General features: G+C 43.3%; 64 protein-coding genes, 1 tRNA gene, 2 pseudogenes, 2 riboswitches and 1 other annotated feature (1 of these 70 only partly in view). Of the genes and pseudogenes, 45 read left to right on the top strand and 22 right to left on the bottom strand.

Annotated elements, in window-relative coordinates; all coding sequences use genetic code 11:
- From fabH to BTW01_RS05095, 9 genes are all read left to right on the top strand, one after another.
- A protein-coding gene (gene fabH / locus BTW01_RS05135) for a beta-ketoacyl-ACP synthase III (RefSeq protein ID WP_162101956.1) crosses the window boundary here: on the top strand, nt 1–429 show its 3' portion. Its footprint begins 510 nt before the window's first position; only the last 429 of its 939 coding nucleotides appear in the window; its start codon lies off the left edge, out of view; it ends in the stop codon at nt 427–429.
- A 22-nt stretch (nt 430–451) separates the two neighbouring features.
- On the top strand, nt 452–1,690 hold the full coding sequence (fabF, locus tag BTW01_RS05130) for a beta-ketoacyl-ACP synthase II (protein ID WP_162101955.1): 1,239 nt from the start codon (nt 452–454) through the stop codon (nt 1,688–1,690).
- Between the two features lie 76 nt (nt 1,691–1,766).
- A complete protein-coding gene (locus tag BTW01_RS05125) occupies nt 1,767–2,552 on the top strand; it encodes a DUF2268 domain-containing protein (protein WP_162101954.1) in 786 nt (261 codons plus the stop codon).
- A 187-nt stretch (nt 2,553–2,739) separates the two neighbouring features.
- Nucleotides 2,740–3,726, top strand: a complete 987-nt coding sequence (appD, locus tag BTW01_RS05120; RefSeq protein WP_162101953.1) for an oligopeptide ABC transporter ATP-binding protein AppD — start codon at nt 2,740–2,742, stop codon at nt 3,724–3,726.
- Nucleotides 3,723–4,712 carry an oligopeptide ABC transporter ATP-binding protein AppF gene (appF, locus tag BTW01_RS05115; RefSeq protein ID WP_162101952.1) on the top strand — a complete coding sequence of 330 codons (990 nt, stop codon included), beginning with the start codon at nt 3,723–3,725 and terminating at the stop codon, nt 4,710–4,712. Before appD ends, appF begins: the two co-directional genes overlap by 4 nt.
- Before the next feature lie 86 nt (nt 4,713–4,798).
- Complete coding sequence (locus BTW01_RS05110; protein WP_162101951.1) at nt 4,799–6,427, top strand: peptide-binding protein; 1,629 nt, start codon at nt 4,799–4,801, stop codon at nt 6,425–6,427.
- A gap of 79 nt (nt 6,428–6,506) precedes the next feature.
- Entirely contained in the window at nt 6,507–7,457 is a 951-nt protein-coding gene (gene appB / locus BTW01_RS05105; RefSeq protein WP_162101950.1) for an oligopeptide ABC transporter permease AppB, read from the top strand.
- Nucleotides 7,458–7,474: 17 nt separating this feature from the next.
- Nucleotides 7,475–8,386, top strand: coding sequence for an oligopeptide ABC transporter permease AppC (gene appC / locus BTW01_RS05100; protein WP_162101949.1), 912 nt, complete (start codon nt 7,475–7,477; stop codon nt 8,384–8,386).
- A gap of 205 nt (nt 8,387–8,591) precedes the next feature.
- On the top strand, nt 8,592–9,344 hold the full coding sequence (locus tag BTW01_RS05095; RefSeq protein ID WP_162101948.1) for a YjbA family protein: 753 nt from the start codon (nt 8,592–8,594) through the stop codon (nt 9,342–9,344).
- A gap of 33 nt (nt 9,345–9,377) precedes the next feature.
- Here BTW01_RS05095 and trpS read toward each other — a convergent pair whose 3' ends face one another.
- The gene (gene trpS / locus BTW01_RS05090; protein WP_162101947.1) at nt 9,378–10,370 is read right to left on the bottom strand and encodes a tryptophan--tRNA ligase; all 993 of its coding nucleotides are present in this window, start codon (nt 10,368–10,370) and stop codon (nt 9,378–9,380) included.
- A gap of 56 nt (nt 10,371–10,426) precedes the next feature.
- Nucleotides 10,427–10,640, bottom strand: a binding site (T-box leader).
- Between the two features lie 472 nt (nt 10,641–11,112).
- Here trpS and BTW01_RS05085 point away from each other — a divergent pair.
- The 8 genes from BTW01_RS05085 (at nt 11,113) to spx (ending at nt 19,347) form a co-directional block, all read left to right on the top strand.
- Complete coding sequence (locus tag BTW01_RS05085; protein ID WP_162101946.1) at nt 11,113–12,753, top strand: peptide ABC transporter substrate-binding protein; 1,641 nt, start codon at nt 11,113–11,115, stop codon at nt 12,751–12,753.
- A 94-nt stretch (nt 12,754–12,847) separates the two neighbouring features.
- Nucleotides 12,848–13,783, top strand: coding sequence for an oligopeptide ABC transporter permease OppB (gene oppB / locus BTW01_RS05080; protein WP_162101945.1), 936 nt, complete (start codon nt 12,848–12,850; stop codon nt 13,781–13,783).
- 3 nt (nt 13,784–13,786) lie between these two features.
- On the top strand, nt 13,787–14,704 hold the full coding sequence (gene oppC, locus BTW01_RS05075) for an oligopeptide ABC transporter permease OppC (RefSeq protein WP_162101944.1): 918 nt from the start codon (nt 13,787–13,789) through the stop codon (nt 14,702–14,704).
- A gap of 4 nt (nt 14,705–14,708) precedes the next feature.
- The gene (gene oppD / locus BTW01_RS05070) at nt 14,709–15,785 is read left to right on the top strand and encodes an oligopeptide ABC transporter ATP-binding protein OppD (protein ID WP_162101943.1); all 1,077 of its coding nucleotides are present in this window, start codon (nt 14,709–14,711) and stop codon (nt 15,783–15,785) included.
- A gap of 1 nt (nt 15,786) precedes the next feature.
- A complete protein-coding gene (oppF, locus tag BTW01_RS05065; protein WP_162101942.1) occupies nt 15,787–16,704 on the top strand; it encodes an oligopeptide ABC transporter ATP-binding protein OppF in 918 nt (305 codons plus the stop codon).
- A 103-nt stretch (nt 16,705–16,807) separates the two neighbouring features.
- Nucleotides 16,808–18,025: an MFS transporter gene (locus BTW01_RS05060; protein ID WP_162102178.1), complete on the top strand. Its 1,218-nt coding sequence runs from the start codon at nt 16,808–16,810 to the stop codon at nt 18,023–18,025.
- Nucleotides 18,026–18,199: 174 nt separating this feature from the next.
- Entirely contained in the window at nt 18,200–18,778 is a 579-nt protein-coding gene (locus tag BTW01_RS05055) for a GNAT family N-acetyltransferase (RefSeq protein WP_162101941.1), read from the top strand.
- Between the two features lie 173 nt (nt 18,779–18,951).
- A complete protein-coding gene (spx, locus tag BTW01_RS05050; RefSeq protein WP_039073559.1) occupies nt 18,952–19,347 on the top strand; it encodes a transcriptional regulator Spx in 396 nt (131 codons plus the stop codon).
- A 49-nt stretch (nt 19,348–19,396) separates the two neighbouring features.
- Here spx and BTW01_RS05045 read toward each other — a convergent pair whose 3' ends face one another.
- Nucleotides 19,397–20,056: a TerC family protein gene (locus BTW01_RS05045; RefSeq protein WP_162101940.1), complete on the bottom strand. Its 660-nt coding sequence runs from the start codon at nt 20,054–20,056 to the stop codon at nt 19,397–19,399.
- 184 nt (nt 20,057–20,240) lie between these two features.
- On the opposite strand from BTW01_RS05045, the gene BTW01_RS05040 reads away from it, so the two are divergent.
- Both BTW01_RS05040 and mecA read left to right on the top strand, forming a co-directional pair.
- A complete protein-coding gene (locus tag BTW01_RS05040) occupies nt 20,241–20,366 on the top strand; it encodes a hypothetical protein (protein WP_120698858.1) in 126 nt (41 codons plus the stop codon).
- Nucleotides 20,333–20,989 (top strand): adaptor protein MecA, encoded by a 657-nt coding sequence (gene mecA / locus BTW01_RS05035; protein ID WP_162101939.1) that lies wholly within the window; start codon nt 20,333–20,335, stop codon nt 20,987–20,989. The genes BTW01_RS05040 and mecA overlap by 34 nt, the downstream gene beginning before the upstream one ends.
- On the opposite strand, the pseudogene BTW01_RS18390 reads toward mecA, so the two are convergent.
- Nucleotides 20,984–21,055, bottom strand: a pseudogene (locus BTW01_RS18390) (hypothetical protein); the annotation flags it as partial. The gene mecA and the pseudogene BTW01_RS18390 overlap by 6 nt on opposite strands.
- Before the next feature lie 93 nt (nt 21,056–21,148).
- On the opposite strand from BTW01_RS18390, the gene BTW01_RS05030 reads away from it, so the two are divergent.
- The gene (locus tag BTW01_RS05030; protein WP_162101938.1) at nt 21,149–22,300 is read left to right on the top strand and encodes a competence protein CoiA family protein; all 1,152 of its coding nucleotides are present in this window, start codon (nt 21,149–21,151) and stop codon (nt 22,298–22,300) included.
- 229 nt (nt 22,301–22,529) lie between these two features.
- The gene (pepF, locus tag BTW01_RS05025; protein ID WP_202923589.1) at nt 22,530–24,359 is read left to right on the top strand and encodes an oligoendopeptidase F; all 1,830 of its coding nucleotides are present in this window, start codon (nt 22,530–22,532) and stop codon (nt 24,357–24,359) included.
- Between the two features lie 33 nt (nt 24,360–24,392).
- Here pepF and BTW01_RS05020 read toward each other — a convergent pair whose 3' ends face one another.
- The 5 genes from BTW01_RS05020 to BTW01_RS05000 form a co-directional block, all read right to left on the bottom strand.
- A complete protein-coding gene (locus BTW01_RS05020) occupies nt 24,393–24,560 on the bottom strand; it encodes a hypothetical protein (RefSeq protein WP_019713977.1) in 168 nt (55 codons plus the stop codon).
- A 313-nt stretch (nt 24,561–24,873) separates the two neighbouring features.
- Entirely contained in the window at nt 24,874–25,773 is a 900-nt protein-coding gene (gene spxH, locus BTW01_RS05015; RefSeq protein WP_162101936.1) for a protease adaptor protein SpxH, read from the bottom strand.
- A 5-nt stretch (nt 25,774–25,778) separates the two neighbouring features.
- Nucleotides 25,779–26,168, bottom strand: coding sequence for a thiol management oxidoreductase (locus tag BTW01_RS05010; RefSeq protein WP_162101935.1), 390 nt, complete (start codon nt 26,166–26,168; stop codon nt 25,779–25,781).
- A gap of 254 nt (nt 26,169–26,422) precedes the next feature.
- The gene (locus BTW01_RS05005) at nt 26,423–27,160 is read right to left on the bottom strand and encodes a lytic transglycosylase domain-containing protein (RefSeq protein WP_258894734.1); all 738 of its coding nucleotides are present in this window, start codon (nt 27,158–27,160) and stop codon (nt 26,423–26,425) included.
- Between the two features lie 14 nt (nt 27,161–27,174).
- Entirely contained in the window at nt 27,175–27,747 is a 573-nt protein-coding gene (locus BTW01_RS05000; RefSeq protein WP_162101934.1) for a CYTH domain-containing protein, read from the bottom strand.
- A 123-nt stretch (nt 27,748–27,870) separates the two neighbouring features.
- Here BTW01_RS05000 and BTW01_RS04995 point away from each other — a divergent pair, with 123 nt between their 5' ends.
- The 4 genes from BTW01_RS04995 to BTW01_RS04980 are packed head-to-tail and all read left to right on the top strand — an operon-like array spanning nt 27,871 to nt 30,633.
- Nucleotides 27,871–28,233, top strand: a complete 363-nt coding sequence (locus BTW01_RS04995; protein WP_162101933.1) for a hypothetical protein — start codon at nt 27,871–27,873, stop codon at nt 28,231–28,233.
- Nucleotides 28,234–28,264: 31 nt separating this feature from the next.
- Entirely contained in the window at nt 28,265–28,894 is a 630-nt protein-coding gene (gene yjbM, locus BTW01_RS04990) for a GTP diphosphokinase (RefSeq protein WP_162102176.1), read from the top strand.
- A 24-nt stretch (nt 28,895–28,918) separates the two neighbouring features.
- Nucleotides 28,919–29,719: an NAD kinase gene (locus BTW01_RS04985; RefSeq protein WP_162101932.1), complete on the top strand. Its 801-nt coding sequence runs from the start codon at nt 28,919–28,921 to the stop codon at nt 29,717–29,719.
- Between the two features lie 14 nt (nt 29,720–29,733).
- Nucleotides 29,734–30,633, top strand: coding sequence for an RluA family pseudouridine synthase (locus tag BTW01_RS04980; protein ID WP_202923588.1), 900 nt, complete (start codon nt 29,734–29,736; stop codon nt 30,631–30,633).
- A 12-nt stretch (nt 30,634–30,645) separates the two neighbouring features.
- Here the strand turns inward: BTW01_RS04980 and prpE are convergent, their stop codons facing one another.
- Nucleotides 30,646–31,380, bottom strand: coding sequence for a bis(5'-nucleosyl)-tetraphosphatase PrpE (prpE, locus tag BTW01_RS04975; protein WP_162101931.1), 735 nt, complete (start codon nt 31,378–31,380; stop codon nt 30,646–30,648).
- A 231-nt stretch (nt 31,381–31,611) separates the two neighbouring features.
- On the opposite strand from prpE, the gene BTW01_RS04970 reads away from it, so the two are divergent.
- The 10 genes from BTW01_RS04970 (at nt 31,612) to cotO (ending at nt 40,608) form a co-directional block, all read left to right on the top strand.
- Nucleotides 31,612–33,456: a monovalent cation:proton antiporter family protein gene (locus tag BTW01_RS04970; protein WP_162101930.1), complete on the top strand. Its 1,845-nt coding sequence runs from the start codon at nt 31,612–31,614 to the stop codon at nt 33,454–33,456.
- Between the two features lie 60 nt (nt 33,457–33,516).
- A riboswitch (TPP riboswitch) is annotated at nt 33,517–33,625 on the top strand.
- An 80-nt stretch (nt 33,626–33,705) separates the two neighbouring features.
- Nucleotides 33,706–34,413 carry a thiaminase II gene (gene tenA, locus BTW01_RS04965; protein WP_162101929.1) on the top strand — a complete coding sequence of 236 codons (708 nt, stop codon included), beginning with the start codon at nt 33,706–33,708 and terminating at the stop codon, nt 34,411–34,413.
- Nucleotides 34,391–35,008 carry a thiazole tautomerase TenI gene (tenI, locus tag BTW01_RS04960; RefSeq protein WP_162101928.1) on the top strand — a complete coding sequence of 206 codons (618 nt, stop codon included), beginning with the start codon at nt 34,391–34,393 and terminating at the stop codon, nt 35,006–35,008. The genes tenA and tenI overlap by 23 nt, the downstream gene beginning before the upstream one ends.
- Entirely contained in the window at nt 34,992–36,101 is a 1,110-nt protein-coding gene (gene thiO, locus BTW01_RS04955) for a glycine oxidase ThiO (protein ID WP_162101927.1), read from the top strand. The genes tenI and thiO overlap by 17 nt, the downstream gene beginning before the upstream one ends.
- The gene (thiS, locus tag BTW01_RS04950; protein ID WP_162102174.1) at nt 36,101–36,301 is read left to right on the top strand and encodes a sulfur carrier protein ThiS; all 201 of its coding nucleotides are present in this window, start codon (nt 36,101–36,103) and stop codon (nt 36,299–36,301) included. Before thiO ends, thiS begins: the two co-directional genes overlap by 1 nt.
- Nucleotides 36,298–37,068: a thiazole synthase gene (gene thiG / locus BTW01_RS04945; RefSeq protein ID WP_162101926.1), complete on the top strand. Its 771-nt coding sequence runs from the start codon at nt 36,298–36,300 to the stop codon at nt 37,066–37,068. The genes thiS and thiG overlap by 4 nt, the downstream gene beginning before the upstream one ends.
- A complete protein-coding gene (gene thiF, locus BTW01_RS04940; protein WP_162101925.1) occupies nt 37,065–38,078 on the top strand; it encodes a thiazole biosynthesis adenylyltransferase ThiF in 1,014 nt (337 codons plus the stop codon). The genes thiG and thiF overlap by 4 nt, the downstream gene beginning before the upstream one ends.
- 15 nt (nt 38,079–38,093) lie before the next feature.
- On the top strand, nt 38,094–38,909 hold the full coding sequence (thiD, locus tag BTW01_RS04935; protein WP_162101924.1) for a bifunctional hydroxymethylpyrimidine kinase/phosphomethylpyrimidine kinase: 816 nt from the start codon (nt 38,094–38,096) through the stop codon (nt 38,907–38,909).
- 136 nt (nt 38,910–39,045) lie between these two features.
- A complete protein-coding gene (fabI, locus tag BTW01_RS04930) occupies nt 39,046–39,822 on the top strand; it encodes an enoyl-ACP reductase FabI (RefSeq protein ID WP_162101923.1) in 777 nt (258 codons plus the stop codon).
- Between the two features lie 102 nt (nt 39,823–39,924).
- Nucleotides 39,925–40,608 (top strand): spore coat protein CotO, encoded by a 684-nt coding sequence (gene cotO / locus BTW01_RS04925; RefSeq protein ID WP_162101922.1) that lies wholly within the window; start codon nt 39,925–39,927, stop codon nt 40,606–40,608.
- A gap of 74 nt (nt 40,609–40,682) precedes the next feature.
- Here cotO and cotZ read toward each other — a convergent pair whose 3' ends face one another.
- From cotZ to cotV, 5 genes are all read right to left on the bottom strand, one after another.
- On the bottom strand, nt 40,683–41,132 hold the full coding sequence (gene cotZ / locus BTW01_RS04920; RefSeq protein ID WP_162101921.1) for a spore coat protein CotZ: 450 nt from the start codon (nt 41,130–41,132) through the stop codon (nt 40,683–40,685).
- A 132-nt stretch (nt 41,133–41,264) separates the two neighbouring features.
- The gene (cotY, locus tag BTW01_RS04915; protein ID WP_162101920.1) at nt 41,265–41,753 is read right to left on the bottom strand and encodes a spore coat protein CotY; all 489 of its coding nucleotides are present in this window, start codon (nt 41,751–41,753) and stop codon (nt 41,265–41,267) included.
- A gap of 153 nt (nt 41,754–41,906) precedes the next feature.
- Nucleotides 41,907–42,416, bottom strand: a complete 510-nt coding sequence (gene cotX / locus BTW01_RS04910) for a spore coat protein CotX (protein ID WP_162101919.1) — start codon at nt 42,414–42,416, stop codon at nt 41,907–41,909.
- A gap of 94 nt (nt 42,417–42,510) precedes the next feature.
- Nucleotides 42,511–42,834: a spore coat protein CotW gene (cotW, locus tag BTW01_RS04905; RefSeq protein WP_162101918.1), complete on the bottom strand. Its 324-nt coding sequence runs from the start codon at nt 42,832–42,834 to the stop codon at nt 42,511–42,513.
- A 40-nt stretch (nt 42,835–42,874) separates the two neighbouring features.
- Nucleotides 42,875–43,261, bottom strand: a complete 387-nt coding sequence (gene cotV, locus BTW01_RS04900) for a spore coat protein CotV (protein WP_162101917.1) — start codon at nt 43,259–43,261, stop codon at nt 42,875–42,877.
- Nucleotides 43,262–43,419: 158 nt separating this feature from the next.
- Here cotV and yjcA point away from each other — a divergent pair, with 158 nt between their 5' ends.
- From yjcA to spoVIF, 4 genes are all read left to right on the top strand, one after another.
- Entirely contained in the window at nt 43,420–43,776 is a 357-nt protein-coding gene (yjcA, locus tag BTW01_RS04895; protein WP_162101916.1) for a sporulation protein YjcA, read from the top strand.
- Between the two features lie 284 nt (nt 43,777–44,060).
- Nucleotides 44,061–44,267 carry a hypothetical protein gene (locus BTW01_RS04890; protein ID WP_162101915.1) on the top strand — a complete coding sequence of 69 codons (207 nt, stop codon included), beginning with the start codon at nt 44,061–44,063 and terminating at the stop codon, nt 44,265–44,267.
- An 81-nt stretch (nt 44,268–44,348) separates the two neighbouring features.
- Nucleotides 44,349–44,504, top strand: coding sequence for a YjcZ family sporulation protein (locus tag BTW01_RS04885; protein ID WP_162101914.1), 156 nt, complete (start codon nt 44,349–44,351; stop codon nt 44,502–44,504).
- A gap of 131 nt (nt 44,505–44,635) precedes the next feature.
- Nucleotides 44,636–44,890 (top strand): sporulation-specific transcription regulator SopVIF, encoded by a 255-nt coding sequence (spoVIF, locus tag BTW01_RS04880; RefSeq protein ID WP_162101913.1) that lies wholly within the window; start codon nt 44,636–44,638, stop codon nt 44,888–44,890.
- 72 nt (nt 44,891–44,962) lie between these two features.
- Here spoVIF and BTW01_RS04875 read toward each other — a convergent pair whose 3' ends face one another.
- The gene (locus tag BTW01_RS04875; RefSeq protein ID WP_162101912.1) at nt 44,963–47,242 is read right to left on the bottom strand and encodes an ATP-dependent helicase; all 2,280 of its coding nucleotides are present in this window, start codon (nt 47,240–47,242) and stop codon (nt 44,963–44,965) included.
- Nucleotides 47,243–47,359: 117 nt separating this feature from the next.
- Here BTW01_RS04875 and BTW01_RS04870 point away from each other — a divergent pair, with 117 nt between their 5' ends.
- Complete coding sequence (locus BTW01_RS04870; RefSeq protein ID WP_162101911.1) at nt 47,360–47,614, top strand: hypothetical protein; 255 nt, start codon at nt 47,360–47,362, stop codon at nt 47,612–47,614.
- 232 nt (nt 47,615–47,846) lie between these two features.
- A complete protein-coding gene (locus BTW01_RS04865; RefSeq protein ID WP_162101910.1) occupies nt 47,847–48,203 on the top strand; it encodes a hypothetical protein in 357 nt (118 codons plus the stop codon).
- A gap of 40 nt (nt 48,204–48,243) precedes the next feature.
- On the opposite strand, the gene BTW01_RS04860 is transcribed toward BTW01_RS04865, so the two are convergent.
- Genes BTW01_RS04860 through BTW01_RS04850 form a run of 3 tightly spaced genes read right to left on the bottom strand, consistent with a single transcriptional unit; the run spans nt 48,244 to nt 49,941 of the window.
- A complete protein-coding gene (locus tag BTW01_RS04860) occupies nt 48,244–48,663 on the bottom strand; it encodes a GNAT family N-acetyltransferase (RefSeq protein WP_162101909.1) in 420 nt (139 codons plus the stop codon).
- 4 nt (nt 48,664–48,667) lie between these two features.
- Nucleotides 48,668–49,183 carry a YjcG family protein gene (locus BTW01_RS04855; RefSeq protein WP_162101908.1) on the bottom strand — a complete coding sequence of 172 codons (516 nt, stop codon included), beginning with the start codon at nt 49,181–49,183 and terminating at the stop codon, nt 48,668–48,670.
- A gap of 35 nt (nt 49,184–49,218) precedes the next feature.
- Nucleotides 49,219–49,941, bottom strand: a complete 723-nt coding sequence (locus BTW01_RS04850) for an esterase family protein (RefSeq protein ID WP_162101907.1) — start codon at nt 49,939–49,941, stop codon at nt 49,219–49,221.
- Between the two features lie 167 nt (nt 49,942–50,108).
- Nucleotides 50,109–50,231: riboswitch (SAM riboswitch) on the top strand.
- 68 nt (nt 50,232–50,299) lie between these two features.
- Here BTW01_RS04850 and metI point away from each other — a divergent pair.
- Together metI and metC are read left to right on the top strand one after the other, a co-directional pair.
- Entirely contained in the window at nt 50,300–51,421 is a 1,122-nt protein-coding gene (metI, locus tag BTW01_RS04845) for a cystathionine gamma-synthase/O-acetylhomoserine thiolyase (RefSeq protein ID WP_162102173.1), read from the top strand.
- Complete coding sequence (gene metC / locus BTW01_RS04840) at nt 51,414–52,589, top strand: cystathionine beta-lyase (protein ID WP_162101906.1); 1,176 nt, start codon at nt 51,414–51,416, stop codon at nt 52,587–52,589. Before metI ends, metC begins: the two co-directional genes overlap by 8 nt.
- 32 nt (nt 52,590–52,621) lie before the next feature.
- Here metC and BTW01_RS04835 read toward each other — a convergent pair whose 3' ends face one another.
- Nucleotides 52,622–53,167, bottom strand: a complete 546-nt coding sequence (locus tag BTW01_RS04835) for a GNAT family N-acetyltransferase (protein ID WP_162101905.1) — start codon at nt 53,165–53,167, stop codon at nt 52,622–52,624.
- A 68-nt stretch (nt 53,168–53,235) separates the two neighbouring features.
- Nucleotides 53,236–54,426 carry a DUF819 family protein gene (locus BTW01_RS04830; RefSeq protein ID WP_162101904.1) on the bottom strand — a complete coding sequence of 397 codons (1,191 nt, stop codon included), beginning with the start codon at nt 54,424–54,426 and terminating at the stop codon, nt 53,236–53,238.
- Nucleotides 54,427–54,597: 171 nt separating this feature from the next.
- Between BTW01_RS04830 and BTW01_RS04825 the strand changes: the two genes are divergently transcribed.
- Both BTW01_RS04825 and BTW01_RS04820 read left to right on the top strand, forming a co-directional pair.
- Nucleotides 54,598–54,670, top strand: a tRNA-Val gene (locus BTW01_RS04825).
- 180 nt (nt 54,671–54,850) lie between these two features.
- Nucleotides 54,851–55,018 (top strand): annotated as a pseudogene (locus BTW01_RS04820) (peptidoglycan-binding domain-containing protein); the annotation flags it as partial.
- Between the two features lie 195 nt (nt 55,019–55,213).
- On the opposite strand, the gene BTW01_RS04815 reads toward BTW01_RS04820, so the two are convergent.
- Both BTW01_RS04815 and BTW01_RS04810 read right to left on the bottom strand, forming a co-directional pair.
- Nucleotides 55,214–55,681 (bottom strand): DUF6985 domain-containing protein, encoded by a 468-nt coding sequence (locus BTW01_RS04815; protein ID WP_162101902.1) that lies wholly within the window; start codon nt 55,679–55,681, stop codon nt 55,214–55,216.
- 15 nt (nt 55,682–55,696) lie between these two features.
- On the bottom strand, nt 55,697–56,586 hold an 890-nt coding region (locus BTW01_RS04810; protein ID WP_238391398.1), incomplete at its 5' end, for an HNH endonuclease.

The following is a 56,586-nucleotide window of genomic DNA, read 5'->3' as shown; positions in this document are numbered from 1 at the left end:
GAAGATAAAGGAATCCTTTCATTTGAACTAGGGGCAGACGGCACAGGCGGTCAGCACTTGTATCTGAATGAAAAAGGACATACAATCATGAATGGACGAGAAGTCTTCAAATTTGCAGTCCGCCAAATGGGAGAATCATGTGTCAATGTCATTGAAAAAGCTGGACTTTCAAAAGAGGATGTCGACTTTTTGATTCCGCATCAGGCGAATATCCGCATTATGGAAGCCGCTCGCGAGCGTTTAGAGCTTCCTGTCGAAAAGATGTCTAAAACCGTTCATAAATATGGGAATACTTCTGCCGCGTCCATTCCGATCTCTCTAGTAGAAGAATTGGAAGCTGGTAAAATCAAAGACGGCGATGTAGTCGTTATGGTTGGATTCGGCGGAGGATTAACATGGGGCGCCATTGCAATCCGCTGGGGCCGATAAAAAAAGGTGAGGTGCACACAAGATGAGTAAAAAAAGAGTAGTTGTCACAGGACTTGGAGCGTTATCTCCGCTTGGCAACGACGTCGATACAAGCTGGAATAACGCAATCAACGGTGTGTCCGGAATCGCTCCGATCACTCGTGTTGATGCTGAAGAATATCCGGCAAAAGTAGCCGCTGAATTAAAAGACTTCAATGTTGAAGATTATATGGATAGAAAAGAAGCTAGAAAAATGGATCGTTTTACACAATATGCGGTTGTAGCTGCGAAAATGGCTGTTGAAGACGCGGATCTCGACATTAACGATGAGATCGCGCCGAGAGTCGGTGTTTGGGTAGGTTCCGGAATCGGAGGACTTGAAACCCTAGAATCTCAATTTGAAATTTTTTTAACAAAAGGCCCAAGACGGGTAAGCCCGTTTTTCGTGCCAATGATGATTCCTGATATGGCAACAGGCCAGATTTCTATTGCCTTGGGAGCAAAAGGGGTTAACTCTTGTACAGTTACAGCATGTGCTACAGGAACGAACTCCATCGGTGATGCGTTTAAAGTCATTCAGCGCGGTGACGCAGACGTAATGGTCACAGGCGGAACAGAAGCGCCGCTGACAAGAATGTCATTCGCCGGTTTCAGTGCTAACAAAGCGCTGTCTACCAATCCAGACCCGAAAACAGCGAGCCGCCCATTTGATAAAAACCGTGATGGCTTTGTCATGGGTGAAGGCGCAGGGATCATCGTTCTTGAAGAACTTGAGCATGCCCTTGCCCGCGGTGCTAAAATTTACGGAGAAATTGTCGGCTACGGCTCAACGGGAGACGCTTATCATATCACAGCGCCGGCCCAAGATGGTGAAGGCGGAGCGAGAGCAATGAAAGAAGCCATTAAAGATGCGAATATTGCCCCGGAAGAAATTGATTATATCAATGCACACGGGACAAGCACGTATTACAATGACAAATACGAAACAATGGCAATCAAAACCGTGTTCGGCGGGCATGCGCATAAACTTGCGATAAGCTCTACAAAATCGATGACAGGTCACCTCTTAGGAGCGGCCGGCGGTATTGAAGCGATTTTCTCTGTGCTTGCCATTAAAGAAGGTGTGATCCCGCCGACAATCAATATTCAAACACCTGACGAAGAATGCGATTTAGATTATGTACCTGATGAAGCCCGCAAACAGGATCTCAATTATGTTCTCAGCAACTCGTTGGGATTCGGCGGACACAATGCTACATTAATCTTTAAGAAATATGAGTAATGATGACGCCAAACCGGCTCCCTTCGGGGTAGCCGGTTTTTTTTATGCGCATAGAATAAAAAGAGGAGGCGATCACATGAGTGTGGAACAAACAGATAACTGGTTCAGACAGGCTGCTTCAATAGATGATTTGGCCCATTACATTGTCCCCCTTTTTTCAGGTGCGGAAAAAAAGAACTGGAAAGGCATTCTCAGCCATCTTCAGCACCATGGAATGTTTAAAAACATAAAAGAGGGATCTCATACTGCTTTGAAGCTGAAAGAAAAAGGATTTTACGAACATATTCAGAAAGAAGAACAGTACCTGAAAAACAAATGGCACGGTCCTGATGTACCGATTGTCCCGCTGCCGGTTGATGAACGAAACAGGAGACTGCGTTTAGAATTCGGATCAAAAGCAGGACTCGCCTTTCAAGACAAAATGTTCCTTTTTCTTTCGTCAGAGCTTGATTTTGCATCAGTATCTGCCTTGATGACACATGAATATCATCACATTTGCCGATTAGATCATCTGACAAAAGATGAAAAGGATGTCACATTGCTTGATACAATCATCATGGAAGGTCTGGCAGAATATGCTGTATATGAGAGGTTCGGCCGAAGCCAAACGGCTGAATGGACATCTTGGTATACCCCCGAACAGCTGCAAGCTTTATACGAAAAAAAGATTGTACCCCATCAGGATATCAAACGGGACAATCGACTATTCTCCCAGCTGTTATTCGGCAAAGGACATCAGCCCAATATGCTTGGATACGCAGTCGGATTCAATATTGTAAAAAAGTATTTAACGGCCAACAAAGCAAACACAGCAGATGGGCTGTCCATTCCTACTGAAACCTTTTTGAAAGCAATTGTATAAAAGAATAAAAAATGAAATTTTGTTAATAATATTACATTTATCCTAAAAAATTCTTGATTTTGCAAAATGGTTGTAATAATATACAACTATAAATTTTTCGATAATTCAATATAATTTATTATTTCTGAATAAACGGATTGCTTTTTCTTGGATATGAATACATCAAGAGAGGGAAAGGGGAGTTAGCGTGAGCACACTTTTGGAAGTAAATAATTTAAAGACTTATTTTTTTAGAAAAAAGGAGCCGATCCCTGCGGTTGACGGCGTCGATTTTCACATCAGCAAAGGTGAAACCGTCGCGCTTGTAGGTGAATCGGGCTCCGGGAAAAGCATTACTTCATTATCAATCATGGGCCTTGTCCAAAGCTCTGGCGGAAAAATTATGGACGGCTCTATTAAACTCGAAGACAAAGACCTCACCTCATTCACTGAAAACGACTTTTGCAAAATCCGCGGAAACGAAGTATCTATGATCTTTCAGGAACCAATGACCTCCCTTAATCCGGTGTTAACAATCGGAGAACAAATTACCGAAGTGCTGATTTATCATAAAAACATGAAGAAAAAAGAAGCTCACCAAAAAGCTGTTGACCTCTTGCGAATGGTTGGTTTCTCGCGGGCCGAGCAAATGATGAAGGAGTATCCGCACCGGCTGTCCGGCGGAATGAGACAGCGGGTGATGATTGCCGTCGCACTCAGCTGTAACCCTAAACTGCTCATCGCCGATGAACCGACGACAGCACTGGATGTGACAATACAAGCCCAAGTGCTGGAACTGATGAAGGATATCTGTCGGAAGTTCAACACGTCGATTCTTCTCATTACTCACGACTTAGGTGTCGTATCAGAAGCGGCCGACAGAGTGATTGTCATGTACTGCGGACAAGTCGTGGAAAACGCCACAGTTGACGACTTATTTTTAGAACCGCTGCATCCTTATACGGAAGGCCTGCTTACGTCGATTCCCGTGATAGATGGGGAGATTGATAAATTAAACGCGATTAAAGGCAGCGTGCCGACACCAGATAACCTGCCGCCGGGGTGCCGCTTTGCCCCAAGGTGTCCGAAAGCGATGGATAAATGCTGGACAAATCAGCCTTCGCTTTTGACGCACAAAAGCGGAAGAACAGTAAGATGCTTTTTATATGAGGAAGAAGGTGCCGAACAATCATGACAGCAGCTAATCCAGAAACAATTTTAGAGCTTCGTGACGTGAAAAAATACTTCCCGATCCGCTCAGGCCTTTTCCAAAGAAAAGTCGGGGATGTAAAAGCAGTGGACGGTGTTTCATTTTCATTACATAAGGGAGAAACGCTCGGAATCGTCGGAGAATCGGGCTGCGGAAAATCGACTGCCGGCAGGACGATGATCAGGCTGTACAAACCAACAGAAGGCCAAATTCTTTTTAAAGGGCAGGATATTTCCAATCTGTCAGAGGAGAAGCTGCGGAAAAGTGTCCGCAAAAATATTCAAATGGTTTTTCAGGATCCGTTTGCTTCTTTGAACCCGAGAAAAACGCTGCGTTCCATCATTAAAGAGCCATTTAACACACACCACATGTATACGATGCGCGAACGAAACGAAAAAGTCGAAGAACTGCTTGCGAGAGTTGGTCTTCACCCGTCGTTTGCCAGCCGTTATCCCCATGAATTTTCCGGGGGACAGCGTCAGCGGATAGGCATCGCCAGAGCGCTCACGTTACATCCAGAGCTGATTATTGCAGATGAACCGGTTTCCGCACTTGATGTATCTATTCAGGCCCAAGTGATTAATTTAATGGAAGAATTGCAGGAAGAATTTCATTTGACGTATCTATTTATCTCTCATGACCTAAGTGTCGTCCGCCACATCAGCGACAGAGTCGGAGTGATGTATCTTGGAAAAATGATGGAATTAACCGGCAAAAATGAACTTTACGACAATCCGCTCCATCCATACACCCAAGCGCTTCTATCGTCCGTTCCGGTTACAAGAAGAAAAGGATCTGTCAAACGTGAACGCATCGTCCTGAAGGGAGAACTGCCAAGTCCGGCAAACCCGCCAAAAGGCTGCGTTTTCCACACAAGATGTCCTGCCGCAAAGCCGATATGCAAGGAACAAATACCAGCATTCAAAGAAGCTGCTCCCAACCACTTTGTGGCTTGTCACCTTTATAGCTAATTGTTACCCGACTAGCTTTGAGAGGGGGTATGCACTACATAAACAACAGCTGAGAATAACGAACATTTCAAGAGGGGGAATATTGAATGAAAAGACGGAAAAGCGCACTGACGATGCTTAGTGTATTCATGGTTCTAGCCATCTTCTTATCAGCCTGCTCAGGCTCAAAATCAAGCAGCAGCGAGAAAAAACCAGCAGGAAAACCACAGCAAGGCGGAGATTTGGTAGTCGGGTCAATCGGGGAACCCACGCTTTTTAATTCTCTGTATTCTACGGATGATGCAAGTACGGAAATTGAAAATATGCTGTACAGCTTTTTAACGAAAACGGATGAAAAACTAAATGTGAAAATGTCGCTCGCTGAAAGTATTAAAGAATTGGACGGCGGTCTGGCATATGATGTGAAAATCAAAAAAGGTGTTAAGTTTCATGACGGAAAAGAACTGACTGCAGACGACGTCGTATTTACGTACAGTGTCCCTTTAAGCAAAGATTACAAGGGAGAACGCGGCTCAACATATGAAATGCTGAAATCCGTCGAGAAAAAAGGCGATTACGAAGTATTATTCAAGCTGAAATATAAAGACGGTAATTTCTACAATAATGCGTTAGACAGCACAGCCATTCTGCCGAAGCACATTCTCGGTAATGTTCCGATTGCCGATTTAGAAGAAAATGAGTTTAACAGAAAGAAACCAATCGGTTCAGGTCCATTTAAGTTTAAAGAATGGAAGCAGGGCCAATATATTAAGCTCGAAGCGAATAATGATTATTTTGATGGAAGACCGTATTTAGATACTGTGACGTATAAAGTCATTCCTGATGCAAATGCTGCCGTTACTCAGCTGCAGGCAGGCGATATTAACTTTTTTAATGTGCCCGCCACTGACTATAAAATGGCAGAAAAATTCAATAACGTGAAAGTCGTTACTGATTTGGCATTAAGTTATATATATATCGGATGGAATGAAAAAAATGAACTATTTAAGGATAAAAAGGTCCGTCAGGCGCTGACAACTGCTCTTGACCGCGAGTCAATTGTCAACCAAGTATTAGATGGAGACGGAAAGGTAGCTCACATTCCGGAAAGCCCTTTATCTTGGAACTATCCTAAAGATATAGAAGTTCCAAAATTTGCGTATAACGAGAAAAAAGCGAAACAAATGCTCGCAGAAGCCGGCTGGAAAGATACGAACGGTGACGGCATTTTAGATAAAGACGGAAAGAAATTCTCGTTTACGCTTAAAACGAACCAAGGAAACAAAGTCCGTGAAGATATCGCTGTCGTTGTTCAAGAGCAACTGAAAAAAATCGGAATTGAAGTAAAGACCCAAATTGTTGAATGGAGTGCTCTCGTTGAACAAATGAATCCTCCAAATTGGAATTTTGATGCAATGGTCATGGGATGGAGTTTGTCCACATTCCCTGATCAATATGACACTTTCCATTCAAGTCAAATCAAAAAAGGCTTAAACTACGTTTGGTATAAAAATGCCGAAGCGGATAAACTCATGAAAGAGGCAAAATCAATCAGCGACAGAGAGCAATATTCAAAAGAATATGAGCAGATTTATCAAAAAATTGCGGAAGATCAGCCGTATACGTTTTTGTATTACCCTAACAACCATATGGCAATGCCGCAAAATCTTGAAGGATACAAATACCATCCGAAGCGTGATTTATACAATATTGAAAAATGGTGGCTTGCAAAATAATTATCCCTTAAAGGGGAGGGAGAGCGTTTTCTCCCTCTTCTGTTTTTAATAAGGAAAGCAAAGGGGGACAAGTAATAATATGGCTGCATATATTATCAGAAGAACCTTAATGTCTATTCCGATTTTATTGGGAATTACGATTCTATCATTTGTTATCATGAAAGCGGCGCCCGGAGACCCGATGACGTTAATGATGGATCCGAAAATCAGCCAGGCTGACAGAGAGCAGTTTATTGAAAAATACGGTCTGAATGACCCTCAGTACGTTCAATATTTAAAGTGGCTCGGCAACATGGTGCAGGGTGATTTTGGAACGTCTATTGTCAGAAAAGGAACCCCTGTTTCAGAACTGATTACGGCAAGGATGCCTAATACGCTCCTGCTGATGCTCGTTTCGACGATTATGGCCCTTGTGATTTCTATTCCATTCGGTGTTTTGTCGGCAAAGCGGCCTTATTCAAAGCTCGACTATGGCATTACGTTTACCTCATTTATAGGTCTGGCTATACCAAACTTTTGGTTCGGATTAATTTTGATTATGGTGTTATCGGTAAATCTCGGCTGGTTTCCAACCGGCGGTGTCGAGACGCTGAATGCCGATTTCAATATATTTGACCGGATTCATCATTTAATTCTGCCTGCATTTGTATTAGCGACAGCTGACATGGCCGGACTGACGCGATACACGAGATCCAATATGCTTGATGTATTAAATCAAGATTATATTCGTACAGCGAGAGCAAAAGGGTTTAAAGAGAACAGAGTGTTATTTAAACATGGATTGAGGAACGCATTATTACCCGTCATTACGATTTTCGGTTTGATGATTCCTTCATTTATTGGTGGATCTGTCGTTGTCGAACAAATTTTCACTTGGCCGGGGTTAGGAAAGCTGTTTGTTGATTCGGCATTCCAGCGTGATTATCCGGTTATCATGGCGATGACTGTCATCTCAGCGGTGCTTGTCGTTATTGGAAACCTCGTTGCAGATATCCTTTATGCGATTGTTGATCCGCGGATCGAATATTAAAAGGAGGGGAAACAGAGATGTCAGAGCTGCATACAACTCCCTCGCCGGAGATCAGGCTGAAAGAAAGTATTTCGAAAAAACCAGAAACGATGATCAAGATATTCTGGGAGAAATTCTCGAAAAACAAGCTGGCCATTCTAGGTGCTGTCATTCTTTTTATCATCATTATATCTGCTATATTCGCTCCATTAATTGCGCCATATCCCCAAGAACAGCAAAGCCTGCTTGATAAATATAAGGCACCGAGCCTTGAGCATTTGATGGGAACCGATAAATTTGGACGTGATATTTTCAGTAGGATCTTGTATGGAGCACGTGTCTCTTTATTGGTTGGTTTTGCGTCTGTAGTCGGTTCGATTTTGATCGGAACAGTTTTTGGGGCGTTAGCGGGATATTTCAGAGGAATAGTTGATGCTGTCATCATGCGTCTGGTCGACATTGTATTATCTATTCCAGATATTTTCTTGCTGATCACGCTGGTCACGATCTTTAAGCCGGGGGTGGATAAACTGATTTTAATTTTCTGTCTCACAGGCTGGACCACGACAGCACGGTTAGTAAGGGGAGAGTTCTTGTCACTTCGTTCAAGGGAATATGTTCTCGCCGCTAAAACAATTGGAACAAAGACTCATAAAATTATTTTTTCGCATATCCTGCCAAATGCTTTAGGACCGATTATCGTCTCGGCGACGCTGAAAGTAGGTACTGTCATTCTTGCTGAATCAGCATTAAGTTACTTGGGCTTCGGAATCCAGCCTCCAATCGCAAGCTGGGGAAACATGCTTCAAGACGCACAGAATTTCACAGTAATGATTCAAGCATGGTGGTACCCATTATTTCCCGGGCTATTTATTTTAATGACCGTTTTATGTTTCAACTTTGTTGGTGATGGTCTGCGGGATGCGCTTGATCCGAAACATATTAAATAAAAATGAAAATAATATTTGTTATAAAATATAACGGAAAAAGAAGAAAAATAGGTCTCTCTTTGTTAGAAAATATACAAATCGGTCTGCTCCTTGTGATGTTAAGATCATTCCAGTGATGCCAGATTTCCTCAAACTCTTTGGAATAATTTCTCTGTCCCTTGCCTATACTGTGGACAACAGTTTTTATAAAAGTGAGGGGTTAGAGATGTTATTTCTTCATGATGTGTGGGTTAATTGGTTTGAAGGGGAAGAAAATGGCTACAATGTATGTCACTTTCATGAATGGCGCAAGGAAGATACGGTTGAGCTTTTGGATCAGGTGCCGCTATTAAGGGTGCCGTCAATATTGTTTCATTACATAGAAAATGATTTATCTGAGCTGCCGAAAGGTTTGCTTGAAGACGTACATCAGAAATCGTATATACGGAAAAATCATGAGCGGACAAAGCTTGAGTATTGTTTTGTCGTAACAGACGGAATCGGCATTTTGGCTGTCGATACAATCGGATACACAATCCCTGTCAGAAAAAGCCGTCTCATTCCAAGACAGGAACAGCTTGTTTATGAAATGGTAAAAGATGTAGAGCCTGAAACATATGAATTTGAGCCAAAAAAGCTGGAATCCTCAAAAGAATATCATATTTTATCATTAGCGCCAGAGCATGTCAGAGGACTGACGAGAAAAGAACGGCAAATCAAGCAGCTGATGTTTATGGCGCTTGATCAATTAAAGGGATTGAAAAACCGTGCCGAAATCGGCTACTGGTACACAGAGTGGAATCCGCATATGTATGAACAAATCAAACGAATGAGCTTTGAAGAGATTTGGGACATGCTGTATAACGAAACCATTGAAGGCTGGTCAGACAAGCATTTGACTTTTTGTGAAAACTTGATAAAAGGACAGCCTTTCTTCGAAAAACTGTGGGAATTGGAAAATGAATCAAAGGTGAATTGAAAAAAACCGCTCTTTCAAAGAGCGGTTTTTTGATCAGCGTCTTTTTCGGCCAAGACCCATGGCATTCTCCATTTTTTTCAGCATTTTGTTTGCTGTCCGGTTCGCCCGTTCCGCGCCATCATCGAGAATCCGATCTAATTCATCAGATTCAATCAGTTCATGATAGCGGTCTTGAATCGGTTTTAATGCGTTGACCACAACCTCTGCCAAATCACCTTTGAACTCGCCGTAGCCTTTCCCTTCATACTTTGCTTCAAGCTCTTCAATTGTCGTATTGCCGAGGATTGAATAAATCGTAAGAAGATTGGAAACGCCCGGTTTGTTTTCTTTATCAAACTTCACAATGCCTTCAGAATCTGTCACAGCGCTTTTGATTTTCTTTTCAAGAAGCTTTGGCTCATCCAGCAATGTAATATACGACTTCTGGTTCGGATCGGATTTGCTCATTTTCTTCAGCGGGTCATTCAAAGACATGATGCGCGCGCCGACTTTAGGGATTTTCACTTCTGGAACTGTAAAAATGTCGTTGTATTTTTTGTTGAAGCGTTCGGCAAGATTTCGCGTCAGCTCAAGGTGCTGCTTTTGATCCTCACCGACAGGCACAAGGTCTGTTCCATATAGCAGAATATCAGCGGCCATCAGCGGCGGATATGTTAACAGGCCGGAGACGACAGCTTCGTTGCCTTTAGACTTGTCCTTAAATTGAGTCATTCGTTCAAGCTCACCAATATACGCGACACACTGCATCATCCAGCCAGCCTGCGCATGTGCGGGAACCTCTGACTGAATAAATAATGTTGCTTTTTCAGGATCAAGACCGATCGCTAAGTAAAGCGCCGCCAAACTGCGAATATTCTTTCTTAGCTGCAGCCTGTCTTGAGGTACGGTTATCGCATGCTGATCGACGATGCAAAAATAGCTGTTATAATCATGCTGCAGTTCGACAAACTGCTTCATTGCGCCGATATAGTTGCCGAGCGTAACGGAGCCGCTCGGCTGAATACCTGAAAAAATCGTTTTCTCCATAAAAACATCAACCTCATTTCTGAAAACATAATAAAAAGGCTCATTCTTCCCCTGTAAAAAGGGACGAATGAACCGTGGTACCACCCTGATTATTCCATTAAAATGGAATCACTCTAACGTTTGTAACGGAGACTGCTCCGGCTGAGCCTACTTTTGCGGTTTCGGTCAGCTGCTCCAAAGTCCATTCCACATTGCCCGTTATCTGCTCCCAGCACCGCAGACTCTCTTCAAACGGGTGAAACGTGTACTACTCTTTTTCATAGCAGGCTTTTCTTTTGATTGCTTCATTATAAATCAATTATAACCAATTGTCATCATGAAAAAACACTCTTTTTTCCGGTAACATTGTAATGATAGAAATACTGCGGGTACTATTAAAACCTCTAAATGATAGCTGCTCTCAGCGGTGAAAACAGCTAGATATTATATGTAAAAAGCAAAATGGATAAAAAACTCCTAAAATCGTTTTCAACGAATTTCCGCTTTAAACGATAGAAGGATATTATGTTCATGGTAGAAAAACTAACGAAGTTCAAATATTTTAAATTGAAAAAATAATATTGCAATAAATTATTTGTTTCATTATAATGAACTTGTTCACTCTAGTGTTACAGCTTTTTTACAAAAATAATCAGAAAAGACGGAACAGAGTAAAAGTTATGGAAACTTAGGTTCATTTGTCTGATATTTCTGATGATTTGGCCGTGAGGAGCTGAAAATTATGATTAGGGGGTTTGCGAATATGAAAAAACGTTGGTCGATTGTCACGTTGATACTCATTTTCACTCTTGTGCTGAGCGCCTGCGGCTTTGGCGGCAGCGGCGGATCAAACGGTGAAGGGAAAAAGGACAGTAAAGGAAAGACGACACTTGATATTAATATCAAAACTGAGCCGTATTCTTTACATCCGGGATTGGCAAAAGATTCAGTATCAGGGGGTGTTATCCGTCAGACTTTTGAAGGATTGACACGCATTAATGCAGATGGTGAGCCTGAAGAAGGCGCAGCTTCTAAAATTGAAACGAGCAAAGATGGAAAGACATATACATTTACAATTCGTGATGGCGCAAAATGGTCAAACGGCGACCCTGTAACAGCACAAGATTTTGAATATGCCTGGAAATGGGCTCTTGATCCTGCTAATGAGTCGCAGTATGCCTATGAGCTGTATTACATCAAAGGTGCGGAAGCAGCAAACACAGGAAAAGGAAGCTTAAATGATGTAGCTGTAAAAGCGGTTAACGATAAAACGTTAAAAGTTGAATTGAACCATCCGACACCGTTTTTTACTCAATTGACTTCGTTTTATACTTATATGCCGGTCAACAAAAAGGTTGCTGAGAAAAATGAAAAATGGTATACCAATGCGGGCAAAGATTACGTTTCCAACGGACCATTTAAAATGACATCTTGGAAACACAGCGGATCTATTGCGCTTGAAAAAAATGATCAATATTGGGACAAAGACAAGGTTAAGCTGAAAAATATCAAAATGGTCATGATCAACAATAACAATACTGAGCTTAAGAAATTCCAAGCTGGTGAGCTTGATTGGGCAGGGATGCCGCTTGGTCAGCTTCCGACTGAATCGCTGCCAACTTTGAAGAAAGATGATTCCTTACACGTTGAAGCGATTGCTGGTGTTTATTGGTACAAATTTAACACGACGGCAAAGCCGCTAGATAATGTAAACATCCGTAAGGCGCTGGCCTATTCAATTAATCGTCAATCTATCGTGAAAAACGTGACACAGGGCGAGCAAATTCCTGCTATGGCCGCTGTTCCACCGTCAATGAAGGGATTCGAAGATAATAAAAAAGGTTATTTTGACGATAACGATGTGAAAACGGCGAAAGAATATTTGAAAAAAGGTCTTAAGGAGTTAGGGCTGAGCAAAGCTTCCGATCTTCCGGCAATTAAATTGTCTTATAATACGGATGAAGCGCATGCGAAACTTGCACAAGCTGTTCAGGAAATGTGGAAAAAAGATCTTGGCGTAAATGTTGAGCTTGATAATTCCGAATGGAATGTCTATATCGACAAACTCCACAGCCTCGACTATCAAGTGGGACGTATGGGCTGGCTTGCCGACTATAATGATCCGAGCACCTTCCTTGAATTGTTCAAGGATAAAGACGGCGGAAATAATGATACTGGCTGGGAAAGCGCTGAATTTAAAAAGCTATTGAATGAGTCCCAAACTGAAACAGACAGTAACAAACGTATCGAACTGCTTAAGAAAGCAGAGAAGGTATTTATGGATGATATGCCTGTTGCACCAATCTATTTTTATACGATCCCTTGGGTGCAGGACGAAAATCTGAAAGGAACCATCGTTACTGGAACCGGCGAAATTTATTTCAGAAACGCGTACTTTCAATAAGTCTATGTGAAAACAAAAAACCTCAAGGTATATGGGGCCTATTCCCCATATACCTTTCTTACTGATCATGTAAAAACAATGGAGGTGTTTCCCCTTGCTGAAATATATCGGAAGACGTTTAATCTACATGGTTATCACTCTATTTGTCATTGTAACCGTGACTTTTTTCTTAATGCAGGCAGCACCGGGCGGGCCATTTTCGGATGAGAAAAAGCTTCCGCCTGAAATTGAAGCAAACTTAAATGAACACTATGGCTTGGACAAGCCGCTGTTTGTACAATATGTAAGTTATTTGAAATCAGTTGCAATGTGGGATTTCGGACCGTCATTTAAATATAAAGGTCAGAGTGTTAACGACCTGATCAATTCGGGATTCCCCGTTTCATTCACTCTTGGAGCAGAAGCTATTCTCCTCGCTTTAGCATTAGGTGTATTGTTTGGGGTCATTGCAGCCCTTTACCACAATAAGTGGCAGGATTATACCGTTGCGATTTTAACCATCTTTGGTATTTCAGTGCCGAGCTTTATCATGGCGGCTGTTCTGCAATATGTGTTCTCCATGAAGCTTAGTCTGTTTCCAGTCGCGGGGTGGGACTCCTGGGCATACACCTTTTTGCCTTCAATCGCACTTGCTTCCATGCCGATGGCGTTTATTGCCAGGCTTTCCCGTTCAAGCATGATCGAAGTGTTGAACAGTGATTATATTCGCACAGCGAAAGCAAAAGGTCTGTCCCGTCCGGCCGTTACAGTGCGGCACGCCATCCGAAACGCGCTTTTGCCAGTTGTTACATACATGGGACCGATGGCCGCGCAAGTCTTAACGGGCAGCTTCATTATAGAAACCATTTTTGGGATTCCGGGACTTGGCGCACACTTCGTAAACAGTATTACAAACCGTGATTATACAGTCATTATGGGTGTAACGGTATTCTTCAGTGTCATCCTTTTATTATGTGTATTAATCGTAGACGTGCTATACGGTATTATTGATCCGAGAATCAAGCTTTCCAAAGCAAAGAAAGGAGCCTAGGCCATGCAGAACATTCCGAAAAATATGTTTGAACCAGCCGCAGCAAATGCCGGTGATGCAGAGAAAATAAGTAAAAAAAGCCTTTCCCTCTGGAAAGATGCGATACTTCGCTTCCGCAGCAATAAGCTTGCAATGGTCGGGCTTGTGATTATTGTACTGATTATCCTTATGGCGATTTTAGCACCGCTCTTCTCGAAATATGATTATTCGACTACTAATCTCTTAAATGCGGATAAGGCGCCTTCCAAAGATCACTGGTTCGGAACAGATGATCTGGGACGGGACATTTTCGTCCGTACATGGGTAGGCGCGCGAATCTCAATCTTTATCGGTGTCGCGGCCGCTGTTCTTGATTTGCTGATCGGCGTAATTTGGGGAAGCATTTCAGGGTTCCGCGGAGGCAGAACGGATGAAATTATGATGCGTATCGCCGATATCCTTTGGGCAGTTCCTTCATTATTAATGGTTATCTTACTGATGGTTGTTCTTCCGAAAGGGCTCTTTACGATTATTATTGCCATGACGATAACGGGCTGGATTAATATGGCCAGAATCGTGCGGGGACAAGTGCTGCAGCTGAAGAATCAGGAATATGTGCTTGCTTCACAGACGCTTGGTGCAAAAACTTCCCGTCTGCTGTTTAAACATATCGTGCCAAACGCAATGGGCTCCATTTTGGTCACAATGACATTGACAGTGCCGACTGCGATTTTTACAGAAGCTTTTTTAAGTTATTTGGGACTTGGTGTTCCGGCTCCGCTTGCAAGCTGGGGAACGATGGCTTCTGACGGACTGCCTGCATTGACCTACTATCCGTGGCGTTTATTCTTCCCGGCCGGTTTCATCTGTATTACGATGTTTGGTTTTAACGTTGTCGGCGACGGATTAAGAGACGCATTGGATCCTAAGTTACGTAAATAAGGGAGTGATACGGGTGACACGCCTATTAGAAGTAAAAGATTTAGCGATTTCATTTAAAACATATGGCGGAGAGGTTCAGGCAATCCGCGGAGTGAATTTCCATCTGGATAAAGGAGAAACGCTGGCTATCGTTGGAGAATCAGGTTCGGGAAAAAGTGTAACCTCTCAAGCGATTATGAAGCTGATTCCAATGCCTCCAGGTTATTTTAAGCGTGGTGAGATCTTGTTTGACGGCAAGGATCTGGTGCCGCTGTCTGAAAAAGAAATGCAAAATGTCCGGGGAAAAGAGATCGGGATGATATTCCAGGATCCGATGACCTCTTTAAATCCGACGATGAAGGTCGGAAAACAAATTACGGAAGTGCTGTTTAAACACGAAAAGATTTCAAAGGAAGCAGCGAAAAAACGTGCTGTTGAATTGCTGGATTTAGTCGGAATCCCGATGCCGGAAAAACGGGTCAATCAATTTCCTCATGAGTTTTCAGGCGGGATGAGACAGCGGGTTGTCATTGCGATGGCACTAGCGGCGAATCCGAAGCTTCTCATCGCCGATGAACCGACGACTGCTCTTGATGTAACGATTCAAGCGCAAATCCTTGAATTAATGAAGGATTTACAAAAGAAAATTGAGACATCCATCATCTTTATCACACACGATCTTGGTGTTGTGGCAAATGTTGCTGACCGGGTCGCTGTCATGTACGCGGGACAGGTTGTAGAAACCGGTACGGTAGACGAGATTTTCTACGACCCGAGACATCCGTATACGTGGGGGCTGCTTGCATCCATGCCGACATTGAAAAGTTCGGGAGGGGAACAGCTGACTGCGATTCCTGGCACGCCGCCTGATTTGACGAATCCGCCAAAAGGAGATGCTTTTGCGTTGCGGAGCTCTTATGCGATGAAAATCGATTTTGAGCAGGAGCCGCCCATGTTTAAGGTATCTGATACTCATTATGTCAAATCGTGGCTGCTTCATCCGGACGCGCCAAAAGTAGAGCCGCCTGAAGCGGTAAAAGCGAAAATGCGCAAACTGGCAAATACGTATGAAAAACCTGTCTTAGTGAGAGAAGGTGAATGAATTGGCTGAAAAACTATTAGAAATCAAACATTTAAAACAGCACTTTGTCACACCGAAAGGAACAGTGAAGGCTGTAGACGGTTTATCATTTGATATCTATAAAGGCGAAACATTAGGGCTGGTTGGTGAATCCGGCTGCGGTAAATCGACAACAGGCCGAAGCATTATTCGGCTGTACGAAGCGACTGATGGTGAAGTGCTGTTTAACGGCGAAAATGTACACGGGAAAAAATCTCGGAAACAGCTGCTGGAGTTCAACCGCAAGATGCAGATGATTTTCCAAGACCCTTATGCATCCTTGAATCCTAGAATGACAGTTGGTGATATTATTGCTGAAGGCCTTGATATTCATAAGCTGGCAAAAACTAAAAAAGAGCGGATACGGCGGGTCCATGAGCTATTGGAAACAGTCGGTTTAAACAAGGAGCATGCAAACCGCTATCCTCATGAATTTTCCGGCGGTCAGCGCCAAAGAATTGGAATTGCCAGAGCTCTTGCTGTTGATCCAGAATTTATTATCGCCGATGAGCCAATTTCCGCTTTGGATGTATCTATTCAAGCGCAGGTCGTGAATTTAATGAAAGAACTGCAAAAAGAAAAAGGACTCACATACTTGTTTATTGCTCACGATTTATCAATGGTTAAATACATCAGCGACCGCATTGGCGTCATGTATTTCGGGAAATTGGTTGAGCTTGCGCCGGCAGATGAGCTTTATGAGAATCCGCTTCATCCATATACAAAATCATTGCTTTCAGCAATTCCGCTTCCAGATCCGGACTATGAGAGAAATCGCGTCCGTAAGAAATATGATCCGTCTGTTCATCAGCTGAAAGATGGGGAAACGATGGAATTCCGTGAAGTCACACCGGGGCATTTTGTGATGTGCACGGAGGCAGAGTTTAAAGCATACTCATGACATGAATCCTTCAAGAGAAATCTCTTGAAGGATTTTTTTACGTCATTATAGAAATTCAGAATAATAATATTTCAAGTAGAGGAATAAGCGGAGGCGAAAGACCATTCAATATCTGCATAACAAAAATATTATTGCGCTTCTGCTGTCTCAATCTCTTCAATCTTTAGCAGGAGTCCTTGTCACAATCGTTTTAATGGTCCGAGTCTATCAAATGACAGACTCCGTCTTTTTGGCGAGTCTTGTTCTATCATTCATGTCGTTTGCGAGTATAGCAGCAAGCTTTTGTATTTCCCCTGTGCTTCACAAGCTTGGTTTTAAAAAGGTGCTTGTGTTCACAAATCTTCTGAGGGCGGTCTTTACGATATTAATGGCTTTTGGCGTCAGTCATCATGGACAGATTTTCTTTTGGGCCACGCTATTGTTTGTATTCTGTTTTTCTTTTGCAGGCGCGTTTTTTCAGCCAGCAAGATTTGCGCTGCTGCCGACTATCGTTTCAAAAGAGCGATATGTGAAAGTGAATGGCGTGATTTCCCTCTCAAATCAATTGTTTCTAACGGCGGGTTGGGGTCTTGGAGGCCTTCTGACGTATGCTGTACCTTTTGAAGTCGTTGTCGGTGCAGCCATTTGTCTGTTTGTTCTTTCAGGAGTCTCCATCAGTGGGCTTCATGTAAATGAAAAAAGGGCTGAAGGAACAGCTGAAACACAATCTGCCAGAAGTATATGGAAGGATTTAATGATCCTTCCTGTTGTAAAGGATATTACGATGATGGACATGATAGAGGCTTTGGCAGGTTCTGTTTGGTCTTCTGCGATCCTTCTCGCGTTTACTGCAGCTGTTTTGCATGCAACGGAGGTATGGTGGGGGGTGTTTAACGCTTCTTATTTTATAGGTGCTATCGCCGGCAGTGTGATTGCTATTCGTTTTTCTGCTATTTTTGAGCGAAACATGGGCTATTCGATTATGTTCAGCTCACTTGTGATGTCGATACTGACCCTTTTGTTTTCTTTTTCTCCAATCCCTTTTTTATGCGCGCTGGCTTGCGCATTCATGGGTCCCTTTTATCAGGTGCGTGATATTTGCCAGGAAACAATGCTGCAGGAGGTCATTCCTGAGCAGAAGCGCATTGGGATTATGGCTGCCAAAAATGCAATTTTAACTCCATGGTCAGGCGTTACTTACTCCATCATGGGGCTCGTAGCTGATGCGGCTGGAGCGAAAACAGCTTTTATTGCGGCCGCTGCATTATATATCATGACGTTTTTTATTGCGCTGGCGCAGCCCCGCTTGCTTCATTACAAGCGGGAAGGCGGTATTTCATGAAAGCTTGCGATATAACATTTCAACATGAATGGAGCTTCCGGCTTCGATTTTTGCTAAAAAAATGAAACCAGGACGGAAGTTCGTACGTCTTAATAGATGTAAAGCTGTTTAAACAAGAAGAAATGGGGTATATCTAAAAGGTATGAAGACAATGAACTCATAAGGAGCAAATCAATGAACTGGTATGAAAAGCTTAGCGAGTACTTTCCAATTGAAGAAATGAAATCAAAAGCGCATATGGAAGCTCTTATGAAAGAGCGAAGCGATATTTATCATAAAGATGAAGGCAAACACCATATCTTAATGTTTGCGGAATTCGATTCATTTATCTTTGTTGATTATCTGTATGTGTCTAAGGATGCAAGAGGGCAGGGGCTTGGCGGCAAATTGATCGCGAAGCTGAAAAAGAAAAATAAGCCGATATTGCTCGAGGTGGAGCCTGTGGATGAAGATGATACTGATACAGAAAATCGCCTGAGATTTTATCAAAGAGAGCATTTCAAGCATGCTCAGTCAATTGGGTACCGGCGCCGGTCATTAGCTACGAATGAAGTAAGCAAGATGGAGATTCTGTACTGGTCACCAAAAACAGAATCAGAAGAAGAAATTTTTGAAGCCATGAAACAGACATATGAAAACATTCATACTTATAAAGATGAAAAATGGTATGGGGAATCGTACGAAAAAACAGACGAGGTCCTGAAACTTATTGATGAAGAAAAACAAAAAAATATTTTCGATCAGTTAAACTAATTGAGAATGACAACATAACATTAAAATTTGCTGGATTGACACATTTTTTTCTTAGGACACTGTTCATACTTACTTTTTTATAGTATAATACCTGTAAAGATTCCTTTTTTAGAGTTATTTCAATTTAAGAATAAAATAGATGTTCATCCTACTAATTAGAGGAGTGAAGATGAATGGTTACACTATACACATCACCAAGCTGTACTTCATGCAGAAAAGCGAGAGCGTGGCTCGAGGAGCACGAGATTCCATTTGAAGAAAGAAACATTTTCTCTGAACCTTTATCAATTGATGAAATCAAACAAATTCTTCGAATGACTGAAGACGGAACAGATGAAATTATCTCAACTCGTTCAAAAGTATTCCAAAAACTGAATGTGAACGTTGAATCTATGCCATTGCAAGATTTGTACAGCTTGATCAATGAGCACCCGGGTTTGCTTCGCCGTCCGATCATCATCGACGAAAAACGTTTGCAGGTCGGATACAACGAAGACGAAATCAGACGTTTCCTGCCAAGAAAAGTCCGCTCTTTCCAATTAAGAGAAGCACAGCGTTTGGCAAACTAATAGATAGATCGTATTATTAAAAGAAGGCTGATGACTCAGCCTTCTTTTTTCATTTCTTCTCAACCTGCTGATAATAAATGCTCGCAAGGATGACAAATGCCACCGTTAAAATGGGGAGGAGTGTTTCCACTGCGCTGTGCTGTGCCATAAAAAAGGACAGCTTTTTATCTCTCACAATCATTTCTCCGCCTGTATAAGCAAGCAGCCCGCTTCCCGCATAGATCAGGAGGGGTATTTTCTCAAGTGCAATATGGATGAGCTTGCTGCCCCAAATAATAACCGGCACCGATACGCATAAACCTATGATCACAAGTGAAAACTCACCGTGTGACGCACCTGCAACGGCTATGACATTGTCCAGTGACATAAAGAGATCTGCGAGCACGATCGTTCTTACTGCTCGCCATAGAGAGGTGCTGCTTTTAATGTGCTGTGTGTCTTTTTTTTCAATCAGCAGCTGATATCCTAAATACAGCAAGAAAATTCCTCCGACACACTGCAAGAACGGAATATTCAAAAGATATACCGCTGCACTTGTTAATCCGATTCTCATGGCAACGGCGATAAATGTTCCGAGAATAATGGCTTGCTGTCTTTGCTTGTCCGGCAAATTTCTGCTCGCCATGGCGATAACGATCGCATTATCTCCGCCAAGGATCAGGTCGATCCCTACAATCACAAGCAGAGAAATCAGATAGTCATGCTCCATGAATCGGCACCTCACTTTCGTTCCATCGCTTGTACTCCTACTATATGAGACAAGTCGCATTTTATGATATGAGCCGTATATCTGCCGTTTTTTTAGCAAAGATGCGTTTTTATTTCTTTTGTGACTGTTTTATCATAAAATAGAAATACAAAGGAATTCACACTGGCCTTGCATCAAGGTTAAGATGTGGACGGAATGGGTAAAGTGTAGTAAAGTACTATTAATCGGGAGCTTAGATGTCCCTTCAACATCTTATATAGAAGGGAAGGTTGGCAAATGGAAATTGAAAGAATTAACGAGCATACAGTAAAATTTTATATGTCTTACGGAGATATTGAAGATCGCGGTTTTGACAGAGAAGAAATTTGGTATAACCGTGAGCGCAGTGAAGAACTGTTCTGGGAAGTCATGGATGAAGTTCATGAGGAAGAGGAATTCGCTGTGGAAGGCCCTCTCTGGATTCAAGTTCAGGCGCTTGACAAAGGATTAGAAATCATCGTCACAAAAGCCCAGCTTTCCAAAGACGGACAAAAGCTCGAACTGCCGATTCCTGAGGATAAAAAGCAAGAACCAGCATCTGAGGATCTTAACGCCTTACTGGATGATTTCCAGAAGGAAGAGCAAGATGTCAATCAGGAAGAGAAGGAGCAACAGCTTCAATTTGTCTTGCGGTTTGACGATTTTGAGGATGTTATTTCTCTATCTAAATTGAACGTTAACGGAAGTAAAACGACTTTATATTCGTTTGAGAACCGATATTATTTATATGTGGATTTTTGCGATATGATTGATGAAGAGGTTGAAAATCAGCTAAGCATCCTGTTGGAGTACGCAGATGAATCCTCAATCAGCATACACCGTCTTGAAGAGTACGGCAAGCTGATTATTTCAGAGCATGCTCTAGAAACAATAAAAAAACACTTTGCATCATAACAAACCGATTTCTTTCCGGAAATCGGTTTTTTTTGTGCAATGAAATGCTGTTTTTGTGATGTGAAATTAGAAACCCGCGGACATGCTGAAAACTACGGCAAACAGGAGTTGATCCTCTTTTCCAGAAAGTATATCTCATCCGGAAAGGAGAGATGACAATTGTTTAGTGCTGTGACTGAAGACGGCCGAATGTTTCACCTTCTAGGCGCTCGGCAAAGCCGAAAAATAAAACAGAAAAGGTTCTTCTGCCCAGTGTGCGGAGGTGAGCTTGCCGTAAAGCTTGGGCACCAAAAAGCGCCGCATTTTGCCCATAAACAGAACAAGTCCTGTTCAATAGACATAGAGCCGGAAAGCGCCTACCACTTAGAAGGAAAAAGACAGCTGTATGTATGGCTGAAAACGCAACAGGCGTCCCCGCTATTAGAACCATTCATTAAAAGCATCAAACAAAGACCTGATATTATGGCAAAGATCAAGGGACACATGCTTGCTGTTGAATATCAATGTGCAACTCTTGCTCCAGATCGCTTTCTGAAGCGGACAGCAGGCTTCAAACAAGCAGGAATCCTCCCGCAGTGGGTTATGGGACATAGCCGCTTAAAATGCCCTGCTCCATCTTTTTATCAGCTTTCTGCTTTTCATTGGCAATTTATCAATGCGAGTCCGAACAAGGAGCTGGTCTGTTATTGCCCGGAAAAACGGCTATTTCAACGGATTAGCTTTATTATTCCGTTTCACACAAACCATTCTTTTTGCTCCGTTCAAACGATTCCTCTTCACCAGGCAGATGCAAAAGAGATTTTTTTTACTGCGCCAAAGCCCTCATTGCGTTACGACAATTGGATGAAAGCCGTAATGCGTTTTCGGAATAAACCCCATCGATTTATTTCTAAGGAGTCAAATCGCCTAAGGCAGCTGTTTTATCAAAAAAGGCAGACATCTCTTTCATTTCTTCCGACTGAAGTGTTTATTCCTATTACAAAAGGAGCTGTTTTTAAAAGTCCGGTTTTTGTGTGGCAGGGATATCTTTATCTGTTTATGACGGATATTGGATACAAACGTGCGCCAATTCGCTTTTCCGCTGTTTTACAGCAGTGCAAACTGCACATTCATAAAAAGAACATTTCACTCAGATATGAATACAGCGAAAAATGTCTTTCAGAAGCGGTGAAACAATACATTGATTTTTTGTGCAAGAAGGGATTTTTAAGGGAGACTCAGAAAGAAGTATATGTGCTGTGTCAGTGCGCAAAGGACATATACTCATTACAGGATCTCTTAGAAAGAGACCGCAGCTGTTTTATAGAATGAGTTTGTCTCATTTGGCTCACCCTAAGACAAAGGTGGTGGGCTGGCTGTGAGAGGCATAAAAGGAAAGGTTTTTCGTGTTTTTGCTGTTTTTTTGGCATTCGTTCTCTTCATCGCTGCATATGATTTGACAAAAGGCAGTGAAAAACCGGAAGATATTCACAACACAAGTTTATTGAGAAACAGCGGTTTTTTCAATTGGCTTGAATTAAAGAAAACGAGGGGGATCACCATGGCTGAGGAAAAAAAAGCAAACCAACTGCCTGACAGAAGTGAAGTAAAGGCAGAAGACACATGGAGACTTGAGGATATTTTTCCTAATGATGAGGCCTGGAATAAAGAATTTCAAGCTGTAAAGGAATTAATTCCTAATCTATCTGAGTATAAAGGAAAGCTGGCAGATTCAGCCGATCATTTATACGAGGCACTTACGTATCAAGATAAAGTGATGGAACGGCTGGGCAGGCTGTACGCATATGCCCATATGCGCTCTGACCAAGATACCGGAAACTCCTTTTACCAGGGGCTGAATGACAAGGCGGGAAACCTGTATACACAGGCTGCTAGCGCGACAGCTTATTTGGTTCCGGAGATTTTATCTATAGAAGAAGACAAGCTCCAGCAGTTTATTCTTGAAAAAGAAGAACTGAAATTGTATTCCCATGCGATTGAGGAGATTACAAAGGAACGCCCTCACGTACTGAGCGAAAAGGAAGAAGCGCTGCTTGCTGAAGCTTCTGAGGTGCTAGGGTCACCTTCCAATACGTTCAGCGTTTTAAATAACGCCGAAATTACTTTCCCGTCCATTAAAGATGAAGAAGGAAATAATAAACAGATCACTCACGGAAACTTTATTAACTTCTTAGAAAGTGAAAACCGTGAAGTCCGCAAAAATGCCTTTGACGAAGTATATAAAACGTACGGACAATATAAAAACACAATGGCCACCACACTAAGCGGCACTGTGAAAAAGGACAACTTCTATGCGAGAGTGAAAAAATACAAGTCAGCGCGAGAAGCGGCGCTTTCTAACAACAGCATTCCCGAGGAAGTATACGACAACCTCGTCAAAACGATTAATAAGCATCTGCCGCTTCTGCATCGCTATATCGCGTTGAGAAAGAAAGTGCTTGAGCTTGATGAAGTGCATATTTATGATCTGTATACACCGCTTGTGAAGGATGCGGGGATGAAAGTTACGTACGAGGAAGCTAAAGATTACATGCTGAAAGGTCTGGCGCCTTTAGGGAAAGAATACGCTTCTATCTTAAAAGAAGGGCTGGAAAACCGCTGGGTCGACGTTTACGAAAATAAAGGGAAACGCAATGGCGCTTATTCATCAGGAGCTTACGGCACGAATCCGTATATCTTGATGAACTGGCATGATAACGTCAATAATCTCTTTACGCTCGTGCATGAGTTTGGGCATTCCGTACACAGCTATTATACGAGAAAGCACCAGCCATACCCATACGGCAACTACAGCATTTTTGTCGCAGAAGTCGCGTCTACGACAAATGAAGCGCTTCTTGGTGAATACCTGCTGAACAATTTAGATGATGAAAAACAGCGGCTGTATATTCTCAACCATATGCTTGAAGGCTTCAGAGGAACGGTCTTTAGACAAACGATGTTCGCCGAATTTGAACATCTGATCCATACAAAGGCGCAAGAAGGGGAGCCGCTTACACCAGAGCTTCTGACAAATGTCTATTATGACCTGAATAAAAAGTATTTCGGAGACGGCATGGTGATTGATAAGGAAATTGGCCTTGAGTGGTCCCGTATTCCGCACTTCTATTACAATTACTATGTGTATCAGTATGCGACAGGGTACAGTGCTGCCCAAGCGTTAAGCAGCCAAATTCTGAAAGAAGGAAAGCCGGCGGTTGACCGTTATATTGACTTCCTGAAAGCGGGAAGCTCACAATATCCGATTGATGTCCTGAAAAAAGCGGGCGTTGATATGACGTCACCAGAGCCAATCGAAGCTGCGTGCAAAATGTTTGAAGAAAAACTTGATGAAATGGAAGAACTGCTGATGAAAGTCAAGCAGTCCTAAAAAAAAAGCCTGTGCGTCATTTGCACAGGCTTTTTAAAATCCTTTAAAGGTTTTGCGGTGATTCAGGCGGTATAGGGTAAATAAAATAGACAGAAACAGCAGAGGAGAGGTAATATAAAGCGGCAGCATATGCATCATGCCTAATATATTCAAACAGAAAAAAACGGCAATACACACAATTGAGATCACAGTATACATCATGGCAATCCTCCCCGTCTTTATACCTTATAAAGATATGAAAGAATGTCTGTCGTTATGTTTTGTGACAAAAGTATGAACATTAAGCGTATAGGTTGTCAAAAGTCGACAACTTTTGTTATCATAAGGATGTGAAATTGATCACAAACAAACATTACCCCTTTGTTTGACCGTGAAAAATTTCTCCCATCCCCTTTGTTGTCGTTAAGACATATGAAACCGCGCTTATCCCGGCGCGGTTTCTTTAGTGCTGAAACCGGAACGTATGTTCTGTTCTAGTGCAAAAAAACAGCCTCAAGCATATGCACGCCTGCGGCTATTTTTCACATGATTGATATTCATCAGAATGAGTGCTGAGAGATTTCCAAAACATTCCGTGCTTGGCTTCCACTTTGGCAACCTTTTTAGCAAACGCCAATTTTTTCATTTCTTTTTCAACCTCTTCAAGGCTCAGATCATATACAAGAGCAATTTCTTTGGAGGCAACGAAACGGAAATACTCAATAAAACATTCCAGCGGCGGTGTTTCCGATGGCTTTGGCTCGTCGCCAAGCATCTCAAATAAGATTTCTTCATATACATCATATGAATAGCTGCCTGGTACTTTAAGTCCCTCGTCCTCGTGCTGCGTGTTAAAAAACGTCAGCGTTGGATTGACGGAAACATCCATCTCAGCAGCAATCCTCATGTCACATTGAAGCGCCTTGACCGCGCTTTGGGAATGCAGATCATTTTTGAATTCTTCAAGATCGAGATTTGTTTTTTCTGCGATTTCCAACAGCACATTTTCGTCCGTAATATTTTTCTTTGAAACAAACAGGCTCTCCTGCATATTTCTGAGAAATCGCATGCCGACTTTTCTTCCTTGCAGTTCGGCTGCTTTAAAAGCGAGAGCAGCCATGTAAGGAGATGAAAGCGGCTGATCTTGCTCGAGCCAGACATTGCCGTCACATGACATGCCGGAGCGGCTTGCAATCTTTTCCCATGCTTCTGCGAGGAGATGCTTTTTCCGCTTCTTATTTAATGCGGTAAGACTCGCGGAAGCTATAAGACGTAAGGTGAAAAACCGTCCGTATTTGATTTTCAGCTTTTTAATTACGGGTTCTAAGGACCAGCATTCAGGACATAATGGGTCTACAAACATGTAGATTTCAAGCGGTTTTTTTGGATGACCGTGGCAATGGGCGAAGTATTGCTCATGCTGATAGTTTGTCAAGATGATCAATCCTCCGCTTCCGTTTGATTCACCATATGCCTTGCTGTCAATTCCAGCCGGCCAAACAAAAACTCGCGAATATCGCCTTCCAGCCCTACATGGTCCATTGCGTCCTTCATACAGCTGAGCCACGCATCAGCTCTCTCATTTGTAATCGGAAAGGGAAGATGCCTTGCTCTGAGCATGGGGTGGCCGTGCTCCTCAGTATAAAGCGGAGGCCCGCCTAAATACTGAGTCAAAAATTGCTTCTGTTTCCTGGCGGTTTCTGTTAAATCGCTTGGAAAAATTGGCTTCAGCAAAGGATGAGACGCGACACGCTCATAAAAAGTATCAACAAGTTGCGATAGAAGTTCCTCTCCAATCGCTTCATAAGGTGCGTTAAACGATTGTCCCATGTTGACTACTCCTTTAAATATGGCTAATAGGAATCATAAATCCTATTGCGAAAAGTAATTTTTTGTATTTCAATCATTCATCTAGATTTATTTTAGCAACAAGGCATCATTTCTACAAACAAACTGCCTTTTATGCGTATGGGTGACAAGTTTCGGCTTGAAAGCCGGGCGTATTTCATATCATATCACATAAAAATCGGGAATGCGTAAGATTTCACCTCGCAAAAAAAACCAGAGGGCAGGAGCCGCTCTGGTTACGCGTAATAGGCTGAAGTTATTCTTTTTACATAGTTTTGCGTTTCCTTGAAAGGAGGAATGCCGCCGTGTCGATCAACATTTCCTGGTCCGGCATTGTATGCCGCTAATGCCATAGATACATTGCCGTTGTATTTGTTCAGCATTTGTTTTAAATACTTCGTTCCGCCTTCTACATTTTGCTGGGGATCCAGCGGGTTAGAAACACCAAGTGAGCGTGCTGTTGATGGCATCAGCTGCATCAAGCCGAGCGCACCTGCTCCGCTGACCGCTTTTGCATTAAAGCCTGATTCCTGTTTGATGACAGCGCGGATTAGCTTTTCATCGACGCCGTATTTATCAGCCGCTTTTCTTATTGCACTGTCAATGGAAAAGTCGCCCGAATTGAGCTGTTTGGCTTCATATTTGTTTGAAGCTGAATCTAACGCAGCAGTTTCGATGGTTTGTGTCGGTTTTGTAATATAACCTGAATCATTATTTATATTTGAGTTAAGCCCATAAATTGAAAGCAGTGACGGCGCTGTTGATGAAGCGCTGTTCAGCAGGCTGAGCGGGCTTGACGATGCAGAAGGTGCTGTTGGTTGCTGATTCGTCAGTCCGTTTGTATATTGGCTGAGCAAAGAGCTGAAGCTGGAGAGCGGGCTTTCTGCATCATTTTGAGTGCCTGTGCTGCGGGCGTTGGATATGGACTGTAAAGCCTGAAGCTGAAGTAAAGCTGCCCAATTCGTTACATTCACGATGTCATTCCACCTTATATAGACTTTCGTTTTTCTTCGTAAAAACGAAAAATTTTATTTTTGGTTTCGCGCTGAGGAATGCGGAATTGCTGAAGCAGCTTTTCGAAAGCTCGTTTGCCTTCATGCCAGTCTGCCGCCTCAAATTCGATTTCATAGTCCTCTTTATTTAAATATCGGCTGTGGTCTAAAACTATTAAGCCTTTTTCTGTTTCTTTTTCTGCGCGGTTTGTTGCTAAAGATCCAAAGTATTGAATGGCATCTGTATCTATATGAAGTTTGTGCAGCTGGTCCATCACAGGGCCTTCAGGAACTGAAAATGAAGAAAGATCTGATACCTCTGAAAGCCGCTGGTGTGTTTCCAACAGTCCTACATGTGCCGGTTCTTTTAATGTCAGGACATACTCTCCGTTTTTTCTGCGAATTCGAAGTGCAGCTTTTTTTTGTTTCAGCGCGAAGCTGTCTGTGTCAAAATAATGATTGCTTTGTTCTGTAAAATCTTCTTCTGTCAGCTGAAGTGCCGCTGTCAGCGTTTCAAATTCTTGTTTGGTCAGCATGTTTTTAAATTCAATTTCAATTTCTTGACTCATGATGTTCTTCCTTTCCGCCTTGTAAATCTGATTTTTACTATTATCTCTTTAGATGTTAGGTTTATCAATATCGGGCTTGATATGGTAAAATGAATCTGTACTTTTTTAAAAAAGGAGAGCATTATGCAAAACAGAATCGAAATCTTGAATGCAACATTATCGGATCAGCTTCGCCTTGCCTGTGAGACAGCAGGAATTGAAGCGGAATGCAAGCCGTCAGGTCAAATGCTTGTTGATTCTGACCGCTTTGCTTTTGTATACATACTTGAATTAGCTGATTCTTTTGAATATGTCATGATAAAGGAAGATGTATGGCCGGAACTGAAACAGGCTCATGCAAAAAGACTCCCGGTAGTTTTAAAGGCAGGAGACAAAACCATTGAGCTGGCAGGCCTGCATGAGGAGCTTGAGTATCTTTTAGAAAATATTAAAGATAATGCAAACTACGGAGAAATGGAAGAAAAAGTAAAAAGGGTGTTTTTGTAGAAACTGGTTCGGAATTGGGGGATGTATGATGATGGATGACAAACAATGGGAGCGTTTTTTAGTGCCGTACCGCCAGGCTGTCGAAGAGTTGAAAGTGAAGCTCAAAGGGATTCGCACACTATATGAATACGAGGATGAACATTCGCCGATCGAATTTGTAACCGGGCGTGTTAAACCTGTGGCGAGCATACTTGAAAAAGCGAGGAAAAAGAGCATACCGCTGCATGAAATTGAAACCATGCAGGATATCGCAGGCCTTAGGATCATGTGCCAATTTGTCGATGACATCCAAATCGTAAAAGACATGCTGTTCGCCAGAAAAGATTTCACCGTTGTGGATCAGAGGGATTATATTGCGGAACATAAAGAGAGCGGATATCGGTCATATCACCTTGTCGTGATGTATCCTTTACAGACCGTGTCCGGTGAAAAGCATGTTCTCGTCGAAATACAGATCCGCACATTGGCGATGAATTTTTGGGCGACCATTGAGCATTCATTGAATTATAAATACAGCGGAAACATTCCGGAAAAAGTAAAATTAAGGCTTCAGCGTGCTTCTGAAGCGGCGTCCCGGCTTGATGAAGAGATGTCGGAAATCAGGAGTGAAGTACAGGAAGCTCAAGCTGCCTTTTCACGAAAGAAAAAAGGAAACGAGTAACAATAGGTAAAGGGGAAGAAAAGCATGAAATTTGCCGTATCATCAAAAGGAGATCAAGTTTCTGATACGCTGAAAAGCAAAATACAGGCGTATTTATTGGATTTTGATATGGAACTGGATGAAAATGAACCGGAAATCGTCATTTCGGTCGGAGGCGACGGGACGCTTTTGTACGCTTTTCACAGATACAGCGACCGCTTGGACAAAACAGCATTTGTCGGCGTTCACACGGGTCATTTGGGCTTTTATGCGGACTGGGTTCCTCAAGAAATTGAAAAACTTGTTCTCACCATTGCGAAAACGCCTTATCATACAGTCGAATATCCGCTTCTTGAAGTGGTTGTGACCTATCACGAAAACGAGCGGGAAGAAAGATATTTAGCCTTGAATGAATGTACGATTAAAAGCATAGAAGGAAGCCTTGTGGCTGATGTGGAAATCAAGGGGCAGCTTTTTGAAACCTTCCGGGGCGACGGCCTTTGCCTGTCAACACCATCCGGCAGCACAGCCTACAATAAAGCGCTGGGCGGAGCGATTATCCATCCGTCTATCAGAGCGATCCAGCTTGCGGAAATGGCTTCCATTAATAACCGTGTATTCCGGACGGTCGGATCGCCGCTGCTTCTCCCTTCCCATCATGATTGCATGATTAAGCCAAGAAACGAAGTGGACTTTCAAGTGACGATTGACCATTTAACCCTTCTTCATAAGGATGTAAAGTCGATCCGCTGCCAGGTTGCTTCCGAAAATGTGAGATTTGCGAGATTCCGGCCGTTTCCATTTTGGAAACGAGTCCAGGATTCGTTTATCGGAAAAGGTGAATAGAAAGAGGACATATCGTGGAGCATTTTTTCATCAAAAAGAACATGACTTCCGCTGAAGACGGGATGACTCTAAAAGAATATGCTGGCGAGCTGGGCATTTCGAAACGTCTGCTGACTGATATTAAGTTTGGCGGGGGAGACCTGCTTATTAACGGCGAACATGTGACGGTCAAATACGTTTTGAGAGAAGGAGATGTCCTTGTCGTTCAGTTTCCTGAGGAGCAGGTGAGCGAGACGCTATTAGCTGAGCCTGTTTCGCTTGATATTCTGTATGAGGATGAACATGTGCTTGTTATAAACAAGCAGCCATATGTATCGTCAATCCCTTCGAGAGAGCATCCTTCCGGCAGTATTGCGAACGGAATTATCCATTATTATCAAATAAACGGAGTGCGGGCGACGGTTCACCTTGTCACCCGGCTTGACCGGGATACATCAGGTGTCATGCTTATTGCCAAGCATCGCTTTGCCCACTCTATTTTATCATCTGCGCAAAAAAACGGACTTGTGAAACGGCGGTATGCAGCAGTCGTCCACGGGCGGATGACGCAGGCGGAAGGAACAGTCGATGCTCCGATTGGCAGGCATCCTGAAAGCATTATTGAACGGATAGTGAAACCCGGCGGGCAAAAGGCGGTTACTCACTTTGATGTCAGATGTGCAAATGATGACATCACCTCAGTGACATTGCAGCTTGAGACTGGACGGACCCATCAAATTCGTGTTCATATGAGCTATCTTGGGCACCCGCTGTGCGGCGATACACTGTACGGCGGTACGAGAAGGAACATTGGCCGCCAGGCTCTGCACAGCGAGCAGCTGTCATTTATCCATCCGCTGACACAGGAAAACATGACGTTTCATGCCGCGCTGCCTCAAGATATGAAAGAACTGATAAAAGGAGAGAATCAATGATTCTCTCCTTTTTTATATGGAACGAAATCTTGATTCGTCATAAGGAAGGGAGCTTGGTACGGAGACGGTTTCTATTTCCGGAAAGCGAAAGCCTGTCAATTTATTCCCGAACACACAGCCTGTATCAATATTGATGGTGCGGTTGACCTTTTGAGGCTCTTTCACAGGTGTATGGCCGTATACTACCCATGATGTGCCGTTATAGGCTGCTGCCCAATCACGTCTAACGGGCCTGCCGTCCGGATACGTTTCCCCCGTCACATCACCATATAGCACAAAGTCTTTCACTCTGCGGGTATATTTGCCGATATCGTCAGCCTTTATGCCAGCATGGGCGACAACTAATTCTCCATTATGTAAGATGTCGTAAAGCGGCGCTGTTTCGTACAGTTTCATAAACTGTTGGCTGACTGCTATTCTCTCTTCTTTTGTGAGATCATCCAGCTCTGCCGCTGTTGTTTCAAGGCCATGCATCACTTTCACTGGGTTTCCTTTTAAGTAGCGGTACAGCTTGTTGCAATGATTTCCCGGGACATAACGGACGGCACCCTTTTCGTAAGCGCTGGCTGCAAAGCGGATGACCTCTATCGATTTGGGCCCTCTGTCAGTTATATCTCCCGCAAAAATAAGCATCCTGCCTTCCTCGTGGACAGGCACTCCATTTTTGATCGTATAGCCAAGCTTTTGGATTAATGCAATCATTTCATCATAGCAGCCATGAATATCACTGATAATATCGTATGCCATACGGTATCCTCCTTGCTAATTGATTTATTTATTATGATGCAAAGTACTGGGAGTCATCACAAGCTTTTATGTGCAAATTATAGAAGAATCATTTTCTAAATAAAAAAAAGGCCTTATTACTTTATTTTTCATCATCAACCTTGTTAAAATCGCGTTATGTTTTGTAAACATGTGGTTTTGTTCTTTGAGTAAGAACTGGTATAACCATGATCTAAAAAGGAGGTTTTGATTATGGCGCATACATCTGTCGCATCTTTAGTTGTCGTACTTATCGTTGCATTTCTGACACCCATCCTTTTGCATCGGTTTAAACTCAGCATCCCGGTTGTTGTTGCTGAAATTATTATGGGATTGATTATAGGGAAAAGCGGTCTTAATTTAGTTGTGGAAGGTGACACATGGCTTCAGACGCTTTCTATGCTCGGCTTTATCTTTTTAATGTTTTTAAGCGGGCTTGAAATTGATTTTACATCGTTTGAAAAAGGAAAGAAAAAGCAGCTTCTGCCAAATGGAAAGGAAGCGCCTAATACGTTTGCTGCGGCATCCATTATTTTTGCAGGTATTTTTATTTTATCACTGCTGCTGTCCTACGGATTCGTCTTAACTGGATTTATCCAAAATGCTTTTTTAATGACGCTCATTATTTCAACCATTTCATTGGGTGTTGTCGTTCCTACGTTAAAAGAAGAGCGAATCATGAATTCAAATATCGGCCAGATTATTTTGCTCATTGCTGTTATTGCTGATTTGGCTACGATGATTCTTTTAGCTGTTTTTTCTTCTTTATACGGAGAGGACAGCGGAAACATGTGGCTCTTAATGATCTTGTTTGCGGCCGGAGTGGTGCTTTACTTTTTCGGCCGGGTTTTCAAACATCGCTCTTTTGTTCAATCCATGTCAAAAGGGACGATTCAAATTGGAACACGTGCCATTTTCACGTTAATCATCGTACTTGTTGCTTTGTCTGAATCACTTGGAGCAGAAAATATCCTTGGCGCTTTCTTAGCTGGGGTACTCGTTTCCCTTCTTTCGCCAAACAAAGAACTTGTTCAGCAGCTGGATTCATTCGGCTATGGGTTTTTAATTCCGATTTTTTTCGTAATGGTCGGTGTGAAGCTGGATATATGGACTCTTTTCCAAGATCCAAAAATTTTAATCATGATTCCGCTTCTGCTTCTGGCACTGTTAGTGAGCAAAATCATTCCTGTCTTGTACTTGAAAAAGTGGTATGATAATCGAACAGTTTTAGCGTCTGGTTTTCTGCTGACATCAACGCTTTCGCTTGTAATTGCCGCTGCGACAATCGGCCAGCAGCTTCACATCATCAGCGCTAATATGTCAGGGGCGCTGACATTAGTAGCCGTCATTGCCAGTATTTTTTCGCCGGTCTTCTTTAAGAAATTGTATAAACGGGAGAAGCAGACGGAAGAGAAAAAGACGATTACGTTTATCGGCGCAAATCAAATGACATTGCCAGTTACTCTTGAACTGCCGGAGGAAGAGTATGATGTGCGTGTTGTACACGTCTATCAAGAGAATGCGGAAGAAAAGCTGTCAGAATCAGTCTTTACTGTTGAAACAGTTTCTGACTATGAACGTGAGACGCTTGAATCACTCGGCATTTTTGATACGGATATCCTCGTTGTCGCGACTGGAAATGAAGACATGAATACGGACATTGCGTTATTTGCGAAAGAGAAAGGCACAGAAAGAATCATTGCCAGCGTAGGGTCTCCGGATAATGAAGCTGCGCTGAAGGAGCAAGGAATCAGCATTTTTTCTATTTTACTGTCAACAAAAACACTGCTTCGCGCGCTAATAGAAGCGCCGGGAGTCATGAGCCTGCTTACAAACCAGGAGTCTTCCCTGTATCAAGTGAATATGGAAAACGGCACATATGACGGTGTGATTTTGCGGGAATTTCCTTTAACGGGTGACGTCATCTTTGTCAGGATTTTCAGAGGTGTGGACAGCATCGTTCCTCACGGAGATACGAGGCTGAAACTGGGAGACCGCTTAATTGTTACCGGATCTCGGGAATATGTAACAGAACTTAAAAAAACATTGGAAGAATAAATCTTGACCAAGCAGAGATTCGTGTTAATATAGAGGTGCAGAACAATTCAATATGATTCGTATAACCACTAGGGGTGTCCTTCATAAGGGCTGAGATAAAAGTGTGACTTTTAGACCCTCATAACTTGAACAGGTTCAGACCTGCGTAGGGAAGTGGAGCGGTATTTGTGTTATTTTACTATGCCAATTCCAAACCACTTTTCCTTGCGGGAAAGTGGTTTTTTATTTATCAGACAGGGGGAATGATGTGTGACGTTTTCAGAGGAATGCCGCAGGGCAGCCGCGCAATGGTGGGAGGGGAGTTTTGTCCATCCGTTTGTTCAAGGAATTGGCGATGGGACGCTTCCGATTGACCGGTTTACATACTATGTGCTTCAGGATTCATATTACTTAACGCATTTTGCAAAGGTGCAATCGTTCGGCGCTGCTTATGCGAAGGATCTTTATACAACAGGACGGATGGCAAGCCATGCCCAAGGTACATATGAAGCGGAAATGGCGCTTCATCGCGAGTTTACGGAGCTGTTGGAAATCAGTGAACAAGAGCGAAAGGCGTTTAGGCCGTCTCCTACGGCATATTCTTATACATCCCATATGTACCGTTCGGTTTTGAGCGGGAATTTTGCCGAGATTTTAGCGGCACTGCTGCCTTGCTATTGGCTATATTATGAAGTCGGTGAGAAATTGCTGACGTGTGATCCGAGCCATCCCATTTATCAGAAGTGGATCAGCACTTACGGCGGTGACTGGTTCAGACAGCAGGTCGAAGAGCAAATCAATCGCTTCGATGAGCTGGCGGAAAACGCCACGGAAGAAGTGCGCATCAAGATGAAAGAAAATTTTGTCATTTCGAGTTTCTACGAGTACCAATTTTGGGGAATGGCTTATCGAAAAGAAGGCTGGTCTGAACCCAATATAAAAGAGGTGAAGGAAAGTGGAGCTTCACGCTATAACTGATGATCGTAAGCCGGTTGAACAGTTAGCAAAAGCGATGATAGCGATTCAGAATGAAGTTGATTTTATACACATTCGGGAACGTTCAAAATCGACAGCCGACATTTTGGAACTGCTCAGGCTTATTTCTGACGGCGGTGTAGATAAACGAAAACTCGTCATGAATGAACGGGTGGATATTGCGCTTCTTTCTACAATTCATCGCGTGCAGCTGCCAAGCGGCAGTTTTTCGCCAAAGCAGGTCAGAGCCAAATTTCCTCATCTTCATATTGGGCGGTCGGTGCATTCACTTGAGGAGGCACTTCGAGCAGAAAAGGAAGATGCGGACTACGTACTGTTCGGCCATGTGTTTAAAACGGATTGCAAAAAGGGTCTTGAAGGCCGAGGAGTGTCTTTGCTGTCAGATATCAAACAGCAGATTTCCATCCCGGTTATCGCGATCGGCGGAATGACGCCGGATAGGTTAAGAGATGTAAAACAAGCAGGTGCAGACGGCATCGCTGTCATGTCGGGGATTTTTTCTTCCGCTGATCCTTTGGAAGCTGCCGGACGATACTCCTGTACGTTAAAGGAGATGCGCTATGAAAAGGCATTATGATGCGGTTGTCATTGGAGGCGGAATGATCGGTTCTGCGATTGCTTATCATGTGGCAAAGGAAAACAAAGAAATTGCATTGTTTGAAAGCGGAGCAATAGGCGGCAGAACAACAAGCGCTGCTGCCGGTATGCTTGGCGCCCATGCCGAGTGTGAGGAGCGTGATGCGTTTTTTGACTTTGCCATGCACAGCCAGCGCCTGTACAAAGGGCTTGGAGAAGAGCTTTACACACTATCTGGTATCGATATCAGACAGCATAACGGCGGTATGTTTAAGCTTGCGTTTTCAGAAGAAGATGTACTGCGGCTGAGGAAGATGGATGATTTGGATTCTGTCAGCTGGCATACAAAGGAAGAAGTGTTAGATACAGAGCCATATACGGCTGATGACATTTTCGGGGCGGCCTTTATTCAGGATGATGTGCATGTTGAGCCTTATTTTGCTTGCAAGGCATATGCGAAAGCAGCGAAAGCGCTTGGAGCGGAGTTTTTTGAGCATACGCCTGTCCTGCATGTCGAACGTGACGGTGAAGCGCTATCTATCGAGACGCCGAAAGGTAACGTGCGGGCGGATCATGTCGTGATTGCCAGCGGGGTATGGAGCGGAACATTTTTTAAACAGCTCGGGCTGAATCATTCATTTTTCCCTGTGAAAGGGGAGTGCCTGTCGGTTTGGAATGATGATATCCCGCTGACGAAAACCCTTTACCATGATCATTGCTATATCGTACCGAGAAGAAGCGGCAGACTGATAATCGGCGCGACAATGAAGCCAGGTGACTGGAGTGAAGCACCGGATCTTGGCGGGATGGGATCAGTAATGAAAAAAGCAAAAACGATGCTGCCGGCCATTCAGAATATGAAGGTGGATCGTTTTTGGGCAGGGCTGCGGCCGGGGACAATGGATGGGAAACCATATATCGGGAGACACCCTGAGGACAGCCGTATTTTATTCGCAGCGGGCCATTTCAGAAATGGGATTCTGCTTGCTCCGGCAACGGGTGCTTTGGTCAGAGATCTCATCATGGGTAAAGAGGTTAATCAAGAATGGGTGCACGCATTCCGAATTGATCGCAAGGAGGCGGTTAAAAGATGATGCTACAGCTGAACGGAAAAGATGTGAAGTGGGAAAAAGACACAGGTACAATTCAAGACTTGCTGGCGTCTTATCAGCTTGAAAATAAAATCGTTGTCGTTGAAAGGAATAAAGAAATTATCAGCAAAGAGCATTACCACGAGGTTGAGCTTTGTGATCGCGATGTCATTGAAATTGTCCATTTTGTAGGAGGCGGATGAGTATGTTAACAATTGGCGGGAAATCATTTCAATCAAGATTGCTGCTGGGCACGGGGAAATATCCATCGTTTGACATCCAAAAGGAAGCAGTGGCCGTTTCTGAATCTGATATTTTAACATTTGCTGTACGGAGAATGAACATCTTTGAAGCGTCTCAGCCCAATTTTCTGGAGCAGCTTGATTTATCCAAATACACGCTATTGCCGAATACAGCGGGCGCCAGCACAGCTGAAGAAGCGGTTCGGATTGCAAGGCTGGCGAAAGCGTCAGGGCTTTGTGACATGATTAAAGTCGAAGTCATCGGCTGCAGCCGATCCTTGCTTCCTGATCCTGTTGAGACACTAAAAGCGTCCGAACAGCTTCTTGAAGAAGGCTTTATTGTGCTCCCGTATACGTCTGATGACGTTGTATTAGCGAGAAAACTGGAGGAGCTCGGCGTTCATGCCATCATGCCGGGTGCGTCGCCGATTGGATCGGGACAGGGAATCTTAAATCCTTTGCATCTGTCATTTATTATTGAACAGGCCAAAGTGCCGGTCATTGTGGATGCCGGAATTGGATCGCCTAAAGACGCAGCATATGCAATGGAGCTTGGAGCGGACGGTGTACTTCTCAATACAGCCGTATCAGGCGCGGAGGATCCAGTAAAAATGGCGCGTGCGATGAAGCTCGCGGTGGAAGCCGGGCGCCTTTCCTATGAGGCGGGCCGCATTCCGCTTAAGCAATACGGGACGGCAAGCAGTCCGGGAGAAGGTCTTCCTGTATGACAGACAGGTACTCCAGACAGGAGTTGTTTGCTCCGATCGGCCCGGCTGGACAGAAGAAATTGAAAGACGCGCGCGCCGTAATTATCGGCGCCGGCGCGCTTGGAACAGCGAGTGCGGAAATGCTTGTGAGAGCGGGAGTAGGCAATGTGAAGATTGCCGACAGAGATTATGTGGAATGGAGCAACCTGCAGCGCCAGCAGCTGTATACAGAAGAGGATGTCAAAAACGAAATGCCGAAAGCAGCCGCTGCGGAGCAGCGCCTCCGCTCGATTAACAGCGATGTCGATGTGACTGGCCTTGTCATGGATGTGACAGCGGAAAATGTCTTTGAGCTGATTAAAGGCACTTCCATCATTGTGGATGCGGCCGATAATTTTGAAACCCGTCTGATCGTAAATGATGCTGCGGTCAAAGAAGGGATTCCTTTTCTCTATGGTGCTTGTGTAGGGAGCTACGGCCTCACTTTTACCGTAGTGCCTGGATCGACCCCCTGCCTGCATTGCTTGCTTGATACACTTCCGATTGGGGGCGCCACATGTGACACAGCTGGCATCATCAGTCCAGCTGTTTTGCAGGTAGCGGTTTTTCAGGTGACAGACGCGCTGAAGCTGCTGACGGGAGAAGAGTGCGAGCCGGTGCTGCGCTCCTTTGACTTGTGGAAAAATGAACGGTCAGAGGTGAGAGCGGCTGGTCTCAAGCGTGATGCATGCCCAAGCTGCGGCACGAAGGATTTTCCGTTTTTGTCATACGAGAATCAAACAAAAGCAGCTGTATTGTGCGGCAGGAACACGGTGCAAATCAGATCATCCTTTACGAAAGAAGCTGATCTTGATGTGCTGGCTTGTCAGTTGAAAAAAGCCGGATTTGAAGCAGCCGCGAACCCGTATTTAATTTCCTGCCGCTCAGATGATATGAAAATGGTGCTGTTCCGGGATGGCAGAGCATTGATCCACGGCACGAATGATATTGCCCGGGCGAAGTCTATTTATCATAAATGGATCGGATCATAAAAGGGGTGTAATGGCATGAGTATATATAAAGCTTTGACAATCGCAGGCTCTGATTCAGGCGGCGGAGCAGGGATACAAGCCGATATCAAAACATTTCAGGAACTTGATGTTTTCGGTATGTCCGCAATTACAGCGGTAACGGCTCAAAATACGCTTGGCGTCCACGGGGTGCATCCGCTGACCGTAGAGGCACTGAGACAGCAAATTGATGCTGTTGCCGAGGATTTGAGACCGGACGCCGTTAAAACGGGAATGCTCTGGAATGCTGAAATGATTGAAGGAGTGGCGAAAAAAATTGATGAATATGGGTTTAATCGTGTGATAGTTGATCCGGTAATGATTGCAAAGGGTGGTGCATCCTTGCTGCATGATGAATCAGTTGCCACCTTAAAGGAGCTGCTCATCTCCAGAAGCTACGCGGTTACGCCGAATGTTCCGGAAGCGGAAACACTGACAGGATTGACAATCCGCTCATTGGACGACCGAAAAAAAGCAGCGGAGGAGCTTGTGAAGATGGGGGCGCAGCATGTGATCATCAAAGGCGGACATCAGCCTGATGACAATCACATTACTGACCTTCTTTTTGATGGGAACGTGTTTATGCAGATCAGCCATCCTTTTATCGATACGAAACATACGCATGGCACAGGCTGTACCTTTGCTGCAGCTGTAACAGCTCAAACGGCTAAAGGAGATAGCATTCATCAGGCATTCGAGGCGGCAGTCAGCTTTGTCCGTGAAGCGGTGGAAAATACGCTCGGTATCGGGTCGGGACACGGGCCGACAAACCATTTCGCCTTTAAGCGAAACAGCTTAAAAACGAGCCGATGAGATCACCAGCTGATGGTGGTCTCGTTTTCGTTTGTCTATCGTATGCGCTTTTCATCTGGACAAGGTTATGATATGATAGGGATTAAGATCAGGTACTAATACTATGTCTTTATTAAATATAGGAGGCTTTATACATATGAATTTTTCACTTGAAGGCCGCAACATTGTTGTCATGGGGGTTGCCAACAAACGCAGTATCGCATGGGGTATTGCGCGCTCTTTACATGAAGCGGGCGCCCGTTTGATTTTCACATACGCAGGAGAACGTCTGGAGAAATCTGTTCATGAGCTTGCGGGAACGTTAGAACGCAACGATTCCATTATTCTTCCTTGTGACGTAACTAACGACGCGGAAATCGAAACATGCTTCGCAAGCATTAAGGAGCAGGTCGGTGTAATCCACGGTATCGCGCATTGTATCGCGTTTGCTAATAAAGAAGAGCTTGTCGGCGAATACTTAAGCACAAATCGTGACGGTTTCCTTTTGGCTCATAACATCAGCTCATATTCTCTGACAGCTGTTGTCAAAGCAGCACGTCCGATGATGACTGAAGGCGGAAGCATTGTTACTTTGACTTACCTTGGCGGAGAACTTGTGATGCCAAACTACAACGTCATGGGTGTAGCGAAAGCTTCTCTTGATGCAAGTGTGAAATACTTAGCTGCTGACTTAGGAAAAGAAAATATCCGTGTTAACAGCATTTCTGCCGGCCCGATCAGAACATTGTCTGCTAAAGGCATCAGCGATTTCAACTCTATCCTGAAAGATATTGAAGAGCGTGCGCCGCTTCGCCGCACGACAACACCTGAAGAAGTAGGCGATACAGCTGCGTTCTTATTCAGCGATATGTCTCGAGGCATTACAGGTGAAAATCTTCACGTTGACTCAGGTTTCCATATCACTGCACGCTAAGCAGGATCTATATCAAGCAATCCCGAATAGAGGGATTGCTTTTTTATTTCTTCTGATTTTCAGGTTTCTGTCATATAGATAGACTATGACACAATCGGAGGGATGAAGATGTCTAATAAGAAAAGAAACGCGGAAAAAAAACCGCTCATGTATATTGTTCAGCCGGATTACGCAGAAACAACAAGGTCATCTATGCAGGAGATTGTCATCAAAAGAAAGGCCGACAAACCCGCTCCGCCAAAAGCGGAGGAAAAGCCGGCCTACCGAGAGAAACAGCAGGAGAAAGCTGTGGTAACAGAGGTGCAGGAAGCAGAACAAAAGCCTGAAATTGAGTCAGTGAGCCAGCACATAGAAGAGGTGAAAGAGCCCGAAAACAAGAAAAAACAGCAGGAACTGAATGCAGAGCCGGAGCCCGCAGAAGAAACCATTGAACAAGAGCCTCCGAAAGCAGGAAAAAAGGAAGAGCCTGTGCCTGAGGCCCAGAAGCCTGAAAAAGAACCGGAAGCTGTTCATAATGCAGCCAAAGCGGAGGAAAAAGCCCCGCCGGCAAGAAAAGTGAAAAAGCCAATGAGCAAGATGACGATTCACGAAAAAATTGATTTTTTAACAAAACTTCCTCATAACATGCCGAGAGCGCTTTGTTTGATTGAAGCTAATGGAAAAACGTACAGAGGTGTGATTGTCGGCAGAAGAAACGATTCTGTCCTGCTCCGAACGACTGGAAATGGCGCGCCGACTGAGCTGGTGATTGATGACATCACTTCTTTACATCCGCTCGGTTTTTAATGGAATGAAAAAAAGCTGCCCGGCAGATGTTCCCGGACAGCTTTTTTACATAGAGAAAAGCGCTGCAGTCGCATTTAATGATGATGGTGCGTACGATTGATTAATCGAGGAGTTAAGCAGTTGATTGCGCAGAAGCAGTCTAAGTCCACTTCAATGCAGTAGTTCGTTCTTTCAAGTCGAAACACTTCGCAAACTTTATCTTTATCAGTGAAATCCAAAATGTGTTTGTGTTCGTCAAATGCAATTAATAATGACAATGTTGCGCAGCAGTCATGAACTTTTTCCACTCTGAAAAATACAGTATTAAAGCAAGGCCCATTTTCAAGTTCTCCAACATTTCCGAAAGCGACCAGAGGATTTGATTTTGATGTAAACAGCACGAAAGGCACTGTATCGCCTAGCGAATGGGTTGGTGACAAAAGTTTTGAATTGCAGCTAGTCGGGCAGTCTTCTTCAACAGCACTTTGCAGATCTTCAATATTTTCTACAGCTTCACGCACGCAGCTTGATGTTTTTTGGCTCATATTATATCCCTCCTGCCTTATAAATTTCTTGAGACTGGCGAAATGATGGAGAGTCAGCTGCTTCCCGCCGGAAGCAGCTGAATAATTTGCACCTGTAATAGAGTTTGGAAGGGGATTCCTTTTTACAAGTGTTTATCCATTGTGATGATGCTTTTTATCTCTGTTAGGGGATGTTCTGTCAACTAACTCTGGCGATAAGCACTGAATAGCACAGAAGCATCCAAGATCCACTTCAATGCAGAAATCTGTTTTTTCAAGTCCGAAGAAATCCGGGTCGCAAGGGTGGCAAACGCTTAAGGTATCGCATTTGACATCGACTGGGCGCAAAATAGACAATGTTGCACAGCATTCGCATATTTTTTCGACGCGGAAGAAAATGGATTCAAAGCATTGCATATCATCCATAAATCCCCCCACGTTTCCGAAAGTGGAGAACAATCCGCCTTTTTTATCAAACAAGAGAAACGGAATTGTGTCTTTTCCTGCAATTGTCGGATTCAAAAGGTTTGTATAGCAGCCAGTAGGACACTGTTCCTCAACTGCCTCCTGCTCTGCTAAAATCTTTTCCACTGCATCGGATACACAGTTCTCATGCCGGCCATGGGTTTTTCCGCAGCTCATTGATTTCAGCTCCTTCTTTATAGGGTATTTGACTTTAGTCCTTAACAACATATGTACCCGTACGCCACTTGGTGTGGGTGAACGTCTATATATTCATCATATGCTTGGAAAATAAGAAAAAGCAGAGCGTTTTTAGCTCTGCTTTTAAGTTCCTTAGAGAACAAGAGTGATTGTTAAGAGGGCGACTAGGAGGTTTACTGCTGTAGAGATAACTGTTGCGATATCGGCATCTACTGTTGTGACATTTACACCTCGTGAGCATTCGATGAGAAGTTTTTGGCGGTTTACTTGTTTGTTAGCTGCAATCTGTAATAAATCTTGTGCGATTAATTCGGCAATTACGCCGTCTGCAATGGATGTGAGAGTTAATATTACAGTAGCATTATTAATCGCTGTTAAGACTGACGATACTGCTTGAACGTCTGTGGATGAAACATTGATGTCACATGAGTCTCTGATAATAATGGTCTCATCGGAGACTTGCTTATTCAGATTCGCCTGAGCTATATTTTGGTCGATAAAAGCATTATCGTGGCCGAATCCATGGCCATGGCAGCAAATATCACAATGGCATTTTCTTTCATGTTTTTCTTTCTCTTTATCATCTAACGGATGGTCGCAGTCAGGATCAAGTGCAACCCAAGAATACGGTCTGCTTTCCATATCTATTCCTCCTTTTCTTTTACTGTTATTAAATGAGCGAGCCTCTTAGTTTGACTGAGGCATATATCTTGGTGAAGAGCCCTATTTTTTATGGTTAATTTGAATTGTTATTGTTTTGCCGTCTTTGTCTGAGTTGTTCAATTAGCTGCTCTCTGCGGTTTTGCGGTTTATCGTTCTTTTGCTCTTGAACGGCTGCTTCTTCTTTTTTCTTCTTTTGGTTTTCGATTAATGCTGCTGATTTAGCTTGCAAATCTTTTACAAGATTCAAGAGCATTTCTTTTTCTTCGTCTGATACTTTTTTCATTTTGTCTTTCGTGACGCCATGTTTAGAAAATATATTTTGGACCAGCATTTTCGTCATCGGATCAGCTTCCGGAAGCTTTGCAAGCTCTTCTTTTATTTTATCGTTATCTGACATTTGTTTTCACCTCGGCTTTTTAATTTGTGAAAAGAAAGGGTTAAAGGACGTCAAGTTCATTGAGAATGCTGTTTAGCACCTGAAGCAAAATTTGTACAAAGGTTATTATTTCGACAGCAGATAAAGTGATTTTGATATTACGGCTGTTGATAATTTTAATGATGGTTCTTTTCTTGATTTGAGAGTTGTCGAGAATGAGAATGTCGCTTGCCACTTCGTCAGCTAAGTCTTCGTCGGCAATGACGAGCTGTGTCGCCAGGATAATCAATGTTGTAACTAAGGCTTGTATAGAAAGGGCAGATGTTATATGTGATGTATCTATTGTGATATTTTCGCAATCAATGACTTCGATCTGCTGCTCGAATTCGCTTGATAATTGCTCAAATATGTCAGGATGCAGGGATGCAACTTTTTCTTCAAATGACATAACCTTCACTCCTTTCTTATCCATACTCTATATAATGCAAAAGGGGTGCAGAGCGGAATAATAAAAATAACTAATTTTGCGCCGGACAAGATACAATTCATCAAGAATAGGGTTTTAGCATATATGTGAAGGGATCATGATTGGAAAGGAGTGAACAAGTGGTTATTAATGGACTGACAATTGTTCTTCTTTCACTTGCGGTCTTCCGGCTCGCTCGGCTGCTGGTATTTGATACGATTATGGCGCCGCTTCGCAGTCTGTTTCACGAAGAGAAGGAGGAAAAGGATGCGGACGGGAACATGGAAACGTATATTGTGGTTAAGGGGACGGGTGTGAGGGCATTTATTGGTGAATTGCTGAGCTGTTATTGGTGCACAGGCGTGTGGTGCGCCGGCTTTTTAATTTTATGCCAGGCATTGATCCCGCAAGCAGCGCAGTGGCTGATATTGCTGCTGGCGATCGCCGGTCTCGCCGGCATCATCGAAACGCTCGTATCAAAATGGCTGCAGGAATAAGGCATTCCCGCCAGCAACTTTTCCTTAGCATCCGCATAAAGTAGCATATATGATATAAGGAAAGGAAGGGAACAAAGTGAATCAATCCGATAAACCTTCCCAAAAAACTCCATATACAGAAACATTGCATCAACCAAAAAAGATTAAAAAGAAAGGCTGCGGGTGCGGAAAAAATAAAAAGAAAAAACCTCAATAACTTGGCAAAGAAACCGGAGATCTCCGGTTTTTTGTTTTTTTTAACGGAGCGGTTGTTCTCAGCATATATCATGAGTGGGGGGATACCAGTGAATGAGTTTGAAAAATGGATAGAAGGCAAATACGGACCTCATGAACAAAAGCAAACAAAACATGAAAACACGATGAGCCGTATCACAAAAGATTTGAATGCATTTGATGAAGCTGGTCTGTCGTTTGAAGAGGAGATTGAAGAGCTTGCTGAAAAAACGGAAGCCTTACTCAAAAAACGTCAGGCCCAGTATGATCAACTGTAAATCCGCAATCGCCCTATGCGTTTATCCAAGCCAAATAACTCGGCTTTCATAATGTATAGAGAGTAAAGGAGGTGCTTATCTATGGGCTTTGGATACGGATTTGGCGGCGGCTACGGTTGTTGTGGCGGTTACGCTGGCGGCTATGGCGGCGGCTATGGCGGCGGCTATGGTTCAACATTTGTTTTGTTGGTCGTATTATTCATTCTCCTCATTATCGTAGGTGCATCTTTCTTTTAAGATGAATTGAGGAAGTACAGGTAATAACCTGTGCTTCCTTACCTTGTGTTTATTTTTAACATTTTGGTAAAGCACATTGTATGTTGTACCTTCATACAATACCATATCACTCCGCCAAAAGGAGGCGTCCTATGGATAATCAATTTTTTAAAAATATCGAGAAGAAAACAGGTGTCAAGATGCAGGATGTCATGAATCTTGCCGGCTCGCTTCAAAACGCCAATTTTAAAGATGAAAATACAGTCCGCAGTGTCATTCAGCGCGTAGCACAGCTGGCAAACAGACGCGTGCCGAGAGAATTAGAAGATAAGATTGTGCAATCTATTACAAGCGGAAAAGAAAAGCTTGATTTTAACACGATTTCCAAAATGATGGATAATAAATAAGCAGCAGGCCTTGCTGACACATTGCAGCAGGCCTTTTTTACAGAAAAGACCCGACAGATTACTGTCGGGCTGTTAGTTATGCAAGTGCTGTCTTGCTTGCTGTAAAAGGGGATATAAAAATCTTGAACGGTGGGCTGTTTTACCGCGCCTGTTTGCGGGACATGACAAATATAGATGCTGTTTGGCCCGGGTCATGGCGACATATAACAGGCGTCTCTCTTCCTCAAGAGAAGCTTCATCTCCTTTTCTCGCTGTTTCTAATGAGAAATCGTGCGGAATCGAGCCGTCTACGGTGCCTAACACGTAGACCGTTTTGAACTCAAGGCCTTTTGACCGGTGAATGGTCATCAGCTGAACGCCATTTTCATTCGTTTTGTTTTTCTCAGCGGCCCGCATATGATCTACATGGGCGAGAAAATCAGGAATCGTTTTGAATTTCTTGGCAACGACCTTGATGTCACGCAGATCATCAGAGCCTTTTTCCAGTTTATTTCCTTCATTGCCTCGTTTTTTTAAATACTCGGAAAAGCCCATTTTTCCTTCTGCAAAGGTGATCGCTTCCACCGGCTTCATCGTGCGGATGCTGGTGAAAAACGGGACGATCTTCTTGATTTTGGTCAGCTGGAACGGCTTTAGGTCAGGCAGCTTGGCCAGCGCTTGAATCATGGAGCAGTCCTCGGTGATCGAGAGTGCCTTCAGCGTGTTCAATGCGGACTGTTTCAAGAATAAGGCAGGCAGCAAGTGCTTAATCGCCTCAGTGTCATCCTCATTTTGGCTCGCGTACAAGTATGCAAGAATTTGGCGGATGATCCGTCTGCTGTAAAACGATTGGACACCGCGATCAGCAGTATATGGAATGGATGATTGATGAAGTCTTTCGTAAATGGCGCGTCCAGCGCTGTTTGTGCGGTAGAGAACCGCAAAGTCTTCAGGGCTTGCTCCATTTTGAATTTTTTCTTTCATATCGGCAACGACCATTGTTGCTTCTTCCTCTTCGTCATATGGATAAAACAGCACAGGGGCCTGCACGTCATCACGGGCTGCTTCAAGCATTTTGGCATACCTGTTTTTATTCTTTTTCACGACGATATCAGCACTTGAAACAATCGGGTGTGTAGATCTGTAGTTCGCAGTTAAATAGATCGTCTTCGCTCCGGGATAATCCTTTTGGAAATCAAGAATAAAAGACGGATTACTTCCGCGAAACGCGTAGATGGACTGGTCGTCGTCCCCGACGCAGCAAAGGTTTTGTTCCGGGCTGGCAAGCATTTGCATCATTTTATATTGAACGGGATTAATGTCCTGGAACTCATCTATTAAGATATACGTAAACCGAGATTGGTATTGTTTCAGAAGATCCGGCCGATCAATAAACAATTCATAACAGGCTGAAGCCATGTCATCAAAATCAAATTGATTTTGTTCTTTTTTCTGGCGTTCATAATGTTCATATAAACGATAAACTTGTTTTTCCCACTCGTCTTTTAAAGGAATGCGTTCATTCGGTACATAAGTGTTTTTCCAGAAACCGATCTGCTGCAGGGCTTGGTCAACAGGAAACTCTTTCTCATCAATTCCTTCTTCATAGAGTGCTTTTTTGATATATTGTTCCCGCTGCCACTCCATTTTCAGCAGATGCTCGCCGTTCCACTTCGCGGCATCATAGTGATACAGAATCTTATAAAACAAGCTGTGGAAGGTTCCGGTGACAAGTCTTCTGACTTTTGCCGGCTGTAATCCATACTGCTTCGCCATACGCTCTTTCATTTCTGCGACAGCTTTTGTTGTGAAAGTGACAAGCAGCATGTTTTCCGGCGGTATGCCTAGGTGTTCGATCATATGGGCAGCGCGCGCAGTCAGCACACGTGTTTTTCCGCTTCCGGCACCTGCAAGCACAAGCAGCGGACCTTCCGTTTCTGTGACGGCTTTCAGCTGATCCGTGTTCAAGCCGACAGATGGAAAAAGGCTCATATCAGGTTCTATTGCTTTTTGTACAAATGGTATTCTTGGTGTTATACTTCTCGGCCGCTGCCACTCCGTTACAGCTGGAGACGGATCAGCAGCAATCGCTTTTCCCTTAGGCAAACGAATGACACCAGACTGCTGCTCGTCTTCTTTTTTTTCCTCTATAACAGGCTTCGGTTCGCACGCCTCCTCACATGCCGGGAAATCGCCTGGCTGGCGGTGGATAAACTCCGGCGGATCGGCGATGTTGAGCCTTAACAAAACGGATTTTCCGCAATGAGAACAAAATAAATGTCCTTTTATTCCTTCTTCAAAGAGGAATTGATAATGTTCTCTCGAATATGTATGTAAGTGTATCGTTCGGTCATTCAGTCGGGCGCATTTCAAAAAAGGGGTCCTCCCAATCAAAAGGTGTTCATTACAGACAATGACTATCATATCAAAAGAAATGTGTTTCAAAAAGTAAGTTTAAGGGAAAAGATATAGCAGAAGGGTGGGGTTCGAATGATATATGCAGGTCATATTCAAAGCCAGCAATACGCTCAATATGCAAACAGAACGATTGGACATAAGCAGGATTATGCCGGAACTGAAAAAATCCGATATGTCCCGTTTCAACGGGTATACAAGGAACTGGAAAAGCAGCAGGAAAATCAAACGGCCGCTGAAAGAAAAGTAAACGAGACAAAACGTAAGCGCTCTCTACATAAGGAAGGTATAAGGTATCAAAAAGGATTCTTCATTAATGAATATAGATAAAAAATCTCCGATAATCATTCGGAGATTTTTTATTGCAGAATGTTAGATATCATTGTAATATGTCATAAAAGATTTTGGGAACGGGGTGATGCAATGATTTTATCCATTAACCCTCAAGTTAAATACTTTAAGAAATCTAAAAACCGGGAGAATTCCGCTTGAAAAGATTTGTTAATACAATTTTTAATTATTGTGGTAATTCATTTACCAAATGACATCGAGGTGGTTTTTTATGAAAGCGGAGCAGATCCAAAGAGATCTTGAACGTTTACACTATTGGGACGCAAGGGTCCTGCAATTAGAGTCTTATTTTTTCGGTGACGAAATAATAATGATATTTGAAGACACAGACAGTAATGTAAAGTTATCTTTTACAGGTTGTTCATCATTTTCATTTGTTACAACTGCTGATGATCGAATAAAACCGTTAAAAGATTTGCAAAGGTCCCAAATCCCTTATTTTCTCCAGAATATTGAGATGTCAACAATCCAGAGCGAAGGGAAAGAATTATTAAAAAGTAAAATCCTCATGCCGCCTTTAAATGCAGAAATTGTATGTCATACTATTTCTATAAACAAAGTAGCTTGATATCACTTAAGGCCCTGTATAAGGACCTTAAGTTATGCGATCATTTAACCATTTGCAAATGGGGAATGCCGGCATCGAGGAATTCTTTTTCAGACAGCACACGATACCCGTGTTTTTTGTAAAACGGCACGGCCTGCGTTTGTGCGTTTAACGTGAAACCGGAAGCGCCGCCGTCTGCGGCCGCTTTTTCGAGTGCTTTCATAATGATGCCGCCGACACCGGAGGAGCGGTAGCTTTTCAATACGCAAATTCGCTCCAGCTTGCCGTATCCGTCCTTCATGCGCCATCTGCCAGCACCGACAGGCTTTTCGCCGTCATACACGACAATATGCTCCGCTTCATTTTCAAGTTCGTCAATTTCTTCTTCAGCAGGCACGTTTTGTTCTTTGACAAAGACTTCTTTTCTTACATAAAATGCATCTTTTATTTGTTCTTCATTTTTTGCGATAACTGCTTCCAAACGATTATTCTCCTCCGCCCAGCAAGAAGGTTTCATATACTGTCCACGATCCGTTATCTAACTGGTAAAGCAAGTGAAAACGGTCTGCGATTTCTTCATGAGATACTTCCTGCATTTTTAATTGTCCCAGCACATCTGAATGTTCATCGTCGGAAAGGTTTTGACCGACCGTTATGTGCGGAACAAAACTATATTCCTGTTCACCAGCCAGCACACCGGTGTATAACTTTTCATTGAGGGTTTTTAATTCTTCCGTCGGCTCTGCTTTGATGTAAATGACATTATTAACAGGGGCAAATGAGCTGTATTTTGTCATTTTGAGAACGAGCGGATGGGACTCCTTTGCGATGTTTCTCAGATGGGATACAAGCTGATCCGCTTTCTCATCCGCACATTCAAACGATGCTCTCAGCGTCAAATGAGGCGGGATCAGGGAATAGCTTGGGTCATAGCGCTTTCTGTAAGAGTTCGCAAGGTCTTGGAGTTTTTTTGATGGGAATAAAACGATTCCATATTTCATAGTATGTCCCTCCTGAAATAAATTATGATAAAGTGTCAAAGCATTTTTTTCAGCGCAGGCGTGATGAGCGGCTGCCAATATGTCCATTTGTGATCGCCCTCAAATGGTTCAAATTCATAATCGGAAAGCTTCTCCTCCAGCAGCTGTTTCAGCTCCTGATTCGGTTTTGTAAAATCCAGAATGCTTCCGTCTGTCGTGTGGACGTCGGTTTCTTTTGTTCCGATTTGATGATAAATAGAGAGGTGTTTGATATCGCCCGACTGTTTGAGAGCTTCCAAAACATGTTTGTCAACATAAGGAGACTGCATGATAATATTTCCAAACATATTTGGATAATCAAGCGCTGTCATAAGCGATATGGTCGCTCCAAGCGAGTCCCCGATCAGTGTTCGCCCGTAGCCGATCTGATAGGTAGGATACGCCTCGTCAGCAAACGGAACGAGCTCATGGGCGATGAACCGTTTATAGGCCGAAAATTTTGAGCCTTCCGGATGGTAGGTTTTTCTGCGCTCTTTTACATCCTTATAAGGCACACCGATAACTATACACCGTTCTATTTCCCGTTTGGAAAGCAATTCTTCAACCTGTCTGCCGATTCTCCCCAGCCGGAAATAATCATGCCCGTCCTGTGCGATAATGACATGGTATTTATAGAGAGGGGAGTAGTTGGACGGCAGATAAACGAGCAATGTCATTTCCTCATTAAGCTCTTTTGAAAAGAACTTTTTTTCTTGTACTGTGCCGTTTTTCGGTGCCATCATATATTCCTCCAGGACATCACTAGACTTTCTTGCTATTTGCCATTATTGTACCATGAATTATTAGAAATTTCTCTCTTTAAACCGTTCGGAACTCGAACAAAAAAGTGTTGAAATAAACTGCAAATTGCGCTAATATAAAACAATCAGAAAATTTCAATCGATATTTCTTATCGTGAGAGGTGGAGGGACTGGCCCTTAGAAACCTCAGCAACCGGCCTGTTTTGCATAAGTGCAAAGCGCCAAGGTGCTAAATCCAGCAAGCGTTTTTTATGCTTGGAAGATAAGAAGAAGCGTTAAACCCCTTCTTCTTATCAAGAAGGGGTTTTTTATTATGAAAAGGGAAGGTGTCAGCTCTATGTCACAGCACGTTGAAACGAAATTAGCCCAAATCGGGAACCGAAGCGACGAAGTAACGGGAACAGTGAGTCCTCCTATTTATTTATCAACAGCATACCGCCACAGGGGGATCGGGGAATCGACTGGATTTGATTATGTTCGGACGAAAAACCCGACACGCCAGCTTGTCGAGGACGCAATCGCCAGTTTAGAAAACGGAGCGAGAGGGCTTGCCTTCAGTTCGGGAATGGCAGCCATCCAAACGATTATGGCACTGTTTAAAAGCGGAGATGAACTGATCGTTTCATCGGACTTATATGGCGGCACGTACCGTTTGTTTGAAAATGAATGGAAAAAATACGGATTGACCTTTCATTATGATGATTTTAGCGATGAGGACTGTTTACGCTCAAAGGTAACGCCGAATACCAAAGCGGTGTTTGTGGAAACACCGACAAATCCGCTCATGCAAGAGGCGGACATTGAAAAAATTGCTCGGATCACTCAAGAGCACGGTCTTCTGCTGATCGTAGATAATACATTTTATACACCGGTTTTGCAGCGTCCGCTTGAACTGGGGGCAGACATTGTGATTCACAGCGCAACCAAGTATTTAGGCGGGCATAACGACTTGCTTGCGGGACTTGTCGTTGTAAAGGATGAGAAGCTTGGAGAGGAAATGTTTCAGCATCAAAATGCAATCGGCGCCGTCCTGCCTCCGTTTGATTCGTGGCTTTTGATGAGAGGAATGAAGACGCTCAGTCTCAGAATGCGCCAGCATCAGGCAAACGCACAGGAGCTTGCGGCGTTTTTAGAAGATCGGGAAGAAATTGCGGATGTGCTGTATCCGGGTAAAGGCGGCATGCTGTCCTTCCGATTGCAAAACGAAGAGTGGATCAATCCATTTTTAAAAGCGCTGAAAACAATCTGTTTTGCAGAAAGCCTCGGCGGGGTGGAGAGCTTCATTACATATCCTGCCACACAGACACACATGGATATTCCTGAAGATATCCGTATCGCAAACGGAGTCTGCAATCGCCTGCTGCGTTTTTCGGTCGGAATAGAACATGCAGACGATTTAAAAGAGGATCTAAAACAAGCGCTATGTCAGGTTAAAGAGGGAGCTGTTTCATTTGAGTAATCATAATAATTGGACGCTGGAAACCCAGCTCGTGCACAATCCATTTAAAACAGACGGATCAACAGGGGCAGTCAGTGTACCGATCCAGCACGCATCGACTTTTCATCAATCTTCATTTGAAGAGTTTGGCTCATACGATTACAGCCGCTCAGGCACGCCGACAAGAACAGCTCTCGAAGAAACAATTGCCGCACTGGAAGGCGGAACGAGAGGATTTGCTTTTAGTTCAGGCATGGCTGCAATCTCAACAGCATTTTTACTTCTGTCACAGGGCGATCACGTTCTTGTGACGGAAGATGTATACGGCGGAACCTTCCGTATGGTGACAGAGGTGCTGACCCGGTTTGGCATTGAGCATACATTTGTCGACATGACGGATACGAATGAAGTAGCGCGGAAGATCAAGCCGAACACAAAGGTTATTTATATGGAGACACCGTCAAATCCGACACTGGGGATCACTGATATTAAAGCAGTTGTTCAGCTTGCAAAAGAAAACGGCTGTCTGACCTTTCTGGACAACACATTCATGACACCGGCACTGCAGCGTCCGCTTGATCTTGGCGTGGATATTGTGCTTCATAGTGCAACGAAATTCTTGAGCGGACACAGCGATGTGCTGTCAGGACTGGCTGCTGTCAAGGATGAAGAGCTTGGGAAGCAGCTGTATAAGCTGCAAAACGCGTTTGGCGCCGTCCTTGGCGTGCAAGATTGCTGGCTCGTGCTACGCGGCTTAAAAACATTACAGGTCCGTTTAGAAAAAGCGAGCCAAACAGCGCAGCGGCTTGCGGAGTTTTTCCAGAAGCATTCGGCGGTGAAACGCGTGTATTATCCAGGGCTGTCTGATCATCCGGGCGCTGAAACGCATAAAAGCCAGTCGGTGGGAGCGGGCGCCGTGCTATCCTTTGAGCTTGAAAGCAAAGAGGCTGTTAAGGCATTAGTAGAAAACGTATCACTTCCTGTCTTTGCTGTCAGCCTTGGTGCAGTAGAATCCATTTTGTCTTATCCTGCAACAATGTCTCACGCGGCAATGCCTAAGGAAGAGCGTGAAAAACGCGGTATTACAGACGGTCTGCTCCGTCTTAGTGTGGGTGTCGAACACGCAGACGATTTAGAACGTGATTTCGAACAAGCGCTGAAGCAAATTGCTCCCGTGCCAGTTCGTTAAAAAAGAAGCCGGGGATAACTCGGCTTCTTCTATTATATATTATCATTAGGATTCAAAATTGCGAGGACTTGATGATCCTCCCAGACGCCGTTAATTTTCACATTTTTTCTGGCAATGCCTTCTTTATGAAATCCCGCTTTTTCCAATACACGCATAGACCCGATGTTGCGGGGCATCACACCGGCTTCAATCCGATGCAATTTCAATTCGTGAAATGCAAAATCAACAATCAATCTGACTGCCTCTGTCATAAAACCCTTTCCATTATGGGCTTTGTCTAAAAAATATCCGATGAATGCAGTTTGCAGCGCCCCGCGGATGAGTTGGAAAAGCGAAACTGTCCCGATTAAGGAATCGTTTGATGCTATAAAAATGCCAAAATGATATTCTTCATCATCCTCCTGTCTTTGCCAATACTCGGTAATTTGTTTTCTTTGCCCATCAACCGTATAATAATCGTCTGCACGAATCATGGAAAACTGTTCAAAAAAATCCCGGTTTTCGCTTTGCAGCCGCAGGTTTTCTTCTGCATCCTTTACATCTAAATGCTTTATATAAATGGTATTTCCTTTTAACATACATTGATCTCTCCGTCCTCTTGTCAGCATTACTCTTACATATTCTGAGGAAAGTGTAAAAACCCTTTTTATAAGAAAGAAGAAAACCAATTTCCCATAAAGGTGCCAACATAATTTCCAATGAAGTAACCGAGCGTACCGACAAGCATGATCGGCCCCACAAGATCATGCCAGCCCTTGGCGATTGCCATCGCAGCAGCGGTCGTTGGCCCCCCGACAGCAGCATTGACAGCGAGCAAAATTTCTTCAAGGTGCACGCGGACCAATTTCCCGATAGCTAAGGAAATCACTAAATTACTGATGGCAACAAGGAAGACAAATAACAGAATAAGAGGCGCATTGGTGACAATGAAGCGCAGATCTGCCGGAATGCCAATCACCACAAAAAATAAATAAATTAAAAAGGTTCCAAGCTCCTGTGATCCATTGAGCTTCTCGAAAAAATGCGGGAAGAGAAAGACGACCAGAATAGTTAAGGATGTAAGGATCAGATACTGATCGCCAAACGTTCCAGTCACCAGAGGATGAGAAAACATGCTTTTCACATAACCGGAAACCTTCACACTAACCGCCACAAGCGCAAAAGCAGCACCGGCATGAAAAGCGATATCCTTTAAAGAAATATCCTTTCGTTTCCAATAGCTTTCTGCACTCTTTCCGCTATCCCCCTCAGCTTTTGCTTTTTCTTCAAATGGCATAGCATAATGCTGTTGAAACCATTTTAGTGCCGGAATGCTGATTAAAATAAAAAATAGGAGCGCCATCATAAAATGATCAGCCACAACAGTAGCAGATACATATTCCCCCGGTGTTTCAAATTTCGCCGCTAACGCAGCAAAGTTGACCCCGCCGCCGATATAAGAAGCGCTGATCATCCCGCCAATTTTATCGAGATAAGGAATATGCTGTTTGAAAATGAAAAAAGCGAGGATGCTCCCAAGGACAGTGCCAGCGGAGCTAATCAGAAACATAAACAGCAATCGCCTGCTTGCCTTAAAAATCTGCCGCACATTGATCTGGAACAGCAAAAGGGGAATTGCAAGCGGCACCACATAAGCCCATACGGTATCATATACAGGCGACTCAACAGGAAGCACCCCTATATTTGTAAACACCATTGCACCTGCAAGCGCAATGACAGCCCCAGACACAGCAGACGCCCACTTAAAGCGTTGCTCCAGTCCAATACTCACTGCCGCCCACACCGCAATAAACCCCCACAATCCCCATACATCATCGGAAGAAATTAAAGAATGCAAGCCACATCACCCTCTAATGTTAGAAAATTAAGACATATTATAATGGCCTACAAACTAAACAGCAAGTTTCAAAAAAGAGTTTCTGAAAAGTAGTTGACGAATAGAGGAGGAAGTTATATAATAGACCTTGTCAGAAAGACAACCACATACCCAGCAACACATACATATCATGATTCCGTAGCTCAGCTGGGAGAGCGCTACCTTGACAGGGTAGAGGTCGCTGGTTCGAGCCCAGTCGGAATCATAGCTTAAACCCTTGCGCAGCAAGGGTTTTTTACTTTGCTTTAATAAAATCAAATTCGAGAGTTGTTGGCGAGTTGTTGGCGAACTTGACTTTTGACTCGAAATTTATTGGTCGTGTCTCTTTTTAGGGTTAAAATTGTTGAATAGCTCAGCTAGTGATGCTGCCAAGCAGCACTGTCGCGCATTGCATTTCTACCCAGATAAGAAAGCCGAAAACTTCGGTATCGATAGCTATTATGGTCCGAAAATAGCAAATGCAGTCAGACGGTTCCAGAGTAGGTGCGGGCTGTCCGCAGATGGTATTTATGATCCGAAGACTAAGGTGAAAATTGAAGCGGAATTGAAGTAATATAAAAAGGCCGCTCATAAAAGGGGGCCTTTCAGTGTTTCTTTTAAATAGCTTCTTTTAGTTTTTCTATTACGCTTTTCAACCATTCTATAGGTGATAATCCAATTGTCGGGAAGTATATTTCTGCATTACACTTTATAATGTCTTCCTTTTCTTCTTTAGTTAGATCGCTATTTAGAAAATCTTCGCAGTACTTTAAATCGCAACATCCTGATAACCTACCTCTTCTACTTCTTCATTTATGAGACGAACTCCTAAACCATTTTCTTCATCCCAAGTACAATCAAACGATAATCCAATATCACGTCCTTCACGAAGAAAATCATAAGGAACAGAAATACCGACTAATGTAATATGTTCAATTAATTGATCTATTGTTTCAATTAATGGATAGTCTTCGTTCACTGAAACATCATAACCGAGTTCCTGTCTTTTTTGTTTATAATAATCAAGAATCGGTCGTAATATATTATGTTGGACTTGCTCCCAATTATCCATTAGTGAATTATATGCTACATATTGACCTTCATCAAATTCTCCATCTTCTTCCCCGCCTATTAATAACGTTATCTCTGTGTCTTTCTCTAAAAAATTTATATTTCTGTATCCTACCCATTGATACTGATAATCAAGTTCTCCAAATACTTTATCATTTAATGTCATTTTCAAATCTCCTTATTAATTATTGGTAAATCCTCCAGGTTTAAAAGCTCCTGCGTTTATCTCACCAACTCCACCAACATGACCAAACTTAGCATTTATTTCCGTTGGCACAAGTTGCATAGTAACTCCATCATTTAGTTCATGCCATGTTAAGTTATTTTTCACTCGGAATTTTTCTATGTCTTTTGCTCTGATTGCACCAGATTCCATTCCAAATTTGTGAGCCATTTCTGGCGAATTATTAAGTTGTTCTGCTAATTTTTCATTTGCTTGGTTAAAATTATAACCTCTAGCAGCATTTCCTTTAGGTCCTTTCCCACCTAACATATAATCAACCTCAACTTGGCCTTTTGCTACAGGTGAGAAATCAGGCACTCCATTTCTATACTCAATCCCATTAATTCCAGCTTCATTTAAAATTTGCTGTAACTTGGGGTCTGGTGGTGGTTTTAGAGTACATAAAGACTCTCCTCTTTTCCCTTCAAAAACGACTTTTGCATTCATTTCTGCAGGAGTTTGTTTCAGTCTGGATTCATATGTACTGGCAAATTTCTCTTGTTTAAAGGCGGGAGGAATATCCGTATTCCGATTAACTAAACCCACATCACCCTTATTGTTAGAACGTTCAGATCTTCTGAGAACACTCTCTTTTTTATCTTCAATCATACTTTTTAATAGAGGAGTATTTTTTGCGTTATACGTATTCTCGACGTCTTGTGCAATCCCAACCAGTGCAAGATCATTCTTATTTCTAATAATAGAATTGATGTAAGCTTTGCCTTTGTTTATTCCTTTATTGACATGAGTAGCAGCTGTTCCGCTTTCAACCACTTTACCTACTTTAGAAAGCTTGGTAGTGGTTTGCACCGCGGCACCCGCACCTTTTGGACCAACGATATTTCCGA

Origin of the sequence: Bacillus sp. SKDU12 (assembly GCF_010093085.1) — a bacterium.
Taxonomy (GTDB): domain Bacteria; phylum Bacillota; class Bacilli; order Bacillales; family Bacillaceae; genus Bacillus; species Bacillus mexicanus.
The sequence above is the reverse complement of the archived record's forward strand: the minus strand, read 5'-3'. Positions and strand labels throughout refer to the sequence as shown.

What these genes read in the sequence shown, in the direction of transcription:
- pepF (WP_202923589.1), top strand. Translation starts at nt 22,530, where the DNA reads ATGGCTGAGGAAAAAAAAGCAAACCAACTGCCTGACAGAAGTGAAGTA.
- fabF (WP_162101955.1), top strand. Translation starts at nt 452, where the DNA reads ATGAGTAAAAAAAGAGTAGTTGTCACAGGACTTGGAGCGTTATCTCCG.
- oppC (WP_162101944.1), top strand. Translation starts at nt 13,787, where the DNA reads ATGCAGAACATTCCGAAAAATATGTTTGAACCAGCCGCAGCAAATGCC.
- BTW01_RS05020 (WP_019713977.1), bottom strand. Translation starts at nt 24,560, where the DNA reads ATGATGTATACTGTGATCTCAATTGTGTGTATTGCCGTTTTTTTCTGT.
- appB (WP_162101950.1), top strand. Translation starts at nt 6,507, where the DNA reads ATGGCTGCATATATTATCAGAAGAACCTTAATGTCTATTCCGATTTTA.
- BTW01_RS04850 (WP_162101907.1), bottom strand. Translation starts at nt 49,941, where the DNA reads ATGGCACCGAAAAACGGCACAGTACAAGAAAAAAAGTTCTTTTCAAAA.
- BTW01_RS04815 (WP_162101902.1), bottom strand. Translation starts at nt 55,681, where the DNA reads ATGACATTAAATGATAAAGTATTTGGAGAACTTGATTATCAGTATCAA.
- spx (WP_039073559.1), top strand. Translation starts at nt 18,952, where the DNA reads ATGGTTACACTATACACATCACCAAGCTGTACTTCATGCAGAAAAGCG.
- cotV (WP_162101917.1), bottom strand. Translation starts at nt 43,261, where the DNA reads ATGTCATTTGAAGAAAAAGTTGCATCCCTGCATCCTGACATATTTGAG.
- prpE (WP_162101931.1), bottom strand. Translation starts at nt 31,380, where the DNA reads ATGGCATACGATATTATCAGTGATATTCATGGCTGCTATGATGAAATG.
- cotX (WP_162101919.1), bottom strand. Translation starts at nt 42,416, where the DNA reads ATGGAAAGCAGACCGTATTCTTGGGTTGCACTTGATCCTGACTGCGAC.
- BTW01_RS05040 (WP_120698858.1), top strand. Translation starts at nt 20,241, where the DNA reads ATGTGGACGGAATGGGTAAAGTGTAGTAAAGTACTATTAATCGGGAGC.
- thiG (WP_162101926.1), top strand. Translation starts at nt 36,298, where the DNA reads ATGAGTATGTTAACAATTGGCGGGAAATCATTTCAATCAAGATTGCTG.
- BTW01_RS05000 (WP_162101934.1), bottom strand. Translation starts at nt 27,747, where the DNA reads ATGAGTCAAGAAATTGAAATTGAATTTAAAAACATGCTGACCAAACAA.
- appC (WP_162101949.1), top strand. Translation starts at nt 7,475, where the DNA reads ATGTCAGAGCTGCATACAACTCCCTCGCCGGAGATCAGGCTGAAAGAA.
- BTW01_RS05125 (WP_162101954.1), top strand. Translation starts at nt 1,767, where the DNA reads ATGAGTGTGGAACAAACAGATAACTGGTTCAGACAGGCTGCTTCAATA.
- BTW01_RS05085 (WP_162101946.1), top strand. Translation starts at nt 11,113, where the DNA reads ATGAAAAAACGTTGGTCGATTGTCACGTTGATACTCATTTTCACTCTT.
- BTW01_RS05045 (WP_162101940.1), bottom strand. Translation starts at nt 20,056, where the DNA reads ATGGAGCATGACTATCTGATTTCTCTGCTTGTGATTGTAGGGATCGAC.
- cotW (WP_162101918.1), bottom strand. Translation starts at nt 42,834, where the DNA reads ATGTCAGATAACGATAAAATAAAAGAAGAGCTTGCAAAGCTTCCGGAA.
- thiS (WP_162102174.1), top strand. Translation starts at nt 36,101, where the DNA reads ATGCTACAGCTGAACGGAAAAGATGTGAAGTGGGAAAAAGACACAGGT.
- BTW01_RS04985 (WP_162101932.1), top strand. Translation starts at nt 28,919, where the DNA reads ATGAAATTTGCCGTATCATCAAAAGGAGATCAAGTTTCTGATACGCTG.
- BTW01_RS04970 (WP_162101930.1), top strand. Translation starts at nt 31,612, where the DNA reads ATGGCGCATACATCTGTCGCATCTTTAGTTGTCGTACTTATCGTTGCA.
- BTW01_RS04865 (WP_162101910.1), top strand. Translation starts at nt 47,847, where the DNA reads ATGAAAGCGGAGCAGATCCAAAGAGATCTTGAACGTTTACACTATTGG.
- metI (WP_162102173.1), top strand. Translation starts at nt 50,300, where the DNA reads ATGTCACAGCACGTTGAAACGAAATTAGCCCAAATCGGGAACCGAAGC.
- fabI (WP_162101923.1), top strand. Translation starts at nt 39,046, where the DNA reads ATGAATTTTTCACTTGAAGGCCGCAACATTGTTGTCATGGGGGTTGCC.
- BTW01_RS04885 (WP_162101914.1), top strand. Translation starts at nt 44,349, where the DNA reads ATGGGCTTTGGATACGGATTTGGCGGCGGCTACGGTTGTTGTGGCGGT.
- cotY (WP_162101920.1), bottom strand. Translation starts at nt 41,753, where the DNA reads ATGAGCTGCGGAAAAACCCATGGCCGGCATGAGAACTGTGTATCCGAT.
- BTW01_RS04995 (WP_162101933.1), top strand. Translation starts at nt 27,871, where the DNA reads ATGCAAAACAGAATCGAAATCTTGAATGCAACATTATCGGATCAGCTT.
- BTW01_RS05055 (WP_162101941.1), top strand. Translation starts at nt 18,200, where the DNA reads ATGAACTGGTATGAAAAGCTTAGCGAGTACTTTCCAATTGAAGAAATG.
- cotZ (WP_162101921.1), bottom strand. Translation starts at nt 41,132, where the DNA reads ATGAGCCAAAAAACATCAAGCTGCGTGCGTGAAGCTGTAGAAAATATT.
- BTW01_RS04870 (WP_162101911.1), top strand. Translation starts at nt 47,360, where the DNA reads ATGATATATGCAGGTCATATTCAAAGCCAGCAATACGCTCAATATGCA.
- mecA (WP_162101939.1), top strand. Translation starts at nt 20,333, where the DNA reads ATGGAAATTGAAAGAATTAACGAGCATACAGTAAAATTTTATATGTCT.
- BTW01_RS05110 (WP_162101951.1), top strand. Translation starts at nt 4,799, where the DNA reads ATGAAAAGACGGAAAAGCGCACTGACGATGCTTAGTGTATTCATGGTT.
- trpS (WP_162101947.1), bottom strand. Translation starts at nt 10,370, where the DNA reads ATGGAGAAAACGATTTTTTCAGGTATTCAGCCGAGCGGCTCCGTTACG.
- appF (WP_162101952.1), top strand. Translation starts at nt 3,723, where the DNA reads ATGACAGCAGCTAATCCAGAAACAATTTTAGAGCTTCGTGACGTGAAA.
- BTW01_RS04855 (WP_162101908.1), bottom strand. Translation starts at nt 49,183, where the DNA reads ATGAAATATGGAATCGTTTTATTCCCATCAAAAAAACTCCAAGACCTT.
- thiO (WP_162101927.1), top strand. Translation starts at nt 34,992, where the DNA reads ATGAAAAGGCATTATGATGCGGTTGTCATTGGAGGCGGAATGATCGGT.
- BTW01_RS04835 (WP_162101905.1), bottom strand. Translation starts at nt 53,167, where the DNA reads ATGTTAAAAGGAAATACCATTTATATAAAGCATTTAGATGTAAAGGAT.
- thiD (WP_162101924.1), top strand. Translation starts at nt 38,094, where the DNA reads ATGAGTATATATAAAGCTTTGACAATCGCAGGCTCTGATTCAGGCGGC.
- BTW01_RS05010 (WP_162101935.1), bottom strand. Translation starts at nt 26,168, where the DNA reads ATGGGACAATCGTTTAACGCACCTTATGAAGCGATTGGAGAGGAACTT.
- spoVIF (WP_162101913.1), top strand. Translation starts at nt 44,636, where the DNA reads ATGGATAATCAATTTTTTAAAAATATCGAGAAGAAAACAGGTGTCAAG.
- BTW01_RS05095 (WP_162101948.1), top strand. Translation starts at nt 8,592, where the DNA reads ATGTTATTTCTTCATGATGTGTGGGTTAATTGGTTTGAAGGGGAAGAA.
- thiF (WP_162101925.1), top strand. Translation starts at nt 37,065, where the DNA reads ATGACAGACAGGTACTCCAGACAGGAGTTGTTTGCTCCGATCGGCCCG.
- cotO (WP_162101922.1), top strand. Translation starts at nt 39,925, where the DNA reads ATGAAGATGTCTAATAAGAAAAGAAACGCGGAAAAAAAACCGCTCATG.
- yjbM (WP_162102176.1), top strand. Translation starts at nt 28,265, where the DNA reads ATGGATGACAAACAATGGGAGCGTTTTTTAGTGCCGTACCGCCAGGCT.